The sequence below is a fragment of the Streptomyces sp. NPDC048462 genome, assembly GCF_043200175.1.
GTDB lineage: Bacteria > Actinomycetota > Actinomycetes > Streptomycetales > Streptomycetaceae > Streptomyces.
Map to the genome: position 1 here is coordinate 1 of NZ_JBICXG010000012.1, position 55849 is coordinate 55849.

A 55849-nucleotide genomic window follows, 5' to 3' on the forward strand; every position below is an offset into this window, starting at 1 on the left:
GACATCTGCCCACCCCAAACACAACGTCGGCCTGACCCACCAACGAGATGGATCAGGCCGACGTCACGACGAAGGGGCATTCGCCAACAGCATCCGCCGGTGCGGTCCCGCCCCTCCTCGCGTACGTACGAACCCCTTACTCGGGCTTCTCCTCCAGGCGCGGGAACAGCACCGCACCCTTCGTCACCGTCGCGCCCGGCGCCAGCCGGCCCCAGTCGGCGGCCTCGCCCATGCGCTGGTCGGAGAGCGCGCCCAGGGACTCCTCGGCGCCCAGGGACTCCCACAGCTTCTGCGAGGTGTCCGGCATGACGGGGTTCAGCAGAACCGCGACACCACGCAGCGCCTCGGCGGCCGTGTACAGGATCGTCGCGAGGCGGGCCCGGCCCTCCGGCGACTCGTCCTTGGCGACCTTCCACGGCTCCTGCTCCGTGATGTAGCCGTTGACCTGCTTCACGAAGTCGAAGATCGACAGGATGCCGCCCTGGAAGTCCAGCTCCTCGCCGATCTTCCGGTCTGCCTCGGCGACGGCCTTCGTCAGCCCGTCCCGCACCGCCTGCTCGGGCTCGCCCGCCGCCGTGGCCTCGGGGAGCGCACCGCCGTAGTACTTGCCGACCATCGCCGCCAGGCGCGAGGCCAGGTTGCCGTAGTCGTTGGCGAGCTCGGAGGTGTAGCGGGCGGTGAAGTCCTCCCAGGAGAACGAGCCGTCACTGCCGAAGGCGATGGCCCGCAGGAAGTACCAGCGGTACGCGTCCACGCCGAAGTGCGAGGTCAGGTCCTGCGGCTTGATGCCCGTCAGGTTCGACTTCGACATCTTCTCGCCGCCGACCATCAGCCAGCCGTTGGCGACGACCTTGCCGGGCAGCGGCAGCCCCTGCGCCATCAGCATCGCGGGCCAGATCACCGCGTGGAAGCGCAGGATGTCCTTGCCGACCAGGTGCACGTTCGCCGGGAACGTGGCGTCGAACTTCTCCTGGTTGGCGCCGTAGCCGACCGCCGTCGCGTAGTTGAGCAGCGCGTCGACCCACACGTAGATGACGTGCTTGTCGTCCCACGGGACCGGGACGCCCCAGTCGAAGGTCGAGCGCGAGATCGACAGGTCCTGGAGACCCTGCTTCACGAAGTTCACGACCTCGTTGCGGGCCGACTCGGGCTGGATGAACCCGGGGTTGGCCGCGTAGAACTCAAGCAGCTTCGGGCCGTACTGGCTCAGCTTGAAGAAGTAGTTCTCCTCCTTGAGGATCTCCACCGGCTTCTTGTGGATCGGGCACAGCTTCGTGCCGTCCTCCGCCTCGATGAGGTCGCCGGGGAGTTTGTACTCCTCGCAGCCCACGCAGTAAGGGCCCTCGTACCCGCCCTTGTAGATCTCGTCCTTGTCGTACAGGTCCTGAACGAACTCCTGCACCCGGTCGGTGTGCCGCTTCTCCGTCGTACGGATGAAGTCGTCGTTCCCGATGCCGAGGTGCTCCCACAGGGGCTTCCAGGACTCCTCGACGAGCTTGTCGCACCACGCCTGGGGCGTGACGTTGTTCGCGTCGGCCGTGCGCATGATCTTCTGACCGTGCTCGTCCGTGCCGGTGAGGTACCACACCTTCTCGCCGCGCTGGCGGTGCCAGCGGGTGAGCACGTCGCCTGCGACGGTCGTGTAGGCGTGGCCCAGGTGAGGAGCGTCGTTGACGTAGTAAATGGGGGTCGAGACGTAGAAGCTCTTCACGTCCTCGCCCCCCTGCTTCTCTGATCCAGTGGCCGCCATGGTCGAAATCCTAACGGTCCGTGGGAGATCCACTCGCACCGATAAATCCGGCGCCGGGCGGGGGCGGCCCCGCGGAGAGCTTTGCGATACACAGCTTCCCGTAGCAAAGTCGCATCCTGGGATGGAGTGGACACGCATGCACGAGGCAGAGGACATCACGATGCGGGTACTGGTCGCCGAGGACGAGGAGATCCTGGCGGAGCTGGTCGCCACCGGGCTGCGCCGGGCGGGGTTCGCCGTCGACACGGTCTACAGCGGTGACGCCGCCCAGGCCTACCTGGGGCTGCACGACTACGACGTCGTCGTCCTGGACCGGGACCTGCCCCGGGTGCACGGCGACGACGTGGCCCGCGGACTCGTGGCCTCCGGCTCCCGCACGAGGATCCTGATGCTCACCGCCGCCGGGTCCATGGAGGACCGGGTCTCCGGGCTCGACCTGGGCGCCGACGACTACCTGGGCAAGCCCTTCGAGTTCCCCGAGCTGGTGTCCCGGGTACGCGCGCTGCGGCGGCGCAGCGCCCGCCCCGTGCCGCCGCAGCTGGTGCGGTACGGGATCCGGCTCGACACCGTGCGGCGCACCGCGTCCCGGGACGGGCGGGAGCTGGACCTCTCGCCGAAGGAGTTCACCGTGCTCCAGCTGCTGCTGGAGGCGGACGGCGGGACGGTCAGCGCGGAGGAGCTGCTGGAGCGGGCCTGGGACGCCAACGCCGACCCTTCCCCAAGCTCTCAACTCCGTTCGAGCAGGGAGATACCCCACTCCGGGGCCGTCCGCGTCTGCATGAGCGAGCTGCGCGGCAGACTCGGTGAACCGGCGGTGATCCGCACCGTGCAGGGTGTCGGGTACGCCCTGTGAAGCGTCCGGCCCGGGTGCCGCACTCCACGATCAGGACCCGGATCGCGCTCGTGTACGGCGGGGTCTTCCTGGTGCTCGGCACCGCCCTGCTCGTCACCGTCAACCTGGCCTCCCGCGCCGGTACGGACTCGCAGGCCCGCTCCATCGCCCGCACGGCCGCCGTCGCCCAGCCCGGCTACGCGGTGAACGGCCCCCTCATCACCCGCCGGCGCCTCGGTCCGCCGACCGTCTACGACCTCACCGACCACGTCAGTGACGCGGCCGGCCACCAGCTGCTCATCTGGTCCGCCGCCTCGCTGCTCGTGATGACGGCCTGCGCGGTGGGCGTCGGGTGGTGGACCGCGGGGCGGGTCCTGCGGCCGGTCCACGCCATGACCGCGAAGGCGCGCCGGCTCTCCGAGCACACGCTGCACGAGCGGATCGCCTCCAGCGGCCCCGACGACGAGCTGAAGGAGCTGGGCGACACCCTCGACGCGCTGCTCGCCCGTCTGGAGAAGGCCTTCGACAGCCAGCGGCGGTTCATCGCCAACGCCTCGCACGAGCTGCGGACCCCGCTGGCCACCCAGCGGGCGGCGATCCAGGTCGGCCTGGACGACCCGACGCCGGACGACCTCGTACGGACCCGGCAGACGCTCCTGGACAACAACCGGCGCAGTGAGCGGCTCATCGAGGGGCTGCTGGTGCTGGCGCGCAGCGAGCGCGGGCTCGCGAAGGGCGAGCGGGAACACGTGGACCTGGCCCGGGTGGTGGCCGAGGAGGCGGGCCGGCACCCGGGGGTGGCCGTCGGCGCGGCCCCGTGCGCGGTGCGGGGCAACCGGATGCTGCTGGCCCAGCTGGTGGCGAACCTGCTGGCCAACGCGGTGACGTACAACGTGCCCGGCGGGACGGTGGAGGTGTCGCTGGCCACCGCGGGCGGGACCGGGAGCGGCAGAGGAGGCGGGGGCGGGGTGCTTCGGGTGTGCAACACCGGCCCGGTGGTGGACGAGGCCGACATCCCCGGCCTGTTCGAGCCGTTCCGGCGGGGCGAGGGCAAGGACCGGATGGGGCCCGGCTCCGGGCTCGGGCTCTCGATCGTGCGGTCCATAGCGGTGGCGCACGGCGGTACGGTCACGGCGGTGCCGGGCCCGGAGGGCGGCCTCGCCGTGACCGTACGTCTGCCGGCCGGTCAGGCGCCCGCGGCTACCCACGCGGGCAGCGCGGCGAGCACCTCGCGGTAGAACGCGGCGTCCCCGACCTCGCGCGGGGCGGGGCCCGCGTGGAAGAAGCCGGCGTTCGGGGCGTCCAGCTTCCGCAGGAAGTCGAAGCCCTTCGAGTCCTGCTCGCCGAACGCGACGAACTGGAAGAACAGCGGCAGCCGTGCCGCGTCCGCCAGCGCCTGGCGGGCGGCCTGCTTGGCGTCCGGGGGCCCGTCCGTCTGGAAGATCACCAGCGCCGGACCGGTGGACCCGGACTTCTCGTGGTGCGCGACGACCTCTTCGACGGCGCGGTGGTAGTTGGTCCGGCCGAGCCGGCCGAGGCCCGCGTTCAGCTCGTTGATCCGGCCCTCGTGGCCGGACAGCTCGACCGTGCCGGTGCCGTCGATGTCCGTCGAGAAGAAGACGACCTGGACGGTGGCGCTCTCGTCCAGGTGCGCGGCGAGGGCGAGGGCGCGGTCGCCCAGGTGCTGGGCGCTGCCGTCCTTGTAGAACGGCCGCATGGAGCCGGAGCGGTCCAGGACCAGGTAGACGGTGGCGCGCAGGCCGGTCAGCCCGTACGCCTTCAGCCCGGCCTGGGCGGCCTTGTACGGGGCGACGAGCTCGGGCGCGCGGGACTTGACCCGGGCGAGGGAGAGCGCGGGCTTGCCGTCGGCGAGGGCGGGGGTGGCCTCCGCGGCGACCGGCTCTGCGGTGACGGGTTCTGCGGTGACGGGTTCTGCGGTGACGGCCTCCGCGGCGACCGGCTCTGCGGTGACCGGCGCGGGGGCGGGCACGGGGGCCGGCTCGGGGGTGGCCTCTGCCGTGACCGGTACGGGGGCCGGTGCGGGTACCGGTGCCGGCACTGCGGCGAGTTCCGGTTCCGGTTCCGGGTCCATGTCGATGGTGATCGGCTCGGGGGCGGTCTCTGCGGTGACCGGCTCGGGGGCGGGCGCGGCGACCGGTGCGGGGATCTCGGCCGGGGCCTCGACGGGCTCCAGCGCCTCGACGGGCTCCGGGGCCACGACAGCGGCCGCTTCCCCGACCGGCTCGGGCTTCGGCTCCGCCGTCGGCTCGGGCTTCGGTTCCGCTTCGGGCTTTGCCGCCGCGGCCTTCGTCCTGGGCCCGGAGCCCTGCGGCGGAACCGTGGGAGTGGCCTTGGGGGCGGGGGCGGCGGCCTTGTCGAAGGCGGCTGCCACCAGGTCCGTGGCCAGGTCGTCCTTGTCCTTGTCCTTGGCGGACCGGGAGGAGGCGGAGGAGGCCGGGGCCGGGACGGATGCCTTGACGGCCGGGGCGGGTTCGGGCTCCGACCCGGCCTGCGCGGCCGGTTCGTCCACCGCCACCGATGCCGGCTCCGTGGACCGGGTGCGCTCGCCCTGGGGCGGGACCGTGGCCGTCGTCGGGCCGTCCTGCTCCGTGGCGTCACGGCCGAACACCTTGCGCAGCATGCTCCGAATGCCCATGGGCGAGGCCTTTCACGTGAGTTGGGTGCGATGAATGTCCGTACTGCGGGAATTGATCCCTGGCCAGGGCGGATACGTAAGGTTAGCGGCCGGATCCGGCCGTTCGGTGGCGCGGCCCGCCTGAGGGGCAACCGAGCCGAAACCGATCCCGGACCGAGTCCTGCAACCGTGCGGTGGTGGTCTGATGTACGTCATTCACATGTATTTCTGTAGTGCCGAGTTGCCTGGTTGACGGACATGTCCGGGGCCGTCCGCAACGAGAGGCAATAGAGTCGGAAGCATGGTTTCGGGTGAGGCGCCGCAGGCGGCGGGCAGCGTTCGGGTCGACGTCTGGATCTGGTCGGTCCGGCTGACGAAGACGCGGGCACAGGCTGCCGCCGCCTGTCGCGCGGGTCATGTGAGGGTGGCGGGCGAGCGGGCCAAGCCGGCCCAGGCGTTGCGCGTCGGCGACGAGGTACGGCTGCGGCACGCGGGCCGGGACCGGGTGGTGGTCGTCTCGAAGATCGTGAAGAAGCGGGTCGGGCCGCCGGTGGCCGCGGAGTGCTTCGTCGACAACAGCCCGCCCCCGCCACCGCGCGAGGCCGCGATCCAGGTTCCGGTGCGGGACCGAGGGGCGGGGCGGCCGACGAAGCGGGACCGGCGCGAGATGGACCGGTTGCGGGGGGACGGGCCGCCCCCGGAGTGACCTGGGCCGGCACCGCACCAGGGGTGTGGTGCCGGGTACGGGTCAGGGCTGCGGGGACGCGATCGCCCTGGCCGCTGCCACCTCCTGGCGCAGGGGGGCCAGTACGCCCTCCTCGTCGCCCGGGAGTTCGGCGCGTACCTCTATCAGGACCTCGCTCGCCCTGATGCCGGCCGCCAGTTCGCGGAGCTGCTGCCGCACCTCGGCCACCTCGGCCGGTTCCGGTTCCGGGGCGCCGTGGTTGACGCGTACCCGGGCGGCGGTCGTCGCGTCCACGATGCGTTCCACCGCGACGACCAGGGGCCACCACGCGGCGGCCCGGCGGCCGGTCGGGGGCGGTTCCGTCAGGGCGCGCTGGAACTCCGAGCGCACGGACGACAGATCGCGGTAGATGCGGCGGCGGGCCCGGACCCGTTCCGCCCGGTCGCCCGGGGACTCCGGTTCGAAGGCGTACGCCACGTAGTCCGCGATGTCCGTCACCGCGTCGGCCAGCCGGTGGCCGATCCGGGTGTGCCAGCTCTCCGGCCACAGCAGGTATCCGGCCACCAGCACGATGCCGCAGCCGATCAGGCTGTCCAGGAAGCGCGGCCAGACCAGGTGCACGCCCTGGTGGTTGAGCAGGTCGGACAGGAGCAGGATGACCGGCGTGACGGCCGCCGTCTGGAAGGCGTAACCCTTCGCGGTGAACGCCGGGATCAGCGCGGCGAGGAGCATCATCACCGGCACGTCCCACCAGCCGAGCGGCACCTCGGCGAGCACCGGCGCCGCGATGACGAGGCCCGCCGCCGTGCCCACGGAGCGCAGCACCGCGCGGGAGAACACCGAGCCGAAGTCGGGCTTGAGTACGAAGGTGACGGTGAGCGCAACCCAGTAGGAGCGCGGTACGTCGAACAGCGAGGTCAGCGACTGGGCCAGCCCGATGCAGAGCGCGAGGCGCAGCCCGTAACGCCAGGAGGGGCCGGAGAGCAGGACGTTGCGGGTGGCGCGCCGGATCCGTACGCCGAGCGCGGCCGGGCGGCCGAGCCGGTCGTCGACGTTGTACGGATCGGGATCGGCCTTGTGGACCACGGCGGCGGCGTGCCGCAGGGCGGCGTCCACGGCCAGCGTCGCGGGCGACTCCGGTGCGGGCAGGGCGGGTTCGCCGCCGCCGGTGCGGCTCTCCTCGATGTCGTCGGCCAGGGACCGTACCGCCGCCGGGATCCCGGGCGGCAGCGGTCGCCGCCGCAGGTGCACCGCCGGGGCGGCCTCCACGAGCGGGATGACGACGTTGAGCTGGGACAGCAGCCGCACCATGGCGCCGCTGCGGCCGTGGTAGCGGGCGCGCCGGGCCAGGATCAGGTCGTAGGAGGTGTTGAGGGAGTGGGTGACGGCCTGCCGCTTCTCCTCGTACCCGTCGGTGCCGGCGGCGGCGAGCAGGTCCGCGACCGCGCAGTACGTGCCGGCGACCGAGACCCGTTCCGGCAGCTTCCGCCGCAGTGGCCAGGCCAGCAGGGTCAGTACGAGGACGAAGAGTCCGCCGAGCGTCAGCAGCAGCGGCGCCACCCACCAGGGGTTCGGCATCGGAAGTCCGGCGCCCACCACGGAGTTGAGCAGGAGCAGCAGCCCGGACACGGAGGCCACGGCGCCGATCGTCGACATCATCCCGGAGACGAGCCCGATGACCGTCAGCACGGCGACGGCGGCCCAGCCGGTCCCGAACACGAGCGTGCCGGTCATGATGCCGAGCGCGCCGAACAGCTGCGGTACGGCGATGTTGAGGATGCGCATCCGGTACGCGTCGGCGGTGTCGCCGATCACGCCGGAGAGCGCGCCCATCGAGACGAGCGCCCCGTACACCGGCCGGTCGACGGCGAAGCCGACGGCGAGCGGCGCGGCCAGGGCTACGGAGGCGCGGGCGACGGCGGCCCAGGGGACGGGGGTTGGCTGCGGGCGCAGACCGTACCTCAGCCAGACGGGGGGCATCCCCCGCCGCGGTGCCGCCGCGGAGCCGGTTGCGGCCAATGCGTCCCCCTGTGGTGTGCGGCGGTCAGCTGCGGTATCCCTCGACCTCGTCGGCCGGGCGGACCCGCGCCTGGGACGGGTCCTCCCCGAACTCGCTCAGTGCGCGGCGCTGCCTCAGCAGGTCCCAGCACTGGTCGAGCCGGACCTCCACCGTACGCAGTCGCTCCTGCTCGTCGGCGGTGAGGCCCGGGTCGCGGGCGCCCCGGTCGCGCAGGCTCCGTTCCTCCGCGACGAGTCCGTCGATGCCGCCGATGATGTCGTGCTCCTGCTTGTCCATGTGTCTCTCTCCGTCTCGATGGTGTCGGTTGCGTTTGTTCCCGGGGGGTGCGGTTCAGCGGTGGCCGTGGTGGCGCAGCACGATGACGGTCTTGCCCCGGGCCCCGCCCGTCCGGTTGCGGTCCAGGGCCTGTGGGGCCTTCTCCAGGGGGAGTTCGATGTCGATGGGCACGCGGAGCACTCCTTCCGTCGCGCCCGCCGCCAGGATGTCCAGCAGCACGGGGCTCGGGTCGAGCGCGAAGTCGATGCCGCACACGCCGTCGGGGAGTGCGGCGCCGCCCGCGACGCCCCGGGTGCTGAGCGCGATCCCGCCGGGCCGGACCGCCGCGGCGTGGGCGGCGAACGCCTCCGGGGTGTCGGACACCAGATCGGCCAGCGCGTCGATGCCGTCCGGGCAGACCGCGCGTATCGCGCCGGCCGCCGGGCCCGCCGTGGTGTCGATCGTGGCGGCGGCGCCCAACGAGCCCATCCTGGACCGCTCGTCGCCGCGCACCGCCGCGACGACGCGCACGTCGCGGGCCCTGGCGAGCTGGGTCAGACAGCTCCCGACACCACCCGCCGCGCCGATGACCAGCAGGCTCTCGTGGCCGAGCAGCACGGCCGTCTCCAGGATCTGCGCCGCCGCCATCCCGGCCGACGGCAGCGCGGCGGCGGTGCGGGCGTCCAGGCCGAGCGGGACGAGGGTGATCGCGGCGTCCTGCGGGACGCAGACGTACTCGCAGTACGTACCGGCGCCGACCGGCGGCCCGGTCCGGCCGAAGACCTTGTCACCGACCCGGAAGCGGTTTTCGCCGCTGCCGATCATCTCCACCCGGCCCGCGAAGTCCACGCCGACGACCAGCGGGAACACGTGCGGGACCTGTCCCTCCAGGGAGCCGTCGGCCGTCTGCCAGTCGGAGGGGTTGAGGGAGGCGTACTCGATCCGCACCCGTACCTCACCGGCCGCCGGTTCCGGCTTGGGGAGCTCCACCAGTGCGGGGTCGGCCCGGAACGCGCCGACGGCGATGGCTCGCATACGGAAGACCTCCCAGTCGACCCCGGCAGTGCACGCAATCCACTCTTCCCCGGCCCGTCCACGCCCGCACGTCGGCGGTCAGCGCGTCGGTCGCGGCGTCATACGTCGGGTGCCACCGGCGCCGGCGGCGGCAGCACCCTGCGGGTCCAGATCCGTGCCGCGACCGCGCACACCGCCAGGGCCAGCCCCGCGCCGAAGACGATCCACACCGTCGTGCGCAGGGACGCCGTCAGCGCGTCGTAGACCGCCGCGGCCCCGTCCGTCTCGTTGCCCGGCACCTCGGCCAGCACCCGGTTGCGGGCGTAGGCCAGCGCCCCGCGCAGCAGCAGCGCGCCGACCGCGAAGCCGGTCCCGGCGACGGCGGTGGCGGACAGCGCGGCGAGCGCGGAGCCCCGGCGGCCGGGCCCGCCGCGAACCCAGGCCAGGACCACGGCGAGCAGCGCGAACACCAGGGTGCCGACGGCGGGCCAGATGCTCGCGGCGCGCAGCCACCGGAAGCTCTGCCGCAGCTGGTCGGCCCGGTCGGCGGAGACGATCTGGATGTCCGTGTGCTCGATGGGGATGCGGTCGGCGAACGGCACCCCGTTGTCCAGCAGGTTCTGTTTCACCTGTTCCGTCACGGGCGCCAGGTCGATGGTGACGCTCTCGCCGCTCCCGCCGTCCAGCGCGGCGGTGACGGCCTCGTGGGCGGTGCGGTTGGCGGCGTTCCAGGCGGCCTGGAAGGCGTCGGTGGTGGTGAAGGACTCCACGGCCTGGTGCAGGAAGCCGCGCACGGTGTCCCCGAGCGGACCGACGTCGATCTGCTTCATCGCCTCGTCGGTGATCAGGTCGGCCACGGTGTTCTGCACATCGTGGTCGGAGGCGAGCGGCGCGACGGCGGCGACGTAACGGTCGGTGTCGTCGATCTCCAGGTCGACCCAGGCGGAGAGCGCGCTCAACGGCACCAGGACGGCGAGCAGCACCAGCAGTACCGCCGAGAGCGCCGTCGAGAAGTAGGTCCGCACCCCACCAGGGAATCCCGGATGCGCCGGGAACGCTCGGGCCGTGAGCCATTCGAGTTGCCGGGAGGCGCGACCAGGTGTGCTCTGGAGGGTACGGAGGGGGAGAGCGGAAGGAGCTTCCCGTCATGGCCGCACATGCTTCGGTGCAGGCGCGCGGAACGCGCGCACGGGCACAGAGTCACTCCACCCTCAGCTGGGCACTGCCCGTCACCTTCGGGGTGATCCTCGGCTGGTACGCGACGTCCATCGTCCGGGGCGGCGGTGTGCTCACCGGCGGGCAGCTCGCCCTCGGCCTGATCTCCGGCGCCGCTCTCGCGGCCCTCTGCTTCGGCCTGGGCCGGGTGCAGAAGCGGCTGCCGGCCGAGCTGCGGGCGGTGGCCTACGGCGCCCTGTTCGGCGGCTCGATCGGCTTCCTCTACAGCCTGTCCGGCAAGAGCGTCCTCGCGGCCTCCGTGCTGGGCCTGCTGACCGGGGCGGGCATGCTGATAGCCGCGTTCTACACCTTCTACACGCACGAGAAGTGAGCGCGCCCCACTGCCTCCCGCTCTCCGTCAGCCATCCTTGACCTTCTCCGCGGGGGAAGGCCAAGGATCGGCGTGCCGGGCGGGCACCGCCCGGCATGAGGAGGCACGAGGTGACGGACACGGAGCAGGGGCGGCACGCAGCGGCGCTGGTGACGATCGGGGCGTTCGCCCGGCTGTCCCGGCTGTCCGCGAAGGCGCTGCGCCGCTACGACGAACTCGGTCTGCTGGAACCCGCGCTGGTCGATCCGGTGAACGGCTACCGGTACTACGACCCCGCGCAGGCACAGACGGCCAGGCTGGTGGCCTGGCTCCGCCGGATCGGCATGCCGCTCGCCCGGATCACGGAGGTGATCGCGCTGGACGCCGGCGCGGCCGCCGCGGCGGTCCGGGCGTACTGGGCACAGGTCGAGGCCGACACAGCCGCCCGGCGCGACCTCGCGGCCTTCCTCATCGATCAGCTGTCGACGGAGGAAGCCATGACAACGGTGGGAACGCTCGGAATCCGGTACGCGGCACGCACCGACACCGGTGCGGTGCGCGAGACCAACCAGGACGCGGTGTACGCCGGGGCCCGGCTGCTCGCGGTCGCCGACGGGTTCGGCGAGGGCGGCGCGAGGGCGAGCACGGCCGCGATAGACGCCCTCAAACCGGTGGCACGGGGAGCGGTACCGGCCGCGGAGCTGCTGAACATGCTGCACGACGCGGCGGAGCGGGCCGCGCGGGCGGTGCGGGACGCGGTGGCGGGGAGCGGCGCGCCGGACGAGTCGGGGACCACGCTGACCGCGCTGATGTGGACGGGCGAGCGGCTGGGGCTGGTGCACATCGGGGACTCGCGGGCGTACCTGCTGCGCGGGGGCGAGCTGTTCCGGATCACGCACGACCACAGCCTGGTCCAGTCGATGATCGACGACGGCTCGCTCACCGAGGAGGAGGCCGCCTCGCACCCGCAGCGCGCGCTGCTGCTCAAGGCGCTGGCCGGCAGCGGCCCGTCCGGCTCCGGACCCGATGTGGACGTGCGCGACGCCCGCGCCGGTGACCGCTACCTGCTCTGCTCGGACGGTCTCTCGGCGGTCGTGGACGGTACGGAACTGGCCCGGGTCCTCGCCTCGGCGGACGGTCCCGGCACGGCCGCGCGCGAGCTGGTCGGGCTGGCCGGCGCGGCGGGCGCTCCGGACAACGTGGCCTGTGCGGTGGCGGACGTCGTGGAGCTGTGACGGCACGGGGCGGGCCCGCACGGTGCGGTGACCGTGCGGGCCGTACCCGTACCCGTACTCGCTCCGGTACCGTGCCCGGCGTCAGTTGCGCACCACGGTCACCGGGCACGCGGCGTGCTGGGTGACGTGGAGGCTGACCGAGCCGAGCAGGGTGGCCTTGAAGCCGCTGTACCCGCGTGCGCCGACCACCAGCAGGTTCGCGCCCTCGGCCCGGTCCAGCAGGGACTGCGCCGGGTTGCCGATCACCACGACCTTGCTGATCGCGGCGGCCCCCACGGCGCCGAGTGCCTCCTCCAGCGCCTCGGTGAGCGAGACGGTGGCCATGGCCTGGGGGTCGAAGTCCTCCGGCAGGCCCGGCATCATGGACGCCCAGCTGGTGGCGGGGTACTCCCAGCTGTTGACGGCCTCGACCGTGTCACCGGTCAGTTCCGCCTGGCGTACGGCCCAGTGCAGTGCCTTGATCGACGACTCGGAGCCGTCAACGCCCACCACGATCCTGCCCATCTCTGCCTCCAGCTCGGTTCGGCTCGATTGCGCGGGTGCGGCGTACGGAGTCCGCGCATCCGCAGTTCCTGCGGATGTCCCACGGCGCACCCTCCCGCCCAACTCTAGTCAAACCGGACGAAACCACAGCGCGTGGGTCGGTCAGGCCTGCCGGAGACCGGCGAGCTGCTGCTCGAACGGGACGACCTCGTCGTCCAGGCCGAGAGCCCGGGAAGCCCCGGAGACGGCCCGGCCGCCGGTGACCGCGCTCGCCAGCTCGCCGCCCGCGCGACGGATCCGGGCCGGCAGGCCGTCGGCGTACTCGTCGCCGGACGCACCCCAGTCCTCCGAGGCGGCGTACACCGACGTCGGCAGCGTGACGGCTCGCAGATAGGCGAAGAGCGGGCGCATGGCGTGCTCAAGGACCAGCGAGTGCCGGGCGGTGCCGCCGGTCGCGGCGACGACGACGGGCTTCCCGGTCAGCGCGGTGTTATCGACGAGGTCGAAGAACGACTTGAACAGTCCGCTGTAGGAGGCGGTGAAGACCGGGCTGACGGCGATCAGCCCGTCCGACTCCGTCACCGCGCCGATCGCTTCCTCCAGTGTGGCCGAGGGAAAACCGGTGACCAGGTGGTTGGCGATGTCGACGGCCAGGTCACGCAGCTCGATCAGCCGGACGTCGACCGGGCGGTCCTGCTCGGCCTCCAGCCGTTCCCGGGCGGCGCCGGCCAGCCGCTCGGCCAGCAGCCGGGTCGAGGACGGGCTGCTCAGCCCGGCCGACACGGCGACGATCCTCAGGGGTTCGGTGGCGAACACGGTGTCAGCTCTCCTTCGTGTGGGCGGCGACGACGGCCGGGTGCAGCGGCGCGGACTCGGGGACCCCGGCCGGCCGCAGGGCGGCGAACTCCTTGCGCAGCACCGGTACGACCTCCTCGCCGAGGATGTCGAGCTGCTCCAGGACGGTCTTCAGCGGCAGCCCCGCGTGGTCCATCAGGAACAGCTGGCGCTGGTAGTCACCGACGGTGTCCCGGAAGGACAGCGTCCGCTCGATGACCTCCTGCGGAGAACCCACGGTCAGCGGCGTCTGCTGGGTGAAGTCCTCCATCGAGGGGCCGTGCCCGTAGACCGGCGCGTTGTCGAAGTACGGACGGAACTCCCTTACCGCGTCCTGCGAGTTCTTCCGCATGAACACCTGGCCGCCGAGGCCCACGATGGCCTGCTCGGCGGTGCCGTGCCCGTAGTGGGCGTAGCGCTGCCGGTAGAGGTTCACCATCTTCGCGGTGTGCTCGATGGGCCAGAAGATGTTGTTGTGGAAGAAGCCGTCGCCGTAGTACGCGGCCTGCTCGGCGATCTCCGGGGAGCGGATCGAGCCGTGCCAGACGAACGGCGGGACGCCGTCCAGGGGGCGCGGGGTCGCGGTGAAGGACTGCAGCGGCGTCCGGAACTTGCCCTCCCAGTCGACGACGTCCTCGCGCCACAGCTTGTGCAGCAGGGCGTAGTTCTCGATGGCGAGCGGCATGCCCTGGCGGATGTCCTTGCCGAACCAGGGGTAGACCGGTCCGGTGTTGCCCCGGCCCATCATCAGGTCGACGCGGCCGTCGGCGAGGTGCTGGAGCGTGGCGTAGTCCTCGGCGATCTTCACCGGGTCGTTGGTGGTGATCAGCGTCGTGGACGTGGAGAGGATCAGCCTCTCGGTGCGGGCGGCGATGAAGCCGAGGGTGGTGGTGGGCGAGGACGGGACGAACGGCGGGTTGTGGTGCTCACCGGTCGCGAAGACGTCGAGGCCGACCTCCTCCGCCTTCTGCGCGATGGCGATCGTGTTCTTGATCCGCTCGTGCTCGCTCGGCGTCCGGCCGGTCGTGGGGTCGGTGGTGACGTCCCCGACGGTGAAGATCCCGAACTGCATGGCGCCCGCCTCCAAGATTGTTGAACGTTGAACTATGTGAACACACCCTACAACGGAGTGCTCCGCCTCCCTATTCCATGGGATCGAACGGGTTCCGGCCATCGCACACGAACGGTCACGAGCGGCTATGGGCTGTTACGGCTCAAGCGGATTGCCGGTGTCAGGACCGCTCGCCGACGCCCTCGGCGTGCTGCGGGTCCCCGCCGAGCAGGTGCTCCCTGCCCCACGCCCCGAGCGGGGCCAGTGCCGCGTTCAGGGACGTGCCGAGCGGGGTGAGGCCGTACGTGACGCGGCGGACGGCTCCCTCGAAGGCCTCCTCGCGGAAGACGATGCCGGCCGCCTCCAGCTCCCGCAGGTGTGAGGCGAGGACCTTCTCGGTGACGCCGGGAAGCGCGCGCCGCAGCTCACCGCCGCGATCGCCTCGGCCACCGGCCCCGTGGTGCTCTGCCTGCTGGACGACGCCTCCGTGACCGAGGTCCTGGACGGCCTCGGCCTCGGTGGCAAGGACCTCGTCAACCTGACCACCGGCACCCCGGAACAGGCCCGGGACCTCGACCGGACCGCGTTCGCCGCCCTGCTCACGGACTGGCTGCGCGCCATGGCCGGCTCGGCCCAGGAGATGGCCGCCCAGCTGGAGAGCGGCGACTACACGGAAGGCGTCGTCTCCAACCTCGCCATGATGGCGGCGGGCAACGACACCCTCCTGGCCACGGCGACGGGCCAGTCGGTCGACCCCCGCCTGCTCACCCCGTACATGGACCTGATGCGCCGCCGCGTGGCCCAGGGCCATGGCGCCGAGGACCTCGCGGGGACGGTCGGGCTGCTGCGGGGGGTGTGAGGGGCGGGCCCGCCGGGTCCTTGTCGCCGTGTCCCTCCTGTGGGTGATGGCCGGAGGAGGACTTTCGAAGTACTTTCAAAGTTATGAGCAACGAGAGCGCTGCCGTGAACTTCTCCGAGCTGGTGAACAAGAACAAGCAGACCCTGGCCCGGCTCGATGAGTCACCACAGCTCCTGCTGCACCGCAGGGACGGTGAGGATCTGGTCCTCACCACCGCCGTCCGGGCCGAACAGGACCGGAGCGTGGTTTCGGCGGCCACCCGCATGCTCGCCGCCATGGCCCGGCGGGGGCCCGGCAGTATGGAGCTGCTCCTGGACATACTTCCGGACGCGTTTCCCTGGGTCCGGTTCCTTCCCGAACCCGATGTCCACGCCTTCGCCGTCGAACTGGTCGACACCATGCGCGCCGCCGACTCGATCGGCAACAGCGCATCAGTCGCCCAGCTGCTCACCGCATGGCAGCACAGTGCCGAGGTCCACTCCGACCCCGAACTGCTTGCCGCGCTGACCAGGGACCATGAGGAGGATTACGGGCGGGTGCCCGATCCGCGGGGGCTCGCATGAGCGCGGGCCGGGGCGACCGGGCAGCGCCTCCTGCGCCGGAAGGGCAGTGGGAAGTCCGCTTCGCCGATGCGGCGGCAGCCAAGGGCTGGGAGAGTCTGGGCCGGCAGGCCCGCAGCAACACGTATCGCGCCTGGATCATCATGCGTACGGATCCGGGGCCGGCAGCCGAGATGTCCAGGCATCACCGACTGAAGGGCAGCCTGGCCCACGGAACCCACCGGGGACAGACCTGCGAGCAGTGGCAGATCGAGGTGACCGGAGGTGGACGTGTCTGGTACCTGCTGGACACGTCCGCCGAAACCTGCTGGATCACCTTCGCGAGCACAGGGCATCCGCGGGCCACAGATCGCTCGTGAGTCCGGCCGGCGGGGCGCTGGACGGGCCCGGCCCGCATGATGAGCCGCCGCACCGGGCCCGTGCGCGCTACGATCGCGCCATGACCTCCGTACCGTGCCGGAACTGGTGGCGCTCCTTCTAGGAGCGGCCACCTCTTCTGCGCGGGACCAGGGCCGTTCGACATGGACGGCCCTTTTTCTCTGCCCCTTTCCGGTACGGGTCCCTCGTCCGGCGGGCCGTCCTCCACGCACACACCGACGCGAGGAGAGACCACTCATGACCACGACCACGCCCACACCTGCGGCCTTCGCCGATGCCGCCCCGGCCGGCACCCTGGAGGCCCGGATCCGGCGGCACCCGGAGCGGTTCCGGGTGATGACCGGGGACCGGCCCACCGGGGCGCTGCACCTCGGGCACTACTTCGGAACGCTCCACAACCGGGTGCGGCTCCAGGACCTCGGGGCCGAGGTGTTCGTGCTCGTCGCGGACTACCAGGCGCTGACCGACCGGGACGTGGTCGAGCGGCTCGGGGCGACCGTGGAGGGGCTGCTGCTGGACTACCTGGCCGTCGGCATCGACCCGGAACGTGCGGTGATCTTCAACCACAGTGCCGTGCCCGCGCTCAACCAGCTGCTGCTGCCGTTCCTGAGCCTGGTCTCCGTCGCGGAGCTGGGCCGCAACCCCACGGTCAAGGACGAGATCGCGCACTCCCGGCAGGCCGCCGTCAGCGGGCTGATGTACACCTACCCCGTCCATCAGGCCGCCGACATCCTGTTCTGCAAGGGCAATCTGGTGCCCGTCGGCCAGGACCAGCTGCCTCACCTCGAAATGACCCGGACCGTCGCCAGACGGTTCAACGAGCGGTACGAACAGGTCTTCCCGGAACCCGAGGCTCTGCTGTCCGCCACACCGCTGCTGCTCGGCACCGACGGCACCAAGATGAGCAAGAGCCGAGGCAACTGCATCGCGCTCGGCGCCGACGCGGACACGACGGCACGCCTGATCAAGGGCGCGAAGACGGACGCCGAACGCCACATCACCTACGACCCCGAGGGGCGGCCCGCGGTGTCCGGCCTCGTGCTGCTGGCCGCCCTCTGCCTCGACCGCGATCCGCGCGAGGTGGCCGAGGAGATCGGCGGCGGCGGCGCGGCCGCACTGAAGCGGACCGTGACCGACGCGGTCAACACCCGGCTGGCCCCGATGCGGGCCCGACGGGCCGAGTACGCAAGGGAGATGGGGTACGTACGGGCCGTGCTGCGGGCCGGCAACGAGCGCGCCAACGCCATCGCCGACGCGACGCTGGGACAGGTGCGGGAGGCGATGGGTGGTCCGGTCTAGCGGGCGTCCGCCGGGGGCCGGCGTTCCCCCACGGACAGGAGCCTGCCCGCAGCAGCTCAGCGGTGCGTCAACGAGCTCCGCCTGCGCAGGAGTTCGGCCAGTCCGCGCCGGGTGGCGGCGATGACCACGCGGTCGGTGGGCTGGAGTACGTAACCCGGGTGCAGGTTCCACACCAGGCCGCCGGGGCGGTCCTCGGTGCCGGTCCCCGGTGCCAGCGGGGGCGTCCCCGGGAAGGCCAGGTCCGGGCGGCGGTCGGCGGGCGGGGCGACGTCCAGGGCCAGGACCCGCCAGGCGCCGGACCGGAACGCCTGCTCCACCGTGCGGCCCTCCAGCTGCGGGTGCCCGGCCACCTCGACCGCGGCGAACAGCATCACCTTCCGCTCGACCGGCACCGCCCCCAGGATCTGTCGGCCCATCATCGCGACCGCGAAGGAGGGCGCGGCCAGGTGGGAGACCGAGCGGGAGCGGGTCAGTGCCTGCGGGTGGGCGGTGCGCAGGGTGCGGTAGACGGCGGTGGCGAACTCGTCGTCGAACAGCCGCAGCGTCACCCGCAGGCTCGGCTTGACCGAGCGGGCGTACAGCGCGGCCTCCAGGTTGGTGGTGTCGATGCTGGTCAGGGCGAGCAGGGCGCGGGCGCGCCGGATCTTCGCCGCCTCCAGCACGCCCTCCTGCGTGACGTCCCCGATGACGACGGGCACGTGCAGCCGCCGGGCCACCGGAATGCCGCGCGCGTCCGGGTCGTCCTCCACGCACACCACGGGGATGCCGAGTTCGCGCAGCTGGACCAGGACGCGGGTGCCGATCTTCCCGAGGCCCAGCAGCACCACGTGTCCGGACAGGCCGCGCGGCGGGCGGCGCAGCGAGGAGGCGGTGCGCAGCGAGCCGAAGGCCTCCAGCACCCCGGCCACCAGCAGCGGGAGGAGCATCAGTCCGGCGACACCGGAGAGGATCTGGATGATCTGGCGGGCGGTGGGGTCACCGATGGCCGGGTCGCCCATCGCGAACAGGTCGAGCAGGGTCAGGTACGCGGCGTGCAGGGGCTTGTCCCCGGTGGTGAACGTGGAGGCGACCGCCAGGCCGAGGACGGCCAGCCCGACGCCCAGCGCGGACCAGCGCAGCCGGCGTGAGAAGAACTGGCTGAGCGGTGCGCTGCGGCCGCCCATCCGGCGGGTCCGGGCGTTCGCGCCGTTGCGGCTGACGGCCTCCAGGACGATGGTGCCGCGCCCGGTCGCGGCTGCCACCTCGGCCTGGTCGGGGAGCAGCCGGGGGCCCTCGTCGCCGCTGCTGTCGGAGCCCTCGGTGCCCGCCGGGTCGTGGGTGGTGGAGGAGAGCAGGGCCAGGGTGCACAGGCCCGGGTCGGCGACCTGGCCGTCGCGGGGCGGGGTGCGTTCGGCGGCCCGCAGGAGCAGGCCCTCCGCCTGGATCACCTTGCTGGATCCGGCGAGCGCGGTCGCCGCGAGGGCGGGGGCGGCGGTGTCGGCGTCGGACAGGACGGTGGTGGACGCGTCCAGCGCGGTGTGGTCGAGCCCCGGCGACGCGACGGCGGCCGCCTGGTCGAGGAGGGCCTCCAGGTGCTGGCCGAGCTTGCGGTTGTAGAGCCGGATCACCAGCCGGACCCGGGGGTTGAGCCGGCGGGCGGTCAGGGCGGCGCGGATGTTGCGCTCGTCGTCGTCGTAGACGAGGGCCAGCGCGGCGGCCGTGTCGACACCGGCCTCCTCCAGCGCCTCGTCGGACGGCTCGTGCGCCTGGAGGATGCGTACCGCCTCCACACCCGCGTTGGTGTCGCTGTCGGCGTTGCCGCCGCCGTTGCCGGCGCCGTTGCGGTTCATCGCCGACGACATCCGGCCGAACAGGGCGGCCGCCCGCCCGCGCCCGGTCAGCGGCAGTTCGGGCCGCCTCGGGTCGGGCCCCGGTGGCAGGAGGAGGGTGACCCGCTCCCCGTACACGTAGCGCAGTTCCACGGCGAGCCGCTGGGCGAGCGCGTCGTCACCGCAGACGACCATGTGACCGGAGAACGGGGAGCGTTGGGGCTGCTGTGGGAGTGGGGGCACATGACCCAGCATGCCTGTTCCCTTCTGTCGTCGCCGCTGTCACCGGTCCCCGGGTTCCCCGGACGGCGGACGGGCGAGGAGGCGGCGGGGGTCCGTCGCCCGGCCGATCGCCGTCTCCACCGCCGCGATCCGGTCCGCGAGCAGGCCGAGGGCGGCCACCGCACGGGTCACGGGGTCGCCGTCGGGGCCGCCGAGCGCCTGACTGCGGACGTATCCGGCGGTGATCGCGGACCAGCGGGCGGCCTGCTCCGGACCGAGGGTGCCGCGCAGCGCGGCGAGCTTCAGCAGGGCGGCCTCGGCGCCGGTGGTGAGCGTCTGGGCCTCGCCCGCGTAGTGGTCGTCGATGACGTCGGACAGCTCGGCGTCGTTCATCACGGGCACGATCCGCTCCGCGATCCGGTTCATGTTGCGGTACGAGCCCTGTAGCCGGAACGGCGGTTCGGTGCGGGTCGCGTCCGTCTGCGCCGCCGATGCGATGTAGGCGGCGTTGACGGCGAGCACGGTGTCCCGGGCGGTGAGCAGATGGCGCAGCACGGCCACGATCCGTTCCGCCTCGGCGGGCGCGTACGGGTGCTGCAAGCGGCTCGCGGCGGCTGACGGCTCCGTGCCGGCGGCCAGCCGGAGCAGCAGCGCGAGGTCCTCGCGGGAGCGTCCGGCGAGCGGGGCCAGTACCGGGTTCGCGGTCAGCGCGTTCTCCACGAAGCTCAGCGCGAAGACGTCGTCTCGGCCGCTCAGCACCTCGCCGAGGTTCCACACGTCGGCCCGGTTGGCGAGCATGTCGGGGATCCGGAACTGCTCCCCGGACTCGGTGTACGGGTTGCCCGCCATGCACACCGCGAACCGCTTGCCCCGCAGGTCGTAGCTGCGCGGCTCGCCGTCGCGCACGCCCTCGATCCGGCGGGTGGCGTCGCAGAGCGGGATGAACTTCTGGAGCAGTTCGGGCGAGGTGTGCTGGATGTCGTCGAGGTAGAGGAGCGTGTTGCTGCCCGCGTCGAGGGCGAAGTTGATCTTCTCGATCTCCTGGCGCGCGGTCGCGCTGCGCGCCTGCGCGGGGTCGAGCGAGGTCACGTCGTGGCCGAGGTTGGGTCCGCTGATCTTGACGAGGACCAGGCCGAGCCGGTCGGCCACGTACTCCATCAGCGTCGTCTTGCCGTAGCCGGGCGGGGACACGAGCAGCAGCAGGCCCTGCGAGTCGGTGCGGCGGTCGGCGTCGGCGGTGCCGAGCTGCTTGGCGAGGCTGTCCCCGATCAGCGGCAGGTACACCTCGTCGAGCAGCCGGTTGCGGACGAACGCCGACATCACGCGCGGGCGGTGGTCGTCCAGCCGCAGCCGGGCGCGCTCGGCGGCGGCCAGCGCGGTCCGCCGTCGCTGGTAGGCGCGGAAGCCGGGAACGGTGACCTCGCGGAACTCGGCTGTACGGGAGAGGAGTTCGTCGATCCGGACCGGCAGCCGGCCCCGGTCGATGCGCGGGTGGACGCCGAGGAGCCCGTCCACGGTCGCGGTGAGCGGCGCCTCGCCCTCGTACCGGCGGACGGCAGGCTCCGGGCAGAGCTCCACCGCGACGGCCTCCGCGAGATCGCCCGCGTCCAGCTCGGAGCCGCTCGCGCGGGAGTAGGCGGCGAGCCAGCCCTCGACGAGCTGGCGGCGGGCGGGCAGCTCGTCCCCGAGGGCCGCGAGATCCTCGTCGTATGCCGAAGTTCCCGTCGTGCGGCGGAATTTGTCCAGGAAGGTGCGGACCGACGCGCTGGTCACGAATCCGTCGGGGCCGCTCGTCAGCTCCTCGAAGAGGTACGAGGCGACCGCCCGCGCGCCCTCGCCCCCGATGGCGCCCGCCCACTCCTCCTGGAGCGTGGCGAGGGCGGGGGTGAGTCCGAAGGTGTCGCGGGCGCGCGCCAGTGAACGGGCCCGCAGCGTCCAGGACTGCCGCCGCGCCTCGTCGGTCCCGTGCGCCCAGAACAGCTGGGCGGCGGCCCGGACGGCGGGCGCCCAGCGCAGCAGCCCGGACCCGGCGCGCAGCCGCAGCAGCACGGTCAGGATCGCGGTGGCGTCCTCGTCGTGGACCCCGCGCTGATAGCCCTCGTCGTAGGCGTCGGCCGCCGATGTCCGTACGAGCGAGGCGAGTTCGGGCGCGTCCAGCGGGCTCAGCCGGTCCGCGCCGTGCTCGGTCAGCAGCCGGGCGGCCAGGTGCTCGCCCCGGTACACGGACGGGGACTCGGAGGGCAGCTGCTGGTCCCAGTACGGGCGGGTCTCGGCGAAGGCCGGATCGGTCACCGGCATCCGGTAGTCCGTGCCGGTGACGGCGAACGCGAGCCCGTCGCCCTGGGGCACCAGCGTCAGGTCGAACGGCTGGGTGTTCACCGCGAACCGGTGGCGGCCGAGGCGGACGGTCGCCCCGCCGTCCGCGTACAGCTCGCTGCGGTCGCGCAGCGCCCGGCCGGCCTCCTGGCGAGCCGCGAGCAGCTGCCCGTCCAGCTCCTCGGCCCGTACCGTGTCGCCGAGTTCACGCAGCTCGGCGGCGGTACGGCGGACCTTGGTGACCATCGGGTCGGAGGCGAAGTAGGTGTGGACGGCGTCCGTGTCGGGCAGTGCGGCGCTGCGGCGGGAGACCGTCTCCAGCACCCGGGCGGCGGACTGGGCGAGGCGTTCGGTGCGGCGGGCGACGGCGTCCTGAAGGGTCTGCCTGCGCGCCGAGAACGCTTCGTACACCTCCGTGCGCCGCTCGGCCAGCGCGGTCAGGAAGTCGTCGGACTCGGTGAACCGCGCCTCCAGGTTCTCCAGCTGGAGCAGCAGTCGCGCGAGCTGCTCGTCGCAGGCGTCCGGGGTCGAAGCGGCGGCCAGCGCACCCGTCACCGCCTGCCCCAGCAGGGCGAACTCGGCGGCGAACTCGGCCCGGCCCTCGTGGTCCAGGAGCTCGCGGCGGCGGGCGTCCAGGACGGCACGGACCCGGTTGACCCCGCCGAGCACCTCCGCGATCCGCTCCAGGATCGAGGTGCGGACCACACCGTCGCCGATGTCCAGCCCGGCGACGACGTCGGTGACCGTGCCGAGCCCGTCCGTCATCTCCGTCAGCCGGGCGCCGAGCGCGGCGGCGTCCGTCACGGTGGCGGCCGAGGACGCCTCGTCGGTGAGCCGCGCGAGGTCCGCGTGGTACCCGGCGAACGCGTCCTCGCCGGCCAGGAATGCGACCGCGCGCCGGCCCGCCGCCGTGAGGTCGTCGGCGGTGGCGGCGGTCAGCTCCGCGATCCGCTCGGTGTCCGCGTACCGCATCTCGCCCAGCGCGGCCAGATGGCCGTGCGCGCCCCGGAGTTCGGTGAGCCGGGCCACCCACTGGGCGGCGGACTGCGGGGCCTCGCCGCGCACCCGGCGCACCAGGGCGGTGATCCGCTCCGCGCTCGCGGCGAGTGCGTCGGCGGCCTGCCGGGTCAGCTCCTGGACGCCCTCGAACTCCGCGATGACCTGCCGCGCGGTGTCGCGGAGCTCGGTCAACGGCTCTGCCAGGGAGCCGAGTTCGGGGTCGTTCAGCCAGTGGTAGCGGTCGGTGGCGCGGGTGCAGTCGGCCAGCAGCCGGGCGTAGACCGCGCCGGTCGGGGTGGTCCCGTCGGCGCTGTGCGCGAGGGCGAGGCAGTCGGAGATCCCGCGCACCAGGTCGGCGTTGCCGATCCGGGCCAGCGGGCCGGTGCCGGCAGGGCGCGACGCCGCGTAGGTGTCGGAGACGTACGGGGTCTGCCAGCGCTGCAGGGGGTGGACCCGGGCCGGGCCGGCGTCGGGGCCCTCGACCGGGTCCCGCAGGAGTACGAGCGTCCCGTCGTCGAGCAGGGCGTGGCCCCGGCCCTGCAGCGGCGTTTCGACCTCCTGGCGGATCACGTTGTAGGGCAGCAGCAGGCTGCGGCCGTCCTCCCGGGAGCGGAACGCGTACAGCACGTCCTCGCCGTTGGGGGAGCGGACGGCCCCCTCGAAGACCGGCTCGGTCAGCGGCTGGGCGATGTCGAAGGTCTTGGCGGTGCCCGTGGTCAGGTAGAAACCGCCGGGGAAGATGATCCCCTGGTCCTCGGGGAGCCGGTGGCAGGCCGGGCCGATGCCGTCCAGCCGCAGCACGGTGCCCAGGAGCGAGTTGAACACCAGGTGGCGGGCGGCCTCCTCCTTGTAAGGGCGGATCCGGAGCAGGACCAGCGGGCCCAGCTCCGCGTACTCGACCTCGGCGTCCGCGAGCGACTGGAGCGGTTCGGTGACCGGCTCCCGGTAGATCCCGTCCGGGGTGTCCGTGTCGTTGACGGTCTTGACGGTGAGGCTGCCGCCGAGGGTGTCGACGTAGAGCCGTGCCTCGCCGCCGTCGCCCGTCGCGCCGATCGCGATGTGCGGGTGCCGGCCCGCGATGTGGGCCTCGCGGCCGGCCGGGGTCCAGATGAAGTCGTGCGACGGCGGGAACACGTGGTCGCGCTCGCCCCGGGCGTCGAGGAACGCGCCGGGCGAGCCGTCGGCGTCGAGCGCCCAGCGCAGGACGCGGATGTCCTCGGCGCTCTCGCCAGTCCGGAACACCGCGAGGAGCCGGCCGTCGGTACGGCGCAGCCGCAGCAGGCGGGCGTCACGGTAGTAGCGGTGCAGCCCGTCGAACTCGCGGACGAACGCCTCGTCGGTGAGCAGCGGATCGGTGCCGGGGGCCAGCTCGGCGTCGTACAGCGCGAGTACGTCTTCGACGGCGGGCTCGTCGCGCCGGCCGGGGCCGCGTTCGAAGCCGAACAGCAGGTGGCCGCCGACCGCGACGAGGTCGCGGGGGGTGGAGGGCTGCCCGGTACGGATCTGCTCGGCGCCGAGCAGCCGCAGCCCGGTGGAGCCGAACTCCTCGGTGCGGCGGGAGTTGAGCGCCTCGGCCCGGCGGGTGAGCTCCGCGGCCTGGCCGGCGAGCCGCCGCCGCAGCACGTCGTAGGCCCCGGCCTCCACGGGGCCGCCCGGGGGCGGCGGGGTTCCGGTGTCCATGCGGTGCGGCTCCTTACGGGGTGGGCGGATGTACGGCACGGCGCCCGGGGCGCGGGGGTTGTCCTCAATCGCCGGACGGGCTTGAGGGGGTGGGCGGTTTTCGGGAGGGTGCGGGTCGGCCGCGCTTGCGGTCCGTCCTCAATCGCCGGACGGGCTTGAAGTGCCCGGACGGGCTTGCACCGGACGGATGACAGGAGCCATATCCAGCCCGTCCGGCGATTGAGGACGGACGGTGCCCGGGTGGGCGGTCACCGGGCGGGCCGGGGCATTCCCAGCCCGTCCGGCGATTGAGGACAAGGCGTTGCCCGGGTGGTGCGGCTACGCCACCGGCGTACCGTTTCGGGCGGCCGGGCCCGGGACCTGGACGTCGCCCAGGCGCATGTCCGCGAGCCCCAGCTCCCGCGCGTGGTCCAGGAGCCGGCTGACCTGCTCCGCCCCCGCACCCCCGCCCCCCGGAGCGGACATCATCCGCATCAGCAGCGCCGACACCGTCAGGTTCTGCACATCGCCCGAGGACACCGAGCCCAGCACCTTCGTCAGATCGTCCGTGAACGAGGACGTGCCGTTCAGCCACGGCCCGGCGAGCGCCTTCGCCGTGTCCGAGTTGCCGACGAAGCCGTCGAGGCTCTTGCCCATGGAGATGGACGAGACCAGCCGGTCGAAGAAGACCGACTCCCCGCCGACGATGTCGATGTCCGCGTTCTCCAGCCCGGCCGACACGATCGTCGCCTGCGCCTCCGCGACCTGCCGCTGTACGTCGAGACCGGCGAGCCGGATCTCCTTCTCCGCCTCCAGCCGCAGCCGGTACTCCTCGTGCCCGCGCGACGCGTCGTCCAGCGCCGCCATCGCGGCCGCCTTGTCGGTGAGCCCCGCCGCCTCGGCCTTCAGCTTCTCGCCGATCATGGCCGCGTCGGCCGTCGCCTGGGCCTGCGTACCCTCCGCCGCGGCCAGCGCCTTGAGCCGCGCGCCCTCCGCCTCGGCCCTGAGCCGGGCGGACGTGGCCTCGGCCTCGGCCAGGCCCGTCTTCTCGATGACCTCGGCGGCGGCGTCCCGTACCTGGACGTCCGCGAGACCGGCCGCGGCCGACTCCGCCTGGACACCCTCGGCCAGCCGCAGCTTCGCACGGGCGTCCAGATCCGCGGTCTTCAGCCGGGCCTCCGCGAGCGTGAGCTGCTCGGCTGCCCGGTGGGTGGCCGCGGCCTCGGCGGCCTCCGCCGCCTTGATGTCCTTGACCAGCTGCTCCTGCGCCTCCGCCTCGGCGGCGATGATGACGGACTTGCGGGTGCGCTCGGACTCCTCGACGGAGCGCAGCGTCTTGATGGACTCCTCCTGCTCGGCGACCGTACGGTCCACCGCGATCCGCTCCCGGATCACGTCCGCGACGTCGCGGCGCTCGGCCTCGACCTCCTTCGTCGCGGCGATCCGGTTCAGCTCGGTCTGCCGCTCGCGCCCGATGACCTCGATCATTCGGTCCTTCTCGATGCGCTCGTTCTCCACCGCGATGACGCGCTCGCGGTTCTTCTGCGCGACCGCGATCTCCCGGGCCTGGTTCTCCCGCTGGATGCCGAGCTGCTCCTCGGTCCGGATGAACGCGCCCTGTGCGCCGAGGCGTTCCTCCTCCTGGACCCGGGCGGTCACCGCCTCCTCGCGGGCCCGCAGCGTCTCGACCTCGCGGCGCTGCTTGATCTCGGCCTCGGCCTGCCGGCGCTCCAGCTCCAGGATGGTCTCCCGGGCGTCCACGTCCTGCCGGGTGATCTCCTTCTGCTCGGTGCGCTGGTACTCGTTGGTGCGCACGTGCTCGATCGCGGTCAGCTCGGTGATCTTCCGGATGCCCTGCGCGTCGAGGATGTTGGCGCCGTCCAGCTGCGTCATCGGCGTCTGCTCGAGGAAGTCGATCGCGGCGTCGTCCAGGTGGTAGCCGTTCAGATCGGTGCCGATGACGCGGATGATCCGGTCCCGGAACTCCTCGCGCTTGGTGTACAGATCGACGAAGTCCAGCTGCTTGCCGACGGTCTTGAGCGCCTCGGAGAACTTCGCGGCGAAGAACTCCTGGATCGCGACCTTGTCGCTGGCCCGCTCCGTCCCGATGGCCTGGGCGACCTTGATGACGTCCTCGACAGTCTTGTTGACCCGTACGAAGAACGTGATGTGGATGTCGGCGCGGATGTTGTCCTGGCAGATCAGGCCCTCGCGCCCGGTGCGCCGGATCTCGATGGTCTTCACCGAGATGTCCATCGACTCGGCCTTGTGCAGCACCGGCAGGACGACGGCACCGGTGAAGGTCACGTCGACCTTCTTGGTCTTGGAGATGATCAGGGCCTTGCCCTGCTCGACCTTGCGGAAGAGCCGGGTGACGATCAGCAGCAGGGCGATCGCGATGAGCAGGACCACGGCGATGAGCAGGCCGAGGCCCAAGGAGATGGCTTCCATGACAGTCCTTGGCGGCTGGTGGTACGGAGAATGAGAGGTGGGCGGGGCGCGGCCCGGCACCCCGGCGAACGGGGCGGGCGGGCAGCGCGGACATGACGGGCGGCACGTGCGCGCACCACGTTCATGCGGCGGGCACGGGCAGCGGCGCCGGGCCGTGCGGGCGCGGTGGAGGAGTACGGCTCAGCCGGTGCGGCCGGGTGCCGCTCGCCGGCGCGCGGGCAGTGGTTGCGGCGGTCCGGGGTCGAGCGCCTTGTCGTACGGCGAGACCCAGAAGAACTCGCCCGCGTCGTCGTACGCGTACAGCAGCCCCGAACTCCCCGAGGTCAGCTCCGCGTCGGCGGCCCGCAACTGCCGCACCTGGACGATCGCGGTGGACCCGTCGGCCGCGGCGACCTCGGCCTGGCCGAAGTCCGGACCGACCGAGCCGGTGCGGACCGTGCAGACCCGGCCCAGGAAGTCCCGGCGCGATGGCGGGGGCCGGTCCGGGAAGAAGCGGCGGAAGTGGTGCACGAGCACCCGCACCACCGCCCAGGCGATCAGCAGCGCGCCGGCGAGGATGCCCAGCGCGAGCGCGGCCCGGGTGGTGCCGGTGACCGTACTGCGGTGCAGCAGGACCGAACCGGTCAGGGAGGTGAACCAGGCGACGGTCACCATCACGGAGACCGAGACGGTGACCGGTACACCGCCGACCCCGGCGAGATCGGCGTCCAGGTCCGCGTCGAAGGAGTGGTGGTCGGCCGCCCCGGCCAGTACGAGCAGCCAGAAGGCGATCACGACGACGAGCGCCGCGGCGAAGAGAACGGCCGGGAAGGACAACGTCGCCGTCAGGAACTCACTCATAGGTTCCACCCCCTGCCGTCCCGCCGGCAGGACTTGCCGGCGTCTGCGCGCGGTCCGGCGCCGACCCAGGTGCTGCGGTACCGCCGTGAGCGGTACCGCAGCAGCCGGGTGGTCCCCCGTCCCCCGTCGCACCCCCGTGTTTCCCCGTGGTCCCCCGGTTGGTGCTGACCGGATCGTGCCATCCGGTGACCGGCCGTCGCATTGCCGGAGTACGGCAATCTTTCTCCGTCCTCGATGCCGGGCACCGGCACTGGGCCGTATGCGTTGGGTATATGTCAGCAACGAGTCAGAACTGGAGGCGGGCGCGTGCCTGAGCCGGAGATTCCCAATACCTTTCTGGACGGCTATGCCCAGATCCTGGGCGATGTGGCCGGCACCGGGAGGCGGCTCACCAGGGAGGAGCTGGAGATCCGCCGGGCGCTGGGCAGGCAGGCCGCCGAGGCCGGGCACCAGTTGCGCGCCCTGGTCCGGATGCACCTGGCCGAGACCCGCACCGCCTGGCCGTCCGCCGCCCCCGGCGCCACGGCGGCCGCGGTCGGGGCGGTCGCGGAGAGCGTGCTGGCAGCGGCGGAACAGGCGGTCGACGCGTTCGCCGAGGGCTTCGAGCGGGCCCAGCGGCTCACCGTGCGGCGGGAGGAGGCGGCCCGCCGGGAGTTCATCGACGACCTGCTGTACGGGCGCAGCGACCTGGGGCGGCTCGCGGAGCGGGCCACGCGCTTCGGGCTGCGGCTCTCGCGCGCCCACGCGGTGGCGGTGGCGGCCGGCCCGGACGCGTACACGGAGACGGATACCGTGCCGAGGCACGTGGAGTCGGCGCTGCTGGCCCGGTTCGGCGGACGGAAGATCCTCATCACCACGAAGGACGGCCGGCTGATCTGCATCGCGCCCGGCAGCCAGCCCGACGTCCTCAGGTACTTCGCCAAGCAGGCGCACGCCGCGACGGACGGCGGCCGGGTCGCCATCGGCCGTGCCCACCGGGGGCCCGGCGGCGTGGTCCAGTCGTACGACGAGGCGCTCGACGCGCTGGATCTCGCCGACCGGATGGGCCTGGAGGATCCGGTGCTGTACTCCGCCGATCTGCTGGTCTACCCGGTGCTGACCCGGGACCGGCAGGCGATGTCCGATCTGGTGCGCAGTGAGCTGGGGCCGCTCCAGGAGGCGCGGGGCGGGGCGGAACCGCTGCTCAAGACGTTGTCCGTGTACTTCGAGTCGGGCTGTGTCGCGGCCGAGACGGCCCGCCGGCTGGCGCTGAGCGTGCGCGCCCTCACCTACCGGCTGGAGCGGATCCACCAGCTGACCGGCTCCGACCCGTCCGACCCGATGCACCGCTACACGCTGCAGACGGCGGTGATCGGGGCCCGGCTGCTGGACTGGCCCGCGAACGAGGTCTGAGCGCCGCCCACGGCTCACAGCTCACCTTCCTCCTTCCCGGCCCCCGGCCTCAGATGGCCCCTGCACCCTGCCGGTTCCCGGCAGAACGGCCCCCGGCGGCGCTCCCGGCATGCGGACGGGCCGACCTCCACATACCGTGATCATTCGGGGGATTCCGGCGGTGTGCGCAACGAGGGAGATCCGCACCATGGCCCGACACGCGCGTCAGCCACGGGAACCTGCCGAGAGCGGGGAGGGGCGCGGTCCGTCCCACCGGTGGTGGGTGCTCGGGGTGATCGGGCTCGCCCAGCTGATGGTGGTGCTCGACGCGACCATCGTGAACATCGCGCTGCCCTCCGCCCAGCAGGACCTCGACTTCAGCGACGGCAACCGGCAGTGGATCGTGACGGCGTACGCCCTCGCCTTCGGCTCGCTGCTGCTGCTCGGCGGGCGGATCGCGGACCTGGTCGGCCGCCGGGTGGTGTTCCTGACCGGACTGGTCGGCTTCGCGGTGGCCTCCGCGATCGGCGGCGCCGCCCCGAGCTTCGAGGTCCTGGTGCTGGCCCGCGCCCTCCAGGGCATGTTCGGCGCACTGCTGGCCCCGGCCGCGCTCTCCCTGCTCACCACGACGTTCACCGTGCCGAAGGAACGGGCGAAGGCCTTCGGCATCTACGGGGCCATCGCGGGCGCGGGCGGCGCGGTGGGGCTGCTGCTCGGCGGCATCCTCACGGAGTACCTGGACTGGCGCTGGTGCCTGTACGTGAACCTGCTGTTCGCGGCTGTCGCCTTCGTCGGCGGCTGGCGGCTGCTCACCGGGGGCAGGCCCACCGACCGCCCGAAGCTCGACATCCCGGGGACCGTGCTGGTCTCGGCGGGCCTCTTCTGCATCGTGTTCGGCTTCTCCAGGGCCGAGACGCATCCGTGGAGTTCGCCGGACGTCTGGGGCTTCCTGGTGGCCGGTGTGGTGCTCGTCGCGGCGTTCGCGTGGTGGCAGACCCGGGCCGCGCACCCGCTGCTGCCGATGCGGGTGGTGCTCGACCGGGACCGGGGCGCGTCGTTCCTCGCGATGTTCATCTCCGGCGGCGGCCTGTTCGGGGTGTTCCTGTTCCTCACGTACTTCCTGCAGAAGAGCCTGTTCTACTCGCCGGTCAGCACCGGCCTGGCGTTCCTGCCGATGATCGCCGTCATGATCGTGACGTCCGTGACGACGACGAACGTCCTGGTGCCGAGGTTCGGCGCCAAACCGATCGTGCCCCTCGGCATGGGCATCGCGGCGGGCGGCATGGTGTGGCTCACCACCCTCGACCTGAACAGCACCTATGCCGCCCATGTGCTGCCCCCGCTGATCTGCCTGGGGCTCGGACTGGGCTCGATCTTCGCGACGGCGATGAACCTGGCCACCGCCGGGGTCTCCGCCCGGGACGCCGGGGTGGCCTCCGCGATGGTCAACACCAGCCAGCAGGTGGGCGGCTCCATCGGTACGGCGCTGCTGAACACCCTCGCCACCAGCGCGGCCACCAACTACCTGGTCGGCCGCCGCCCGACCCCGGCCGCGATCGCCCAGTCCCAGCTGGAGAGCTACTCCACCGCGTACTGGTGGTCCGCGGGCTTCTTCGCCGTCGGCTTCCTGGTCACGGTGATCCTCTACCGCCGGGGCGCACCGCACCCCCACCCGGTGGAGGAACCCGAACCCGCACGGGCCTGACCCCGGACACCGGCCCTCAGCGGCCGCCGTCGCGGTTGTGGTCACGGCCGCCGTCGCGATCGCCGCTGCGGTTGCCGCCCCGTTCGCCGTCGCGGGCGTTCCGGGCACCCTCGGTGAGGCGTACGAAGGGGATGGCCTCGCCCGCGGTCCGGTAACCCTCCGCGCTGCCGTCGACCGTGAACCCCATGTACGCGCACAGCCGCCGGGCGACCCGGGGGTGCCGGGGCGCGTACCGCACCATCAGCTCGCCGCCCTCCGCAGCCGGCAGCTCGGCCGCCGTCACCGCGTGGAACCGGCGGCCGATCTGCACGGTGGCCTGCGGCGTACGTTGCAGGTTGCGGTACCAGTCGGCGCCGGGCCCGAATCCGGACGCCACGGTCCAGCTCGGCCGGCCGTCCTGCGTCGCGGACTCGACGACCTCGACGACGGTCCGGCGCGGCTGCCCCGAGGTGCGCCCGGTGTGGACGAGGAGCAGCAGCCGTCCCCGGAACAGGGGGCCGAGCCCGGCCCGGAACATATGGACCGGGAGGCGGGCGGCGGTGCGCCGCCAGCCGGTCAGCGGTGCCGGGCGCCGGGGGTCGGACGAAGCTGCGGATTCATGTGTCACTGTGCAAACGTTGCACAATCCAAAGATGAACGCCACCGTCGCAGGCCGTGGATCGGGTCCCGGCACGACACCTTTCGGTCACGGCGCGGCCCGGGTTCGAGTACCACAGCCGGGCGCGGTACAAAGGGGCATGGCCGCGCGCGAACAGGCATCTGGGAAACGACCGTCCGCCCCGGGCAGGGACGACGTCGACGCGGTGACGCGGGCGGTGCTGACCGCGTCGAGACTGCTGGTGGCGGTCTCCGCCCGGTCGCTGGCGGCGGTCGAGGACCGGGTGACGCTGCCGCAGTTCCGGCTGCTGGTGGTCCTGGCCACCCACGGGGACGCCAAGCTGGTCTCGCTGGCCGAGCGGCTGGGCGTCAATCCGTCGACCGCGATGCGCATGCTGGACCGGCTGATCGTCGCCGGTCTGGCCGAGCGGCAGGTCAACCCGGCCAACCGCAGGGAGACCGCACTGCGGGTCACGCCGGAGGGGCTCCAGCTGGTCGAGGACGTCACGGCCGGCCGCCGCCGCGAGATCGCCTCGATCGTCGAACGCCTCGCGCCGGAGCAGCGGTCCGCGCTGATCGAGGCGCTGACGGCGTTCACCGCGGCGGGCGGCGAGCCGGCCGTTCCCGGGGGCGGCGCGGACGCGTACCCGCTGGGCTGGCTGCCCGACCTCCCCGCCGCCCAGGACGGCTGACCGCCACGCTCAGTCGGTCGCGGCCAGCTCCTCCTGCGGCGCGGGAACCCGCGCGGCAGGAACGGTACCGCTGTCGCTGCCGCTGCCGCCGTTTCCGGTTGACGCGGCGGGCTTGTCGCCGCTGCCGCGCCGCTCCTGGATCTTCGCCACGAGGGGCTGCGTCCAGCGCGCGGTGAGCGGCCCGACGATGACGAGGATCAGGACGTACGCGGTGGCGATGGGGCCGATGCGCGGCTCGGTCGCCACGGCCAGACCGGCGATGACGATGGAGAACTCGCCACGCGCGACGAGCGTGCCGCCGGCCCGCCAGCGCCCGCGTGACCCGATTCCGGCCCGCCGGGCCGCGTACCAGCCGGTGGCGATCTTGGTGAAGACGGTGACGACGGCCAGCAGTGCGGCCGGGAGCAGCACCGGCGGGATCTCCGCAGGATTGGTGGAGAGCCCGAAGAACACGAAGAAGACGGCGGCGAACAGGTCCCGCAGCGGCGTCAGCAGCTTGCGCGCCCCCTCCGCGACCTCCCCGGAGAGCGCGATGCCGACGAGGAACGCACCGACGGCCGCCGACACCTGCAACTGCTGGGCGACCCCGGCCACCAGGACGGTCAGCCCCAGCACGACCAGGAGCAGCATCTCCGGATTGTCGGAGGACACGGCCCGGCTGATGAGCCGGCCGTGCCGCAGCGCGAGATAGAGGACGAACCCGACGGTGCCGAGCGCGACGAGCAGCGCGATGCTGCCCCCGGCGAAGCCGACTCCCGCGAGCATCGCGGTGAGCAGCGGCAGATAGACGGCCATCGACAGATCCTCGATGACGAGCACCCCGAGGATGACGGGCGTCTCCCGGTTGCCGAGCCGCCCCAGATCCGCGAGCACCTTGGCGATCACCCCGGACGACGAGATCCAGGTGACCCCGGCCAGCGCCACCGCCCCCACGGGCCCCCACCCGAGCATCAGCGCGGCGACGGCCCCCGGAGTCGCGTTGAGCACGAAGTCCACGGCCCCGGACGGATATTGCGTCTTCAGACTGGTGACGAGCTCACTGGCGCTGTACTCGAGCCCCAGCAGGAGCAGCAGCAGGATGACACCGATCTCGGCGCCGACGGCGGTGAACTCCTCACTGGCCCCGAGCGGCAGCAGCCCGCCCTCGCCGAAGGCGAGTCCGGCCAGCAGGTAGAGGGGGATCGGCGAGAGCCCTATTCGCCCGGCGAACCGGCCGATGATGCCCAGCCCCAGAATGACGGAGCCGAGCTCCACCAGCAGTGCGGTCGTGTCGTGCACGGTCAGCCCTCCGCAATGATCTCGGAGAGCGTGTCCACGCCCTCGCGCGTACCGACGACGACAAGCGTGTCCCCGATGGCCAGCCGGAAGTCCGGCCCCGGTGACGGATGCGCACTGTGCGTCCGCAACACCGCCACGATCGACGCCCCGGTCCGCGTCCGGGCCCGCGTGTCCCCGAGCAACCGCCCGCCGTACGGCGACCGCGTCCCGAGCGGTATGTGCTCGGTGACCAGATCGATCCCGTCGGTCCGCACGGCGTCGATCGGCGCGGCGTCGATGAGGTGCGCGAGCCCGGTGGCCTCCTGTGGAGTCAGGGGTACGGAGAGCCGGCACGAATCAGGATCGTCCTGGTCGTAGAACCCGATGAACCGCCGCCCGTCGTGGTGCACGACGACGGAGATGTGCTGCCCCGACTCGGTGGTGTAGTCGTACTGCACTCCGACTCCGGGCAGCGTGGTGCGGTGGGTTCCCATGGCTTCCTCCCGAGGAGCGCGACGCTTACGAAACGCACTTGGTGATCTCTTTAGTCCCGCATTACCCTAACCGGACCTTTCTTGAGGCCTTGGGCTGCGGTTGCGGGGTCCGGGGAGTGTCGGTGCTTCACGGTGTGGCGGAGGTGATGCAGTCCGTGCTTCAAGGGGAGTCGGCGGGGCTCCGGATTAGCGATGGACGGTTGCCCATATGTGCCGGACTTCGCAAAGCTGCTTCGGAATGGCACGATGCATCCAGAGAACCCGAGGTCAGGCAGTCTGCTCCCCGCGCGTGCGGGGATGAACCCCGCACAACCTGAGTTCGGCCAGCCCTTCACCCCTGCTCCCCGCGACCTGCGGGGATGCCCCACGCGCGGTTCGACGACACCCTTGAGCCACCAACTGCGCCTCGCCAGCGCGGGGATTACCCCTAGGTGGGTTCGCCTCCACCCACGGAGGATCCACGTTTCGGCCGAGCCCCCGACCGCGCCCGCCGAGTCGTCAACGCCGGCCGGTCACGCGGGCGCGGGGGCCGGACATGCGAGTGCCCGGACGGTGTGGGACCGGCCGGGCACGTGCGGGGCTGCTGGGGAGGGGTCAGTCCGTGACCTCGATCTTGCCGTTCTTCGGGGTGGACGGTTCCGGCTGGGCCGGGACCTCCGGCTTCGGGGTTGCGCCCTTGAGGTTCTGCAGGAGGGCGGCGATGTCGACGCCCGTGGTGGAGCTGAGGAGTTCCATGCCCTGGGCGACGTTGTCCGTGACGGTGCGCGAGAGCTGGCTCGCGCCGTCCGTCGAGATCACGGTCAGCTTGTCGATGGCGCTCAGCGGCTCGGAGGCCTTGGCGACGACGTTCGGGAGGACCTCGACGAGCATCTGGAGTACGGCGGCGTCGCCGTACTGGGCGAAGGCGTCCGCCTTCTTCTGCATGGCGTCGGCCTCGGCCGCACCGCGGGCCGCGATGGCGGCGGCCTCGGACTCGCCCTCGATGCGTACGGCGTCGGCGAGGGCCGAGCGGTGGAGCTTCTCGCCCTCACCGGTCAGGCGGGAGCGTTCGGCGTCCGCCTCGGCCTCCTTGACCTGGGCGATGCGGCGGGCCTCCGCCTCCTGCTCGGCCTGGTAGCGGGCGGCGTCGGCGGGCTTGCGGACCTTGGTGTCGAGCTCGCGGTCGGTCAGGGCGGCCTGGCGCTCGGCGACCTTCTCCTGCTCCTGGAGGATCTCCTGGCGGCGGGCGGCCTCGGCGAGGGGACCGGCGGCGTTGGCCTTCGCGGCGGCGGCCTCCGTCTCGACCTTGATCTCGGCCTGCTTGAGGTAGTACGTCCGCTCGGCGATGGCGATTTCCTCGGCGGCCTTCAGCCGGGCCTGCTCCGAGGCGCGGCGGGCGATCGCCTCGGCGATGTCCGCCTCCTGCTTGGCACGGGCGGCCTCGGGGCGGCCGAGGTCCTCCAGGTAGGAGCCCTCCGTGGTGATGTCCTGGATCTGGAAGGCGTCCAGGATCAGGCCCTGACCGGACAGGCTGGCCTCGGCCTCCTCCGCCACCTGGCCGGCGAACGCGGCCCGGTCGCGGATGATGTCCTCGACCGACATCCGGCCGACGATGGCACGCAGGGCACCGGAGAGCACTTCCTGGGTGAAGCCGACGATGCCGTTCTGCTGCTGGAGGAAGCGCTGGGCGGCGGCCCGGATCGCGTCCTCGCTGCCGCCGACCTTGACGATCGCGACGCCTTCCAGGTTGGACTTCACACCGCGCAGCGTGACGGCCCCGCGCACGGCGATCGGGATGTGCCGGCTGGAGAGGTCCAGGGTGAACTTCTGCTGCACGAACGGGACGACGAAGACGCCACCGCCGACGACGACCTTCTGGCCGCTGTTGTCGATGCTGGCCCGTCCGGTCACCGGGTCGACGGACTTCTTGCCCCGGCGGCCGGTGATGATGAACGCCTCGCTGGGCCCGGCGACCTTGTAGCGGGTGATGACCACGAGGGCCAGCAGGACGAGGAGTACGACGACTCCGACGATGGCGAGCAGTACTGGACTCATAAGGGTGTCCCCCTCTGCCTCCCGACGGGGACGGCAGTTCTGTTGCGAGCGGTGATGGGCCGGCCGGCTTGCCGGCTCAGCGTTCGACGGGACGGACCGAGACCGAGGTGGTCGAGAGGGTGGCCTCGACCCAGATCTCGGTGCCGCGTTCGACCGGCACCGGGCTCTTCGCCGACAGCTTGATGACGTGGCCCCCCAGCCGCAGCAGTACCTCGCCGTAGCCGTCGGCCGGAATGGCCGTGACCACGGACCCGGGCGAGCCGACGAGATCCTCGTCCCGCGGTGTGGCGTTGGTCTGGTCCGCCATCAGGGCCTGGCTGAACTTCCAGGTGAGCCAGGCGGCGACCAGACCGGCCAGAACCCCGGCCCCCGCGGCGACGAACGTGCCGACACCGGTCGTACCGAGCACGATCGCGCCGCCGAAACCGAGCATCGAGACGAAGCCGGCGATCACCGGAAGGGAGAGCAGCCCGTCGAACAGGCCGTCCAGCACACCCCCGAAGAGGCCTTCGAGGATTCCGTCGAAGATCAGGGACAGTGCCAGCAGCACGACTCCCGCAATTCCGAGACCGAGAAACAAGGTCACGTGATCACCCCTCCCCGTCTGCGGAATCCCCCGAACATTTCCGTCGAACTGGCTGGATGGTCCCATACATACCGGTCCGGCGACACTGCCGGGTTCCGGCAGTGTTCTAGGGGGTCTGGATGCCGGAGAGGTGGCCCGCCAGGGTGTCCAGTGACTGGAAAGTGGCCCCGAGGAGCGCTACGTGCTTCCAGCGCAGCACCCCCTCGGCGTCGATCAGGAACACCGCCCGCCGCACACCGATGCCGGGCGCGGCCACCCCGAAGGTCCGGGCGAGCTCGCGGCCGGTGTCCGCCAGCAGCGGCATCCGCAGGCTGTGGGCGCGGGCGAAGGACTCGTGGCTGTCCACATCCTGTGGGCTGATTCCCCAGACCTCCGCGTCGAGTCCCTCGAAGGTCTCCATGCCGGAGGAGTACGAGCAGAGTTGCTTGGTGCACACGGACGTGTTGTCGCCGGGGTAGAAGGCGAGGACCACGGCCCGGCCGCGGGCGGCGGAGAGTGTGTAGTCGCGGCGTTCGAACGTGTCACCGTCGAGTGCGCCTCCCGCGAGTGTGAAGTCCGGGACATTCTGGCCGAGTTGTGGTGACGAGCCCATGATGTGTGTCCTTTGTTCCGTGTCGCTGTTACGTGCCGCTGTTCCGCGCCGCTTGTCTTCCGGTGCGACAGTGCCGTCCGTGCTCGTACAGCATGCTCGTTACGGCCCCATCCATCCGCACCGGAGGTACGCATGACACGACGACAGCCCCCCGCGGCGGCGGTACTCCTGCTGCACGGCGGACGGGAGGACGGGCTCGGGGCGCCGCCGCCCGGACCGTTCAACCTGCCCGCGCTGCGCATGCGTCCGTTCGCGCGCGCCCTGCGGCGGGCGCTGCCGGGGGACGTCGTGGTGCGCACCGTCCGGTACGGGCACCGGGGCTGGAACGGGCCCAGGGCCGATCCGCTGCACGATGCCGTGCGCGCCCTGGACGAACTGCGGCGGGCGGCGGGGGACATCCCCGTGGTGCTGGTGGGGCATTCGATGGGGGGCCGCGCCGCGCTGCACGCCGCGGGGCATCCGCTGGTACGGGGTGTGGTCGGCCTCGCCCCGTGGTGTCCGGACGGTGACCCGGTCGAGCAGCTCGCCGGGCGCGACGTCGTCCTCGTGCACAGCCCCCGGGACCGGGTCACCAGCCCGGCGGGTTCCCGGACGCTCACCGCACGGGCCCGCCGGGCCGGGGCGCGCAGCTGTCTGGTCACCGTGCACGGCAGCGATCACCCGATGCTGCGCCGCGCCGCTGCCTGGCACCGGCTGACCACCGCCCTGGTCACCGGGCTGCTGGACCGGGCCCCGCTGCCGGCGCCGGTCGCCGAGGCCCTGCTGCTGCCACCGGGGTCCTCCGGGGAGGACGGGACGGTGGACCTGGACCGGCTGCTCCCCGGCGGCGGGACAGGCGGGGAGACAGGCGGCGGGACAGGCAGGGAGACAGGCAGGGAGACCGGCGATACGGCGGGCGGGGCCGCGCGCCCGGGTACCGCCAGCTGATCGGCTGTCTGCGGATGCGGGGCGGGTGCGGGCGGCCGACGATGAAGGGCGGGGCAGTCGGGCGGCCCGCGCCCCGCCACAGGAGGTTGCCTTGCAGGCCGATGAGTACGCCGGCAGTCCGCCGCCGCTCGACACCTTGGCGCTCGCGGCCCTGATCGGCGGCACCACGGCCGGGGTGGGCGTTCTCGACACGGAGCTGCGCTACCTCTACGTGAACCCGGCCCTCGAACGGCTCAACGGCATCCCGGCCGCCGACCACCTGGGCCGTACGGTCGCCGAGGTGCTCCCCGGGATCGACGCCCGGGAGGACCTGATGCTGGCGGTGCTCTCCGACGGCAGGTCCCGCGAGATCACCTCCAGCGGCGTGACCCGCGCCGGGCCGGAGACCGTCCTGCGCTACTGGCACGGGGTGTACCACCGGCTTGAGGTGGGCGGCCGGGTGGTGGGCATCGCGGGCATCCTGATGGAGGTCATGGCCTCCGACGAGGAGCGGCGCCAGCTGGCCGAGGCCCGGCGCCACCTGAGCCTCCTGGACACCGCGAACACCCGCATCGGCACCACGCTCGACATGGACACCACCTGTGCCGAGCTGGTCGACCTGGTCGTGCCGGGGCTCGCGGACCTCGCCACGGTCGAGGTGTTCCCGCCGGACGTCGCCCCGCCGGTGCGCCCGGCGCCGCCCGGGGTGACCCGGCTGCGGCGGGCGGCGATGACGGCGGTGCCGGGGCTGCGCGAGCGGGTCGCGCGGTTCGGGGTGGCCGGTGACTACGTCGACTACCAGGAGGACGCGGCCGTGACGCGCTGCCTGGCCACCAACCAGCCGGTCGTCGAGAACCTCACCGGCGACGAGCAGCTGGGCCGCTCCGCGCCCTCACCCGAACGGGTCGCCGTCTACCGGGCCCTCGGGATGCACTCGGCGGTCATCGTGCCGGTCTCCGTGCGCGGTGGGCCGATCGGCGTCCTCGGCCTGGTCAGGGCCGGGGGGTCACCGGCCTTCACGGAGCAGGACGTGGTGGTGGCCCGGGAGCTCGCCGTACGGGCCGCCGTCGATCTGGACCACGCTCGCCGCTTCACCCACGAACACACCATCGCCCTGGAGCTCCAGCGCTCGCTGCTCTCCGAACCGCGCCAGCCGCATCCGCACATCGAGGTCGCCACCCGCTATCTGCCGGCCGACCGGAGCGTGCTGGTGGGCGGCGACTGGTTCGACATCATCCCGCTGCGCGACGGACGCCACCTGAAGGCGATGGGCGATGTGATGGGCCACGGCGTGGAGGCGGCCGTTGCGATGAGCCACTACCGCTCGCTGCTGCGCCTGCTCGCGGACGAGGAACTGCCGCCGCACCGCATCCTGGAGCAGCTCGACCGGATGGTGGAGCGGTCCGGTCTCGACCGGGCGGCGACCTGCCTGCTCGCGGTCGTCGACCGGTCCGGCGGTATCTGCAAGGTGTCGAGCGCCGGCCATCTGCCGCCGGTCTTCATCGACCCCGGGCCGGGGGGCACCCGGCTGGCCGACGTGCCGGCGGGCCCGCCGCTCGGAACCGGGTTCGGCGGCTACCGGACGACGGAGGTCCGGTGCGCGCCGGGAACGGTGCTGTTCATGTACACCGACGGCCTGGTGGAGCGGCGCGGTGAGGACATCGACGTGTCCGTCGGCCGGCTGCGGGGGCTGAGGCTGCCGGAGAGCGGCAATCTGGAGGAGCTGCTGGACGAGGTGCTCGACCGCTTCGGCCCGGGAGCCGAGGACGACATCGCGGTGATGGCGTCGCGGGCCCGGTTCGCCCCCGGTGGCGAGGGGCGCCTGCTGGGGAGCGTGTGACGGGGGCGGTCGGGCCGGCTGGTCGTGCGGGGGCGTTGTCAGTGCTGGCCGGGGGACGATCGGTCGTGCGGGGGCGTTGTCAGTGACGGCTGCGAGCATCGGTGTCATGAAGCCGTTCCTCCTCGCCGACATCGAGGCCGCAGTCCGCAGCAGCTGGGCCGCCGACACCACCACGCCCGCGCACCGCCCGCACTGGACCCCGGGCAACCCCGCCCGTGACCAGTGCGGGGTGACCGCCCTGGTCCTGCACGACCTGCTGGGCGGTGACCTGATACGCGGCGAGGTCCGGGTCGACGGGGTGCGCACGGACTACCACTGGTGGAACCGGCTGGGCCCGGGGACGGAGATCGATCTGACCCGCGAGCAGTTCGCGCCCGAGGAGGTTGTCACCGGCGGCACGGTGGTCGCCCGGCCGCCCGAGATCGTCCGCCTGCGCGAGGAGTACGAGCTGCTCCGGGGCCGGGTCCTGGAGCTGCTGCACGGGCACGGGTAGGGAAACGGACCGGCGGATGGATCAGCCCAGTTCGAGGCTGGTGATGCCGAAGAGCCCGCTGTGATCGACGTCCGGCGCCGGGCCGGTGTACATGCGGGCCGTCTCGAACGACGGGCTGAGCCCGAGCTCTCCGGCCAGCCGTACCGCCGCCGGGTTGACGTCGGGGACGTCCACGGCGACCGGGGCGGACGGATCGGTGGCCGCGAGCGCGCTGACCAGGGCGGCGGCCGTATCCGGTGTGGCCGCGTACAGCGGGCCGATGCGTGAGGACGTACGGCAGGCGCGCATCACCGCGAGCCCCTGTACCTCTCCCTCCCGCAGCGCGACCAGCGCGGTGCGGCCGGGGGTGGTGGTCCAGGCGGCCAGGAAGCCGTCGCGCTCCGCCGGGAAGAACCGGCGGTCGTACGCGGTGATCTGGCCGAACGGCAGGGTGCGGGCGTCGGCCAGGGTGACGCCGGGCGGCGGGGCGAGGCCCACCGGGGCCAGGCCCTCGTACCGCATGTTCGTCCAGACGGGGCGGAAGCCGGACCTGCGGTAGTTGGCCTGCTGCGCCACCACCCCGTCGAGGCCGGTGTTGCGCCCCTCGAGGCGGGCCGTCCCGGTGGCCCAGAGCCGGCTGCCGTAGCCCTGACCGCGCAGCTCCGGGCGGGTGAGGTAGAAGCCCAGGAAGCCGTGGCCGCTGCCGTAGCGGATCACGGAGACGCAGGAGGCGGGCGCACCGTCGAGCCTGCCGATCAGGAAGCCGCAGGGGTCGGCGGCGAAGAAGGCCTGGCCATCGGTCAGACCGGGGTTCCAGCCTTCGGCATGGGCCCAGTCCGCCATCATCCTGATGTCGTCCGCGCTTGCTGTGGTGATCTCGAATGTCGGCACGGGACAAGCCATACCCGGGTGCCGGTGGTTCAACGTCCGGCCGCCCCGTTCACCACCTGCCGTGCATCCCGTTCCCCCTGTTCACCCCGGTGCTGTCCGTTCACCACCCGCCCGTCCGTTCACCACCCCGTCCAGAGCAGGTGGTTGACGAGGAGGGCGACGGCCGCCTGCGCGGCCAGCCAGCCCCGGCGGCCCCGGTCGGGCAGCAGGGCGGCGGCGGGCAGCAGCCACAGCATGAAGGGCTGCCAGATCCGTTCGGTCTCCGCCTTGCTCATCCCCGACAGGTCGGCGGCCAGCAGCATGAGGAACCCCGCGAGCACGAGGAGGACGAGGCGTTGCGGCGCGGCCGTGGTCCCGGTCCGCAGCGCCTTCAGCGCCCCCGGTGCCGCCGTCGCGGTCCGGCGCAGGCCCGCGACCGTCGCGGGTCCCACGGCGATCACGGTGCAGGCGAGGTTGGCCCAGACCCAGTACCAGTACGGGCGGAACCCGCCCGCCCCCTGGCGGTAGCGCTCGACCAGCAGGTGGTACGCCTCCCACCAGTTGAAGCCGGCCAGGGTGAAGGCGACCGGCACGACCAGTGCCCCCAGCACGAAGAACGGAACCGGCCGGGCCGTCCGTGCGAGCAGGAGCACGGTCAGGAGCAGCGGCGCGATGAGCACCAGACCGTAACTGAGGTAGCAGGTCAGCCCGTACAGCAGCCCCGAGCCGAGCGCGGCGGCCGCCGGGCTGCGGACCCGGCCGGTCGCGGCCAGGGCCAGCAGGGCGACGGACCAGGCGGCGACGGCGGCGAAGTAGCCGTCCGCCGAGGTGCCCGCCCAGACCGCGACCGGCGCCAGGACGAGGAAGGGCGCGGCGCGGCGGGCGGTGCGCTCGTCGGTCAGGGCGCGGACGGCGACCAGCGCGGCCACCGCGGCGGTGGCGCCCGTGACGATGCACCAGACCCCCGCCCAGGCGCCGCCGCCGAGGCCCACGCGGTCGAGCAGGACGAAGGTGAGGGTGGCGCCCGGCGGGTGCCCGGCGATATGGGTGGGCCAGTTGCCCGGCGGGCCGATCAGGATGTGGTCGTTGAAGCCGCGCAGGGCCGCGCCGATGTCGTCGAAGCGGCCGATGCCTCTGAGGTACTCGTGCTTGGTGGTGAGGCGTTCGGCGATGCCGCGGCCCCAGCCGTCGATCAGTGCCAGCGAGAACACCCAGGCGAGCGAGGCGCCCCAGCAGCTCAGCAGCAGGGTCCGCCAGCGCAGCCGAACGGCGAGAAGGGGGCCGTACGCGACGACGGCCACGGCGACGACGGGTGCGGCGGCGGTGCCGGGGCCGATGTGCGGGTACCAGGACGCGAGCAGCGGTGGCCAGTGGACGTACAGGATGCGGGCGTAGTCCTCGACGTTCCGGCCGATGAGGACCGCGGCTGCGACCAGCAGCACGCCCGCGCCCCCCGCGGCCAGGTCGGCGCGGCCGCCGGTGCGGTGGGCCTTCTCCGGTTCGGTGCGCTGCTCCGCGCGTTCCTTGGTCTTCACCCAGGCACGGTATGCACGCCGGAGCGGTGATGGCGGGTGCTGACGGGGCGCGTCACCGAACCGTCAGATTCCGTACCCGGCCGGGGCCGGCCCGGGGGCCGCGCGGAAGAGGCCGGATGACGTCAGCGTTTCGTCAGGAGTCGTACGGGCCCTGCCCCGCTGCCCCGGGCATAGCGTCGGGGCCATGGGCGACCGACGTCGGTTCCGACGACTCAGACTTCCCGATTCCCTTCCCGCATCGCTGCCCGGACTCTCCTCCGGCCGTGCCGCCGAACTCCTGGAGCGGACCCCCTCCGCTCCCGGTTTCTGGCGCAGCCCGGTGCGCGGGGTCCGGTTCACCGCGGTGCTCGGGCTCGTGCTGCTCGGCGGGATCACGCTGCTGTTCGTGACCGGTCTGCTGTCGTACGCCGCGTACAACCCGGACCTGAACCCGGTCAACGACAAGACCCCGGACAAGGGGGTGCTCGGCTTCTACCTGTTCGCCTGGCCGACCGGGCCGCACTGGCTGTACCGGCTGACGCAGGGGCTCCACGTCACGGTCGGCATCGTGCTCACCCCGGTGCTGCTGGCCAAGCTGTGGTCGGTGGTCCCGAAGCTGTTCGCGCTGCCGCCGGCCCGGTCGGTGGGGCATGCGCTGGAGCGGCTCTCGCTGCTGCTCCTGGTGGGCGGGGCGCTGTTCGAGTTCATCACGGGGCTGCTCAACATCCAGCTGGAGTACCTGTTCCCCGGCTCGTTCTACCCGCTGCACTTCTACGGGGCGTGGGTGTTCTTCGCCGCGTTCCTGGCCCATGCCGGGCTGCGGACGCCGCAGGCGGTACGGGTGCTGAGGTCGGGCGCGCTGAGCGGGAACGTGCCCGGGGACGCGCTGGCCTCGCCGTCCCCGGCCGAGCCGACGCTGTCGCGGCGCGGGGCGCTGGCGATGGTGGGGGCCGGCTCGCTGCTCCTGCTGGTCACCTCGGTGGGGCGCAGCTTCGACGGGCCGCTGCGGCGCATCGCGCTGCTCACCCCCCGCGGTGCCGCCGAGCCGGGGCCGGGACCCAACGGCTTCCAGATCAACAAGACCGCCGCCACGGTCGGGATCACCCCGGCCGAGACGGGGGAGGGCTGGTGGCTTACCGTCAGCGGCCCGGCCGGTGACCTCCGGTTCACCCGGGAACAGCTGCTGGCCATGGACCAGTACAGCGCGGCGCTCCCGATCGCCTGCGTGGAGGGCTGGTCCACCTCGGACCAGCGGTGGCGGGGTGTACGGCTGAAGGACCTCGCGGAGCTCGCCGGGTACCCGGGCAATCCGCCCGGGGTGCTGGTGGAGTCCGTCCAGCGCAGCGGTCCCTTCCGTCGGGCGGCGCTCCGCGACAACCAGGTGCGCGACCCCCGTTCGCTCCTTGCGTTGCAGGTCAACGGCAAGGACCTGTCGCCCGACCACGGATATCCGGCGCGGATCATCGTCCCGGCCGCGCCCGGCGTGCTGAACACCAAATGGGTGTCCCGGCTGACCTTCGGAGACCTGTGAGGAGAGAAGTGAGGAGAGAAGTGAGGAGACCTGTGAGGAATGCTGTGGACAGGCTGAACCCCCTCGGCCTCGTGCGGCGCTGGTACGGGGAGGGCCCGCTGCACCTCCTCCTGATGGCCGCCTCCTTCGCGCTGGCGGGGTACGCGGGGGTGCGGCTGCTGGCCGGGGACGCGTTCGGCGTCGTCGTCTGGTTCGTCGGCGCGGCCCTCGTCCACGACCTGGTGCTGGTGCCCCTGTACGCGACGGCGGACCGGCTGCTGCTGCGCACGCTCGGTCCGCGCCGCGCCCTGGTGAACTTCGTCCGGGTGCCGGTCTTCCTGTCCGGCCTGCTCCTGCTGATGTGGTGGCCGCTGATCACCCGGCACACGACGCGCTACGAACCGGCGAGCGGGCTCTCCCCCGATGTGTTCCTGGGGAACTGGCTGCTGATCACGGCCGCGCTCTGCGTGCTGTCGGCGCTGTGGCTGGTCGTCAGGACGCTCCGGCTGCGGCGCAGCGCCACGAAGGTGCGTCCGTCCGCCTCCCACTGATCGGCCGTCAGCCAGCCCAGCAGCCCGGCGTACCGCAGCAGCGCCGGGGTGCCGAGCCGGGCCCACGGGAAGGGCGCGGCTGGCACGGACCGGTCCCGGCCGGCGCGCCCGTCGTCGAGCTGGACCCGGGACCGCTCGTCGATGTCGTGCGGCGCGGTCTCCGCGATGAGCAGCCCGCCCGGGGCCAGCACGGCCGCGGTCCGGTGCAGGAGCCTGCGCGGGTCGCCGCCGATGCCGATGTTGCCGTCGACGAGCAGGACGGTGCCCCAGCGGCCCTCGCCCGGCAGCGGTTCGAAGACCGAGCGGTGGAGTGCCGAGCCGCCGAGCCGCAGGGTGTGGGCCACCGCCGCCTCGCTCACGTCGATGCCGAGCGCGCGGTGGCCGCGGGCCGCGAGCGCCGCGACCAGCCGGCCGGGCCCGCAGCCGATGTCCAGGACGGGGCCCTCGCAGCGGTGCAGCGCCGACAGGTCCGCGGCGTCCGCGCCCGCGCACCAGCGCTCCACGTCCAGCGGCAGCAGCCAGCCGTCCGTACGGCGCAGGAAGAGCGGACCGTGGCCGTTGCGCAGGGCGTTGGCGTACGGGTCGGTGCTCCACGAGGTGGCGTCGGGATGCGGCGGGCGGACACTGTCGTGCTGGGGGACCGTCTCGTGGCGGGGGACCGTCTGGCTCATCGGGCCACCGCCCCGCTCAGCTCGGCGAGCACGGCGGCGAACCTGCCGTGCGGCGCCAGGGCGGCGACGTCCACGGCGTCGGCCGCCGTGTCCACGTCCCGCAGCCGGGGCAGATCGCGCACCGTCAGTCCGGCGTCGACCAGCCGGCGGCGCTGCACCGCGCCGGTCTCCGGCACGGACATCGGCACCCCGCGCAGCAGTTCCGGGTCCGGCTCGGCCAGTCCGAGCGCCCAGAAGCCGCCGTCCTCGGCCGGGCCGAACCACGCGTCGCAGTCGTCCCAGGAACCGGGGGAGAGCGCGGGCGCCAGATCGGCGGCCGTGATCTGCGGGGTGTCCATGCCGATGAGGAGCGTGGGCCCGGTGCTGCCCGCGAACGCGGCGGCGAGCCGGGCGTCGAGACCGCCCGCGCACTGGCCCACCACGTCGAAGCCCGGCGGCAGCCAGGGTCCGGGTTCCCCGGCCAGGACGAGCACCCGTCGGGCGGCGGGCAGGGCGAGGACGGTGCGCAGGGTGTCCGCGAGCGAGGCTTCGGCCAGCCGTGCGGCCTCCTGCGGGGTGAAGGGCGGCGTGAGCCGGGTCTTGACCCGGCCGGGCAGCGGCTCCTTGGCGATGACCAGCAGGGTCACCGCACCAGCACCAGCACCAGGACCTGCTGCTCCGGCTTCCGTTCCCGCATCCGTACACGCACCCGCGTCCCCGGCTCCCGTCCCCGCGCCCGTACCCGCGGCCGGGGTCATCGGGACACCCCCACCGGGGCCGCGGCCGGCGCCTCGGCCAGCACGGCGCGCATGTCGCGCACCGCGTGCCAGGTGCCCCGCCAAGTGCCGGTGACCTTCGACTTCCCGGTGCGCGAGAGGTACGGGACATCCGTCTCGGCGACCCGCAGCCCCGCGTCCGACGCCCGCACCACCATCTGCAACGGGTAGCCGCTGCGCCGGTCGGTGAGGCCGAGCGCCAGCAGGTCGGCCCGGCGCCCCGCCCGCATCGGGCCCAGGTCGCGCAGCCGGAGCCCGGTACGTCTGCGCAGCAGCCGGGAGAGCGCCAGATTGCCCGCACGGGCGTGCAGCGGCCAGGCGCCGAGCCGGTCGGGGCGGCGGCGGCCGAGCAGCAGATCGCTCTCGCCGTCCGCGATCCGGCGGACGAAGCCGGGGAGCAGCCCGGGGTCCAGGGAGCCGTCGCAGTCGCAGAAGCAGACGTACTCCGCCTCGGCGGCGAGCAGCCCGGCGTGGCAGGCGGAGCCGAAGCCGCGGCGCGGTTCGTGCACCACCGTCGCGCCGAGCGAGCGGGCCAGTTCGGCCGAGCCGTCGGTGGAGCCGTTGTCGACGACGATCGCGCGCCAGCCGCGCGGGATCGCGGCGAGCACCCCGGGCAGGGCGGCGGCCTCGTCCAGACAGGGCAGCACGACGTCGGCGCGGGGGGCGGAGTTATCGGAGGAGTCGGTCACCCTGCTCACCCTACGGAGAGGAATCCGACAATTCGGGCCAAGGATTCTTACGAAACGTGGACATCGACCGTGTGGCGGTGTCCGCGCGTCCGGCGCGCGGGGAGCGGGTGCCAGGGTGGAGCCATGCAGCCCGCCATGCCGGCCCGTCCGGAGTCCGAGGGCCGGGGCGCCGCGAGCGAGGCCCCCGGTCCCGGTCCCGCGCCCCTGCCCGCCCCCGCCCCAGGTCCCGTTCCCGGGCCCGCCGCGCCCGCCCCCGCCCCCGGCCACGTCCTCGTCGTGGACGACGACCCGACCGTCTCCGAGGTCGTCGCCGGATACCTGACCGGCGCCGGTTACGAGGTGGCCCGCGCGGCGGACGGCCCGGCGGCGCTGGAGTGCTTCGCCCGCCGCCGCCCCGACCTGGTGGTGCTGGACCTGATGCTGCCCGGCATGGACGGCTTCGAGGTCTGCCGCCGGATGCGGGCGCACGGGCGGGTGCCCGTCATCATGCTGACCGCGCGCGGCGACGAGGACGACCGCATCCTCGGCCTGGAGACGGGCGCGGACGACTACGTCACCAAGCCGTTCAGCCCCCGCGAACTCGTCCTGCGCGTCGGCTCCGTGCTGCGCCGCGCCAAGGCCGCCCCCGTACCCGTCGGGCGTTCCGCGCTGCTCGAAGGCGCGGGTCTGGTCCTCGACCCGGCGGCCAGGAGTGCGACGCGGGAGGGCCGGGCGCTGGCCCTCACCCTGCGCGAGTTCGACCTGCTCGCCTTCCTGCTGCGCCGCCCGGGCCGGGTCTTCACCCGGGAGGAGCTGATGAGCGAGGTGTGGGGCTGGGACTTCGGCGACCTGTCGACGGTGACGGTCCATGTGCGCCGGCTGCGCGGCAAGGTCGAGGCGGACCCGGCCCGCCCGGAACTGATCCGTACCGTCTGGGGGGTGGGCTACCGGCTGGACCTGCCGGCCGGCCCGGCCGGTTCCTCCGAGGTGTCCGGCACCCCTGTCGCCCCCGGAGCGCCGTCATGACCGACATACTCCTCATCGCGCTGTTCGCGTTCCTGGGCGCGGCCGCGGCCGGGCTGCTCGGCGCGCTCGTCCTGCGGTTCTTCCGGCACCGCTCGCTGGTCGTCTCGCTGACCGTGGTCGCCGCGGTCGCCGTGACCGCGATGCTCGCCGGGACGCTGGCCGTCGCCTGGGCGATGTTCCTGTCCCCGCACGACCTGTCCGTGGTCACGACCGTGGTGGCGATGGCCGCCGTCGTCTCCCTCGCCACCGCGATACTGCTCGGCCGCTGGGTGGCGGCGCGCAGCCGCGATCTGACCCTCGCCGCCCGGTCGTTCGGGGACGGCGGGACCTTCGCGGCGCCCGCCGCCCCGGCCACCGCCGAACTCGCCGCCCTCACCCGCGAACTGGCCGCCACCAGCGCCAAGCTCGACAGCTCACGCGAGCGCGAACGCGCCCTGGAGACCTCGCGTCGTGAGCTCGTCGCCTGGATCTCGCACGATCTGCGCACCCCGCTCGCCGGACTGCGGGCCATGTCGGAGGCGCTGGAGGACGGCATGGCCGTCGACTCGCGGCGCTATCTGCGCCAGATACGGACCGAGGTGGAGCGGATGAACGACATGGTCGGCGACCTCTTCGAGCTGTCCCGCATCCACGCCGGCTCGCTCACCCTCAGCCCCACCCGGATCTCGGTGTACGACCTGGTGGGCGACGCGCTCGCCGGCGCGGACCCGCTGGCCCGCGAGCACGGCGTCCGGCTGGTCGGGGACCGGATCGAGGCGGTGCCGGTCGAGGTCGACGGCAAGGAGATGAGCCGGGTCCTGGGCAACCTCCTGATCAACGCGATCCGTCGCACCCCCGCCGACGGCACCGTCGCGGTCGCCGCCCAACGCGCCGGCGGCGGCGTGGTCCTGTCGGTGACCGACGGCTGCGGCGGCATCCCGGAGGAGGACCTGGCCAGGGTCTTCGACACCGGCTGGCGCGGCAGCCACGCCCGGACGCCCCCGGCCGGTGCGGGCCTCGGGCTCGCCATCGTGCGCGGGATCGTCGAGGCGCACGCCGGCCGGGCCGAGGTCCGCAACGTCACCGGCGGCTGCTGCTTCGAGGTCACCCTGCCGGTGGTGTGAGCCCGCGCGTGGCGGTGAGCCCGGTCAGCGGGCCGGGCCCGCGGCCATGCCCCGCTGCGGGGCCGCGGCGAACTCCGCCATCCCCTCCGCGAAGCCCACCGAGGGCTTCCAGCCCAGCTCGTCGCGGAGCCGCCGCGAGTCGGCCGTGACATGGCGTACGTCCCCGAGCCGGTACTCACCGGTGATCTCCGGGGCCGGGCCGCCGTGGGCCGAGGCCAGCGCCGAGGCCATCTCACCGATGGTGTGCGGCTCCCCGCTCCCGGTGTTGTACGCGGCGAAGCTGCCCGGCCGGAGCCCGGTGACGGCCTCCAGCGCCACCGCGTTCGCGGCCGCCACGTCCCGTACATGCACGAAGTCCCGGCGCTGGGCGCCGTCCTCGAAGACCTGCGGCGACTCGCCCCGGGCCAGCGACGAGCGGAAGAACGAGGCGACTCCCGCGTACGGGGTGTCGCGCGGCATCCCCGGCCCGTACACGTTGTGGTAGCGCAGCGAAATCGCCCGCCCGCCCGTGGCACGCGTCCACGAGGAGGCGAGGTGTTCCTGCGCGAGCTTCGTCGTCGCGTACACGTTGCGCGGGTCCACGGGCGCGTCCTCGCCGACGAGACCCGGGGTCAGCTCCGTACCGCAGGACGGGCAGAGCGGCTCGAACCGGCCCGCCGCCAGATCTGCCTCCGCCCTCGGCCCCGGCCGGACCGGCCCGTGGCGCGGGCACTCGTAGCGGCCCTCGCCGTAGACGACCATCGATCCGGCGAGCACCAGGTCCCGCACCCCGGCGGCGGCCGAGGCGGCGAGCAGTACGGCGGTGCCGAGGTCGTTGCACCCGACGTACAGCGGGGCGTCCGCGAAGTCCTTGCCCAGGCCGACCATCGCCGCCTGGTGGCACACGGCGTCGATGCCGCGCAGCGCCCGGTCCACCGCCTCGCGGTCGCGCACGTCCGCCACGATGATCCCGCTGCCGGCCGGCCGGTCCGGGGCGTCGCCGTGAGCCGAGGGGAGCAGGGCGTCGAGCACCACCGCCTCGTGCCCGGCCGATGTGAGGGTCCGGACGATCTCCGACCCGATGAACCCGGCTCCGCCGGTGACCAGTACGCGCATGACGGCCACGCTAGGGCGCCACGGGCCGCAGGCGCGGTTGCGCGGACGGCACGTCACAGGGCCGTAAGAACCGGACCCGTTCGGCGGGACGCGGACCGGTCACCCGGCGGGCCGCTCAGCCGAAGAGGAACGCGCCCGCCGTGGCCGCTCCCAGCGCGGCTCCGGCGCTCACCTGGCCGACGGTGTGGTACCCGAGGGCGACCCGGGACCAGCACACGGCGGCCGTCATCACGTACCCGAACAGCCACCACGGCGAGTGGACCACGGCGAGCAGGGCGACGACGGCCGAGGCCACCGAGGCGTCCACCGAGATCTTCCAGACCGCGTTGACGGCCAGCAGGACGACGGTCATCGCCCAGAGCCCGAGCATCGCCGTCAGGATGCCGGAGGGGGCCCCGCCCAGCACCATGACGGCCGAACCGACGCCGATGGAACCGAGGATGACGAAGAAGATCGGGGCCCGCTTGGTGCGGTCGACGACATGGCGGTCGCCCCAGGTGCCGCGCCCGCGCTCCCACTCGATGTAACCGGCCGGAATGATCCCCGCGCACAGGGCGCCGAGCAGCCCCCACAGCAGCCCCGTCCACTCACCGGCCGCCGCGAACCCGGTCGCGAGCATTCCGGCGAGCAGGAGATTACGTGGCTGGAAGACGTCGGTGACCGTACGCGCCGTCCCCGAGGCATCGGCGGTGCCGGCGGTGTCGGTGGTGCTCATGCTGTCTGCTCCTTGGCTGCTGTTCCGGCGGACTCCGCTCGGGTGGACTCCAGGACCTGCCGGGCGCGTTCGGCCGTGACCGTGCGGTACGCGGCGGCGACCCGGACCAGCCAGGCGACCTCGCCGTCCTGGTCGGTCGCGTGCTGGGTGCCGACGGCCGCCGCGTCCCCGGGGGCCGCGCCGTCGCCGTGGGCCACGAGCGCGGCCTTGATCCAGTACGCGTCGGTGAGCGGGCCCGTCCGGTCCCGGTCGCCGGGTCCGGCCTCGGCGGCGGCCCCGGCGGCGGCGAGGAGGGTGCCGGGCGCGTAGTGGCGCAGCTTCTCCACCGCGTCGGCGATGTCCGCCGCCCAGCGGTCGATGCGCAGGTCCGCCGGGGTGCCGAACCGGGTCAGCTCGCGGACCAGGGAGGCCGGGGGGTCGAAGGGCTGGTCGGGGAAGGCCGCCATCAGCTCGTACCAGAGCGCGTGCAGCCGCACCTGCGCGCGCCAGAGCTTCGCGCGGCGGCGGACGTTGCCCAGGGCGGGGACGGAGGCGCCCACCGCGAAGAACGCGAACAGCACCACCTGCGAGGCCTCGGTGATCTCGTCGAAGTGCAGCGCGAAGGACTCGCTCGGCCTGTCGATCACGCTCACCCAGAGGAACAGCGTCCGGCTGACGGTGTATCCGACCCCGATGAACATCGCGAACGTCATCATGCCGAGGCCGATCCGCAGCCGGCGCTGCCCGGCGCTCGCGGTGGCCAGCGCCCACTGGTAGGCGCAGACGGCGGAGGCGGCGCCGAGGTAGAGGTAGAACACGCTCATGTAGAGCGTCGCGCCCCACTGCCCGGCGTGGTCGGCGACGAACCGGTCCGAGGGGACGGAACGGTCGACGACGGTGAAGAAGAGCACCGTCAGCAGCACCAGCGTGGCGACGGAGGCCTTGGCCGCGACCTGCTGGATCAGCCGGGCGAACCGTACGTGCCGGGGGATGTCACCGGCGTCGGCGTACTGGCCGTAGATGGCGACGATGTAGCTGAGGATGGCGAGGATCGCGATGGTCGCCGTGTAGTGCTTGATCAGCACCGAGAGGTCGGTGACCGAGCTGTCGTTGAGGCCGATGCGCACGACCCGGGTCTTGGTCCACAGGGCGGCGGCGAATCCCGCGTAGCAGCCCCACAGGGCCCGGCGGCGTCTGTCCTCCTCGTCGCCCCGCAGGGCGGCCGGCATGCGCCACAGGGCGACGGCTGTCATCAGGCCGGCTATCAGGTAGCCGGCGAGGTCGAGCGGTGTCACGGCGGAGTCCTCGGGGTGGGGGTGAGGGACGGGGAGGGTGGGGGCCGGCGGTGGTGGGGGGAAACGGTTCGGCAGCGGGGCGGACGTCGATCCGTTGCTACGTGCGGCGGAACAGGCCGCGGCGGCGGTGGGCGACCGGGAGGGAGAGCGAGTTGGCGAGCCGCCCCACCATGTCATCGCTCGTCACGTCCCTGGCCATCCGGGGGATGAGCGAGGCACCGAATTCGGCCATGCGTTCGTCGTGGGTGTCGTACTGCGCGCGGGCCTGTACGGCGTCCGGGGACCGGAGCGCGTCGGTGCCGACGACCCGCGAGATCAGTGAGGTGTCGAAGACGGGCAGCAGCCGCTGGAGCTGCTCGGCGTCCAGCGAGGTGCCGTGGTCGAACCACTCGTGGCACAGCTCGTGCAGGATGACGTGCTGGGTCTGGTAGGCGGTGGGGCGCCGCCGGTAGAGCACGAAGCTGGTCCCGCCGGCCTTCAGCCGCAGCCCGCAGGCGCCGTTGATGCGGGCCAGCCGGTCGGGCATCTCGTGCAGCACGATGGTGCGGCCGCCGGCCGCCTCCATGTTCGCGACCAGTCCCTCGACCGTGAAGGGGGCGGGCAGGGGCAGCCCGGCGAGTCCGGCCTCGCACTCTTTCCGCAGTTCGCGCAGGGACATGGCCTAGGGCCTGCCGTCGGCCGGGCGCTGCCGGTTCTTCGCGTCCTCCAGCAGGGACAGCGCGAACTGGAGCAGCTCGGGGGGCAGTCCGTCCTCGTCCAGGCCGCGGCCGGCCAGCCCGCTGATGTCCCCGGTGCGCCGCTTGGCCAGGAACTGCAGACCGTCCACGACGTCGTCGACGACCTCGGACTCCTCCTTGAAGAAGCGCCAGTCCACGCCGAAGCCGATGCCGAGCGCCTTGAGGATGTCCTCGGACGGCTGGGTGACCTTGCCGGCCAGGATGTTGGAGAAGTAGCTGTGCGAGAGGGATCCGCCGCGTTCCTTGACCAGGTCGGCGAAGACCCGTCCCGAGATCTTCCGGCCGGGAAAGGTCTTCTCGACCATGTACTCGACCTTCTGCCGCAACGTCCGCAGCTCCGGCGCGCGTTCTTCGGCGCTGTCCATCCGGCCCCCCACGTGTCCCGCACCCGCCCGGCCCCTGTCCGGTGCCGCGCGGTGTCCGATTCGGTCAACGGGCTCGTACTGTAACCAACCCGGGACCGCCGTCCCCAGTGCGGGGAGCCGTTCGCACATACCGAACAGGGACGTAGTGGCACATCCCGTGCCGGTGTGCGGAAGTAGGGTTGCGCAAATACTCTACGTCACTGTTAACTCGAAAAAACATGGGCAGGGGGCCACGAGGGGAGCCCCTTGCCCATGAAGACCGGTGACGGCGTGTGCGGTGGACCGGTGCCTTCCGTGACGGACGAGGCCCACGGGGTCTCGGGCACCCGGTCTCGCGCACAGGGGTGTAGCCCTTCACGACGGGGGATGCGTGAAGGGCTACGTGTGCATTATGGCCCGACGGCAGTCAGTCATCAACTGACCCGCCGGTCAGTGTTTTTGACGCGCCCGGCGGCGGGGGTCGCGCGGGGGCGGCCCCGGGGCGGCGCCCTCAGATAACTTCCCCCGTCCGGCCAGGGAAATCTGTCGCGGCTATGATAGAGACGATGGCTCGCACAACGAGAGTTTCCCTTCCGGTCAACGAAGTCGGCGACACGCGGCAGGTGCCCATGCCCCCCGAATCCCCTGCGCATCCCGCCGACCGTCTCGATGACGACGACTACCCCGCCTACACCATGGGCCGCGCCGCGGAGATGATCGGCGCCACCCCCGGATTCCTCCGTGCGATCGGCGAGGCCCGGCTGATCACCCCCCTGCGGTCCGAGGGCGGCCACCGCCGCTACTCCCGCTACCAGCTCCGCATCGCCGCCCGCGCCCGGGAGCTCGTCGACGGGGGCACGCCGGTCGAGGCCGCCTGCCGCATCGTGATCCTGGAGGACCAGCTCGAAGAGGCCCTCCGGCTCAACGAGGAACTGCGCGGGCCGGCCCGCTCCTGAGCACGAGTGCCTCTCCTCAGCCGCCGTTCACCGCTGCCGTGCTGCCCCGTTCGATGAGCCGGGGCAGCGGCACCTGGATGGTGTGCGCCGTGCCGCCGTCGAGCAGCGCCGTCAGCTCCCGCGCCGCGAGCCGCCCGAACGCGACGGTGTCCCTGGACAGCGCGGTCAGCCACGGGGCGGTCAGCCGGCAGAGCGCGGAGTCCTCCCACGACACCACCGACACGTCCTCCGGGACCCGCAGGCCGAGGCCGGCCGTGACCGCCACCCCGGCCGCCGCCATCACGTCGTTGTCGTAGACGATCGCGGTCGGCGGGGTGCCGTGCTCCAGCACCCGGCGGGTCACCGCCGCGCCCTCGGTGTCCGAGTAGTCCGTGGTCACCGAGTGGGCCTCGGTCAGTCCGCGCCGGTCGGCCTCGATGCGCAGGGACCGGATGCGGCGGTCGGTGTGCGCGAGTGAGGGAAGTCCGGCGATGTGCACGATGCGCCGGTGGCCCAGCTCGTGCAGCCGTCCGACGACGGCCGCCATCGCCCCCGCGTCGTCCGCGCGGATCTGCGACAGGCCCGGGTGGGGGCCGGTGTCGCTGCCGGGCAGGGCGCCGATGACGACGCCGGGCAGGCCCAGTTCGTCCAGCAGGCCGACGCGCGGGTCGTCGGTGCGCGGGTCCACGACGAGCACTCCGTCCACCCGCCGCTCCGCCCACCAGCGCCGGTAGACCGCGCACTCGGCCGCCACGTCCTCCACCACCTGGAAGAGCAGCCCGAGCCGGCGCTCCGCCAGGACCTCCTGGATGCCGGAGATCAGCTGGAGGAAGAAGGAGTCCACGCCCAGGTTCGCCGCCGGGCGGGCCACCACCAGACCCACGGTGGCCGAGCCCTCGCCGGACAGTGCGCGGGCGGCGGTGCTCGGGTGCCAGCCCAACTGCTCGGCCACGCGCCGGATCCGGTCCCGGGTGAGGGCCGAGACCCCCGGGCGGTCGTTGAGCGCGAAGGACACCGCGCTCTCCGACACCCCGGCCCGCTGGGCGATGTCCTTCATGGTCGGCCGTCGCGCGGGCGTGCGTCTGGCCGGCGAGGTGTCCCCGGCCGGCGGCCCCTTCGGTGTCACCGAGTGCCTCTCTCCTGCGTTCCCCGTGGCTCATGGGTCGTCGGGTTCGCTCTCCCCCGGGGGCATCGTAGGGCCTCGTGGGCCATTGGTCGAGAGCGAAGCGCTCAGACAACTAATGCGCTTGAGCTAGAGGCACCTAAAGCGCATTAGTAATGGATCTTCAATGTGCCTCAGCATGGCTCTGACCTGTATGTATGCCGAAAGGTGCGACCTAATTGAAGAGAATGTATTGACTTTCCGACACGCGCATTGCAGGGTCTGCTGGGCGAACGCATCCGGCCGGTCGGTGACCTCCGGTACGCCGTCCGCACGCCTGGTCCGAGCAAAGGAGCCGTTCACCGTGCGCATCTCTCGCAGAGCAGTCGCCACTGCCGCCGTCCTCGCCACCGTCCTGCCGCTGAGCGCCTGTGGCGGCGGATCGGGTTCGGGCTCGTCCGACGCCTCGGGCAAGGTCGAAGGGAAGATCACCTTCCAGACCTGGAACCTGCAGGCGAACTTCAAGGACTACTTCAACGGCGTGATCGCGGACTTCGAGAAGAAGTACCCGGGCACCGACGTCAAGTGGGTCGACCGGCCCGGCGAGGGCTACGCGGACAAGATCAGCGCGGACGCGGCCGGCGGCACCCTGCCCGACGTCGTCAACGTCTCGCCCGACCTGGTGGCCCCGCTGGCCAAGGCGGGCATCGCGCTCGACCTCGA

Annotated in this window: 51 protein-coding genes (1 of these 51 cut by a window edge); 20 read left to right on the top strand and 31 right to left on the bottom strand. The window is 72.7% G+C overall.

Annotation, left to right across the window (positions count from 1 at the left end; all coding sequences use genetic code 11):
* Positions 1 to 136 precede the first annotated feature (136 nt).
* The gene (gene metG, locus ACGFU6_RS20710) at positions 137 to 1750 is read right to left on the bottom strand and encodes a methionine--tRNA ligase (RefSeq protein WP_393612659.1); all 1614 of its coding nucleotides are present in this window, start codon (positions 1748 to 1750) and stop codon (positions 137 to 139) included.
* Between the two features lie 160 nt (positions 1751 to 1910).
* Between metG and ACGFU6_RS20715 the strand changes: the two genes are divergently transcribed.
* Both ACGFU6_RS20715 and ACGFU6_RS20720 read left to right on the top strand, forming a co-directional pair.
* Positions 1911 to 2603: a response regulator transcription factor gene (locus tag ACGFU6_RS20715; protein WP_393612993.1), complete on the top strand. Its 693-nt coding sequence runs from the start codon at positions 1911 to 1913 to the stop codon at positions 2601 to 2603.
* A complete protein-coding gene (locus ACGFU6_RS20720) occupies positions 2600 to 3820 on the top strand; it encodes a sensor histidine kinase (RefSeq protein ID WP_393612661.1) in 1221 nt (406 codons plus the stop codon). Before ACGFU6_RS20715 ends, ACGFU6_RS20720 begins: the two co-directional genes overlap by 4 nt.
* Here ACGFU6_RS20720 and ACGFU6_RS20725 read toward each other — a convergent pair.
* On the bottom strand, positions 3769 to 5238 hold the full coding sequence (locus ACGFU6_RS20725) for a VWA domain-containing protein (protein WP_393612662.1): 1470 nt from the start codon (positions 5236 to 5238) through the stop codon (positions 3769 to 3771). The genes ACGFU6_RS20720 and ACGFU6_RS20725 overlap by 52 nt on opposite strands.
* 280 nt (positions 5239 to 5518) lie before the next feature.
* On the opposite strand from ACGFU6_RS20725, the gene ACGFU6_RS20730 reads away from it, so the two are divergent.
* Complete coding sequence (locus ACGFU6_RS20730; RefSeq protein ID WP_393612664.1) at positions 5519 to 5923, top strand: RNA-binding S4 domain-containing protein; 405 nt, start codon at positions 5519 to 5521, stop codon at positions 5921 to 5923.
* Between the two features lie 42 nt (positions 5924 to 5965).
* Here ACGFU6_RS20730 and ACGFU6_RS20735 read toward each other — a convergent pair whose 3' ends face one another.
* The 4 genes from ACGFU6_RS20735 to ACGFU6_RS20750 all read right to left on the bottom strand — a co-directional run bounded on the left by ACGFU6_RS20735 (position 5966) and on the right by ACGFU6_RS20750 (position 10216).
* The gene (locus ACGFU6_RS20735; protein ID WP_393612666.1) at positions 5966 to 7882 is read right to left on the bottom strand and encodes an FUSC family protein; all 1917 of its coding nucleotides are present in this window, start codon (positions 7880 to 7882) and stop codon (positions 5966 to 5968) included.
* Between the two features lie 64 nt (positions 7883 to 7946).
* Positions 7947 to 8198: a DUF2630 family protein gene (locus ACGFU6_RS20740; RefSeq protein ID WP_123524982.1), complete on the bottom strand. Its 252-nt coding sequence runs from the start codon at positions 8196 to 8198 to the stop codon at positions 7947 to 7949.
* A gap of 54 nt (positions 8199 to 8252) precedes the next feature.
* A complete protein-coding gene (locus ACGFU6_RS20745; RefSeq protein WP_393612668.1) occupies positions 8253 to 9212 on the bottom strand; it encodes an NADP-dependent oxidoreductase in 960 nt (319 codons plus the stop codon).
* A gap of 98 nt (positions 9213 to 9310) precedes the next feature.
* On the bottom strand, positions 9311 to 10216 hold the full coding sequence (locus ACGFU6_RS20750; RefSeq protein ID WP_393612670.1) for a hypothetical protein: 906 nt from the start codon (positions 10214 to 10216) through the stop codon (positions 9311 to 9313).
* Between the two features lie 122 nt (positions 10217 to 10338).
* Between ACGFU6_RS20750 and ACGFU6_RS20755 the strand changes: the two genes are divergently transcribed.
* Both ACGFU6_RS20755 and ACGFU6_RS20760 read left to right on the top strand, forming a co-directional pair.
* Positions 10339 to 10737 (top strand): hypothetical protein, encoded by a 399-nt coding sequence (locus ACGFU6_RS20755; protein WP_393612672.1) that lies wholly within the window; start codon positions 10339 to 10341, stop codon positions 10735 to 10737.
* Between the two features lie 95 nt (positions 10738 to 10832).
* Positions 10833 to 11951, top strand: coding sequence for a MerR family transcriptional regulator (locus ACGFU6_RS20760; protein WP_393612674.1), 1119 nt, complete (start codon positions 10833 to 10835; stop codon positions 11949 to 11951).
* 81 nt (positions 11952 to 12032) lie between these two features.
* Here ACGFU6_RS20760 and ACGFU6_RS20765 read toward each other — a convergent pair whose 3' ends face one another.
* The 4 genes from ACGFU6_RS20765 to ACGFU6_RS20780 form a co-directional block, all read right to left on the bottom strand.
* Positions 12033 to 12455, bottom strand: a complete 423-nt coding sequence (locus tag ACGFU6_RS20765) for a universal stress protein (protein ID WP_393612676.1) — start codon at positions 12453 to 12455, stop codon at positions 12033 to 12035.
* 141 nt (positions 12456 to 12596) lie between these two features.
* Entirely contained in the window at positions 12597 to 13250 is a 654-nt protein-coding gene (locus ACGFU6_RS20770; protein ID WP_393612678.1) for an FMN reductase, read from the bottom strand.
* 4 nt (positions 13251 to 13254) lie between these two features.
* Entirely contained in the window at positions 13255 to 14340 is a 1086-nt protein-coding gene (locus tag ACGFU6_RS20775; protein WP_393612680.1) for an LLM class flavin-dependent oxidoreductase, read from the bottom strand.
* 160 nt (positions 14341 to 14500) lie between these two features.
* A complete protein-coding gene (locus ACGFU6_RS20780; protein ID WP_393612994.1) occupies positions 14501 to 14881 on the bottom strand; it encodes a winged helix-turn-helix transcriptional regulator in 381 nt (126 codons plus the stop codon).
* Between ACGFU6_RS20780 and ACGFU6_RS20785 the strand changes: the two genes are divergently transcribed.
* The 4 genes from ACGFU6_RS20785 to trpS all read left to right on the top strand — a co-directional run bounded on the left by ACGFU6_RS20785 (position 14777) and on the right by trpS (position 17415).
* Positions 14777 to 15178 (top strand): hypothetical protein, encoded by a 402-nt coding sequence (locus ACGFU6_RS20785; protein ID WP_393612682.1) that lies wholly within the window; start codon positions 14777 to 14779, stop codon positions 15176 to 15178. The genes ACGFU6_RS20780 and ACGFU6_RS20785 overlap by 105 nt on opposite strands.
* An 83-nt stretch (positions 15179 to 15261) precedes the next feature.
* Positions 15262 to 15741 carry a hypothetical protein gene (locus ACGFU6_RS20790; protein WP_393612684.1) on the top strand — a complete coding sequence of 160 codons (480 nt, stop codon included), beginning with the start codon at positions 15262 to 15264 and terminating at the stop codon, positions 15739 to 15741.
* The gene (locus ACGFU6_RS20795) at positions 15738 to 16097 is read left to right on the top strand and encodes a hypothetical protein (RefSeq protein ID WP_393612686.1); all 360 of its coding nucleotides are present in this window, start codon (positions 15738 to 15740) and stop codon (positions 16095 to 16097) included. The genes ACGFU6_RS20790 and ACGFU6_RS20795 overlap by 4 nt, the downstream gene beginning before the upstream one ends.
* 256 nt (positions 16098 to 16353) lie before the next feature.
* Positions 16354 to 17415: a tryptophan--tRNA ligase gene (trpS, locus tag ACGFU6_RS20800; RefSeq protein ID WP_393612688.1), complete on the top strand. Its 1062-nt coding sequence runs from the start codon at positions 16354 to 16356 to the stop codon at positions 17413 to 17415.
* Between the two features lie 56 nt (positions 17416 to 17471).
* Here the strand turns inward: trpS and ACGFU6_RS20805 are convergent, their stop codons facing one another.
* The 4 genes from ACGFU6_RS20805 to ACGFU6_RS20820 all read right to left on the bottom strand — a co-directional run bounded on the left by ACGFU6_RS20805 (position 17472) and on the right by ACGFU6_RS20820 (position 27710).
* Entirely contained in the window at positions 17472 to 19478 is a 2007-nt protein-coding gene (locus tag ACGFU6_RS20805) for an NAD-binding protein (protein WP_393612690.1), read from the bottom strand.
* 27 nt (positions 19479 to 19505) lie between these two features.
* Entirely contained in the window at positions 19506 to 24440 is a 4935-nt protein-coding gene (locus ACGFU6_RS20810) for a DNA repair ATPase (protein WP_393612692.1), read from the bottom strand.
* A 318-nt stretch (positions 24441 to 24758) separates the two neighbouring features.
* Positions 24759 to 26870, bottom strand: a complete 2112-nt coding sequence (locus ACGFU6_RS20815; protein ID WP_393612694.1) for a flotillin family protein — start codon at positions 26868 to 26870, stop codon at positions 24759 to 24761.
* Between the two features lie 180 nt (positions 26871 to 27050).
* Positions 27051 to 27710: a hypothetical protein gene (locus ACGFU6_RS20820; RefSeq protein WP_393612696.1), complete on the bottom strand. Its 660-nt coding sequence runs from the start codon at positions 27708 to 27710 to the stop codon at positions 27051 to 27053.
* 306 nt (positions 27711 to 28016) lie between these two features.
* Here ACGFU6_RS20820 and ACGFU6_RS20825 point away from each other — a divergent pair, with 306 nt between their 5' ends.
* Together ACGFU6_RS20825 and ACGFU6_RS20830 are read left to right on the top strand one after the other, a co-directional pair.
* On the top strand, positions 28017 to 29102 hold the full coding sequence (locus ACGFU6_RS20825) for a PucR family transcriptional regulator (RefSeq protein WP_393612698.1): 1086 nt from the start codon (positions 28017 to 28019) through the stop codon (positions 29100 to 29102).
* A gap of 187 nt (positions 29103 to 29289) precedes the next feature.
* Positions 29290 to 30786: an MFS transporter gene (locus tag ACGFU6_RS20830; RefSeq protein WP_393612700.1), complete on the top strand. Its 1497-nt coding sequence runs from the start codon at positions 29290 to 29292 to the stop codon at positions 30784 to 30786.
* A 16-nt stretch (positions 30787 to 30802) separates the two neighbouring features.
* Here ACGFU6_RS20830 and ACGFU6_RS20835 read toward each other — a convergent pair whose 3' ends face one another.
* Positions 30803 to 31393, bottom strand: coding sequence for a nitroreductase family deazaflavin-dependent oxidoreductase (locus ACGFU6_RS20835; protein ID WP_393612702.1), 591 nt, complete (start codon positions 31391 to 31393; stop codon positions 30803 to 30805).
* Between the two features lie 130 nt (positions 31394 to 31523).
* Here ACGFU6_RS20835 and ACGFU6_RS20840 point away from each other — a divergent pair, with 130 nt between their 5' ends.
* Positions 31524 to 32075: a MarR family winged helix-turn-helix transcriptional regulator gene (locus tag ACGFU6_RS20840; RefSeq protein ID WP_393612704.1), complete on the top strand. Its 552-nt coding sequence runs from the start codon at positions 31524 to 31526 to the stop codon at positions 32073 to 32075.
* 9 nt (positions 32076 to 32084) lie between these two features.
* Here ACGFU6_RS20840 and ACGFU6_RS20845 read toward each other — a convergent pair whose 3' ends face one another.
* The 5 genes from ACGFU6_RS20845 to ACGFU6_RS20865 form a co-directional block, all read right to left on the bottom strand.
* Positions 32085 to 33353 carry a cation:proton antiporter gene (locus tag ACGFU6_RS20845; protein WP_393612706.1) on the bottom strand — a complete coding sequence of 423 codons (1269 nt, stop codon included), beginning with the start codon at positions 33351 to 33353 and terminating at the stop codon, positions 32085 to 32087.
* Positions 33354 to 33355: 2 nt separating this feature from the next.
* Positions 33356 to 33826 carry a cation:proton antiporter regulatory subunit gene (locus ACGFU6_RS20850; protein WP_123525000.1) on the bottom strand — a complete coding sequence of 157 codons (471 nt, stop codon included), beginning with the start codon at positions 33824 to 33826 and terminating at the stop codon, positions 33356 to 33358.
* A 594-nt stretch (positions 33827 to 34420) separates the two neighbouring features.
* Positions 34421 to 35860, bottom strand: a complete 1440-nt coding sequence (locus ACGFU6_RS20855; RefSeq protein WP_393612708.1) for a flotillin family protein — start codon at positions 35858 to 35860, stop codon at positions 34421 to 34423.
* Between the two features lie 76 nt (positions 35861 to 35936).
* Positions 35937 to 36446: a hypothetical protein gene (locus tag ACGFU6_RS20860; RefSeq protein ID WP_393612710.1), complete on the bottom strand. Its 510-nt coding sequence runs from the start codon at positions 36444 to 36446 to the stop codon at positions 35937 to 35939.
* A 106-nt stretch (positions 36447 to 36552) separates the two neighbouring features.
* Complete coding sequence (locus ACGFU6_RS20865; protein WP_393612712.1) at positions 36553 to 37038, bottom strand: peroxiredoxin; 486 nt, start codon at positions 37036 to 37038, stop codon at positions 36553 to 36555.
* Positions 37039 to 37170: 132 nt separating this feature from the next.
* Between ACGFU6_RS20865 and ACGFU6_RS20870 the strand changes: the two genes are divergently transcribed.
* The 3 genes from ACGFU6_RS20870 to ACGFU6_RS20880 all read left to right on the top strand — a co-directional run bounded on the left by ACGFU6_RS20870 (position 37171) and on the right by ACGFU6_RS20880 (position 40277).
* Positions 37171 to 37965, top strand: a complete 795-nt coding sequence (locus tag ACGFU6_RS20870; protein WP_393612714.1) for an alpha/beta hydrolase — start codon at positions 37171 to 37173, stop codon at positions 37963 to 37965.
* A 91-nt stretch (positions 37966 to 38056) separates the two neighbouring features.
* Positions 38057 to 39784 carry a SpoIIE family protein phosphatase gene (locus ACGFU6_RS20875; protein WP_393612716.1) on the top strand — a complete coding sequence of 576 codons (1728 nt, stop codon included), beginning with the start codon at positions 38057 to 38059 and terminating at the stop codon, positions 39782 to 39784.
* Positions 39785 to 39890: 106 nt separating this feature from the next.
* Complete coding sequence (locus ACGFU6_RS20880; RefSeq protein WP_393612718.1) at positions 39891 to 40277, top strand: hypothetical protein; 387 nt, start codon at positions 39891 to 39893, stop codon at positions 40275 to 40277.
* A gap of 21 nt (positions 40278 to 40298) precedes the next feature.
* On the opposite strand, the gene ACGFU6_RS20885 is transcribed toward ACGFU6_RS20880, so the two are convergent.
* Positions 40299 to 41147 carry a GNAT family N-acetyltransferase gene (locus ACGFU6_RS20885; RefSeq protein ID WP_393612720.1) on the bottom strand — a complete coding sequence of 283 codons (849 nt, stop codon included), beginning with the start codon at positions 41145 to 41147 and terminating at the stop codon, positions 40299 to 40301.
* Positions 41148 to 41266: 119 nt separating this feature from the next.
* Complete coding sequence (locus ACGFU6_RS20890) at positions 41267 to 42661, bottom strand: hypothetical protein (RefSeq protein WP_393612722.1); 1395 nt, start codon at positions 42659 to 42661, stop codon at positions 41267 to 41269.
* Positions 42662 to 42845: 184 nt separating this feature from the next.
* On the opposite strand from ACGFU6_RS20890, the gene ACGFU6_RS20895 reads away from it, so the two are divergent.
* Entirely contained in the window at positions 42846 to 44171 is a 1326-nt protein-coding gene (locus ACGFU6_RS20895) for a molybdopterin-dependent oxidoreductase (protein ID WP_393612723.1), read from the top strand.
* A 373-nt stretch (positions 44172 to 44544) separates the two neighbouring features.
* Here ACGFU6_RS20895 and ACGFU6_RS20900 read toward each other — a convergent pair whose 3' ends face one another.
* The 3 genes from ACGFU6_RS20900 to ACGFU6_RS20910 all read right to left on the bottom strand — a co-directional run bounded on the left by ACGFU6_RS20900 (position 44545) and on the right by ACGFU6_RS20910 (position 46816).
* A complete protein-coding gene (locus ACGFU6_RS20900) occupies positions 44545 to 45372 on the bottom strand; it encodes a class I SAM-dependent methyltransferase (protein WP_393612725.1) in 828 nt (275 codons plus the stop codon).
* A complete protein-coding gene (locus ACGFU6_RS20905; RefSeq protein ID WP_393612996.1) occupies positions 45369 to 45992 on the bottom strand; it encodes a DUF2064 domain-containing protein in 624 nt (207 codons plus the stop codon). The genes ACGFU6_RS20900 and ACGFU6_RS20905 overlap by 4 nt, the downstream gene beginning before the upstream one ends.
* Before the next feature lie 113 nt (positions 45993 to 46105).
* Positions 46106 to 46816, bottom strand: coding sequence for a glycosyltransferase family 2 protein (locus tag ACGFU6_RS20910; RefSeq protein ID WP_393612727.1), 711 nt, complete (start codon positions 46814 to 46816; stop codon positions 46106 to 46108).
* A gap of 123 nt (positions 46817 to 46939) precedes the next feature.
* On the opposite strand from ACGFU6_RS20910, the gene ACGFU6_RS20915 reads away from it, so the two are divergent.
* The gene (locus tag ACGFU6_RS20915; protein ID WP_393612729.1) at positions 46940 to 47821 is read left to right on the top strand and encodes a response regulator transcription factor; all 882 of its coding nucleotides are present in this window, start codon (positions 46940 to 46942) and stop codon (positions 47819 to 47821) included.
* Positions 47818 to 48924 carry a sensor histidine kinase gene (locus ACGFU6_RS20920; RefSeq protein ID WP_393612731.1) on the top strand — a complete coding sequence of 369 codons (1107 nt, stop codon included), beginning with the start codon at positions 47818 to 47820 and terminating at the stop codon, positions 48922 to 48924. Before ACGFU6_RS20915 ends, ACGFU6_RS20920 begins: the two co-directional genes overlap by 4 nt.
* 24 nt (positions 48925 to 48948) lie before the next feature.
* On the opposite strand, the gene ACGFU6_RS20925 is transcribed toward ACGFU6_RS20920, so the two are convergent.
* The 5 genes from ACGFU6_RS20925 to ACGFU6_RS20945 form a co-directional block, all read right to left on the bottom strand.
* Entirely contained in the window at positions 48949 to 50019 is a 1071-nt protein-coding gene (locus ACGFU6_RS20925; protein WP_393612732.1) for an NAD-dependent epimerase/dehydratase family protein, read from the bottom strand.
* Between the two features lie 115 nt (positions 50020 to 50134).
* Positions 50135 to 50734 (bottom strand): hypothetical protein, encoded by a 600-nt coding sequence (locus ACGFU6_RS20930; protein WP_393612734.1) that lies wholly within the window; start codon positions 50732 to 50734, stop codon positions 50135 to 50137.
* Entirely contained in the window at positions 50731 to 52008 is a 1278-nt protein-coding gene (locus ACGFU6_RS20935) for an MAB_1171c family putative transporter (protein ID WP_393612736.1), read from the bottom strand. The genes ACGFU6_RS20930 and ACGFU6_RS20935 overlap by 4 nt, the downstream gene beginning before the upstream one ends.
* 97 nt (positions 52009 to 52105) lie before the next feature.
* A complete protein-coding gene (locus ACGFU6_RS20940; RefSeq protein WP_393612738.1) occupies positions 52106 to 52666 on the bottom strand; it encodes a toxin in 561 nt (186 codons plus the stop codon).
* 3 nt (positions 52667 to 52669) lie between these two features.
* Positions 52670 to 53110 (bottom strand): hypothetical protein, encoded by a 441-nt coding sequence (locus tag ACGFU6_RS20945; RefSeq protein WP_393612740.1) that lies wholly within the window; start codon positions 53108 to 53110, stop codon positions 52670 to 52672.
* Between the two features lie 608 nt (positions 53111 to 53718).
* Between ACGFU6_RS20945 and ACGFU6_RS20950 the strand changes: the two genes are divergently transcribed.
* Positions 53719 to 54045, top strand: a complete 327-nt coding sequence (locus ACGFU6_RS20950) for a MerR family transcriptional regulator (RefSeq protein ID WP_393612742.1) — start codon at positions 53719 to 53721, stop codon at positions 54043 to 54045.
* A gap of 16 nt (positions 54046 to 54061) precedes the next feature.
* Here the strand turns inward: ACGFU6_RS20950 and ACGFU6_RS20955 are convergent, their stop codons facing one another.
* The gene (locus ACGFU6_RS20955) at positions 54062 to 55081 is read right to left on the bottom strand and encodes a LacI family DNA-binding transcriptional regulator (RefSeq protein WP_393612998.1); all 1020 of its coding nucleotides are present in this window, start codon (positions 55079 to 55081) and stop codon (positions 54062 to 54064) included.
* 409 nt (positions 55082 to 55490) lie between these two features.
* Here ACGFU6_RS20955 and ACGFU6_RS20960 point away from each other — a divergent pair, with 409 nt between their 5' ends.
* Positions 55491 to 55849 carry the 5' end (the start) of an extracellular solute-binding protein gene (locus ACGFU6_RS20960; RefSeq protein ID WP_393612744.1) on the top strand. Its footprint extends 928 nt past the window's final position, so 359 of the gene's 1287 nt are visible here — the first part of the coding sequence; it begins with the start codon at positions 55491 to 55493; its stop codon lies off the right edge, out of view.

Coding starts and splice junctions, on each gene's coding strand:
- ACGFU6_RS20735 (WP_393612666.1), bottom strand. CDS start 7,882: ATGCCCCCCGTCTGGCTGAGGTACGGTCTGCGCCCGCAGCCAACCCCC.
- ACGFU6_RS20915 (WP_393612729.1), top strand. CDS start 46,940: ATGCAGCCCGCCATGCCGGCCCGTCCGGAGTCCGAGGGCCGGGGCGCC.
- ACGFU6_RS20895 (WP_393612723.1), top strand. CDS start 42,846: ATGGGCGACCGACGTCGGTTCCGACGACTCAGACTTCCCGATTCCCTT.
- ACGFU6_RS20760 (WP_393612674.1), top strand. CDS start 10,833: ATGAGGAGGCACGAGGTGACGGACACGGAGCAGGGGCGGCACGCAGCG.
- ACGFU6_RS20880 (WP_393612718.1), top strand. CDS start 39,891: ATGAAGCCGTTCCTCCTCGCCGACATCGAGGCCGCAGTCCGCAGCAGC.
- ACGFU6_RS20740 (WP_123524982.1), bottom strand. CDS start 8,198: ATGGACAAGCAGGAGCACGACATCATCGGCGGCATCGACGGACTCGTC.
- trpS (WP_393612688.1), top strand. CDS start 16,354: ATGACCACGACCACGCCCACACCTGCGGCCTTCGCCGATGCCGCCCCG.
- ACGFU6_RS20920 (WP_393612731.1), top strand. CDS start 47,818: ATGACCGACATACTCCTCATCGCGCTGTTCGCGTTCCTGGGCGCGGCC.
- ACGFU6_RS20870 (WP_393612714.1), top strand. CDS start 37,171: ATGACACGACGACAGCCCCCCGCGGCGGCGGTACTCCTGCTGCACGGC.
- ACGFU6_RS20790 (WP_393612684.1), top strand. CDS start 15,262: ATGAGCAACGAGAGCGCTGCCGTGAACTTCTCCGAGCTGGTGAACAAG.
- ACGFU6_RS20950 (WP_393612742.1), top strand. CDS start 53,719: ATGCCCCCCGAATCCCCTGCGCATCCCGCCGACCGTCTCGATGACGAC.
- ACGFU6_RS20830 (WP_393612700.1), top strand. CDS start 29,290: ATGGCCCGACACGCGCGTCAGCCACGGGAACCTGCCGAGAGCGGGGAG.
- ACGFU6_RS20715 (WP_393612993.1), top strand. CDS start 1,911: ATGCGGGTACTGGTCGCCGAGGACGAGGAGATCCTGGCGGAGCTGGTC.
- metG (WP_393612659.1), bottom strand. CDS start 1,750: ATGGCGGCCACTGGATCAGAGAAGCAGGGGGGCGAGGACGTGAAGAGC.
- ACGFU6_RS20945 (WP_393612740.1), bottom strand. CDS start 53,110: ATGGACAGCGCCGAAGAACGCGCGCCGGAGCTGCGGACGTTGCGGCAG.
- ACGFU6_RS20755 (WP_393612672.1), top strand. CDS start 10,339: ATGGCCGCACATGCTTCGGTGCAGGCGCGCGGAACGCGCGCACGGGCA.
- ACGFU6_RS20805 (WP_393612690.1), bottom strand. CDS start 19,478: ATGCTGGGTCATGTGCCCCCACTCCCACAGCAGCCCCAACGCTCCCCG.
- ACGFU6_RS20850 (WP_123525000.1), bottom strand. CDS start 33,826: ATGGGAACCCACCGCACCACGCTGCCCGGAGTCGGAGTGCAGTACGAC.
- ACGFU6_RS20775 (WP_393612680.1), bottom strand. CDS start 14,340: ATGCAGTTCGGGATCTTCACCGTCGGGGACGTCACCACCGACCCCACG.
- ACGFU6_RS20865 (WP_393612712.1), bottom strand. CDS start 37,038: ATGGGCTCGTCACCACAACTCGGCCAGAATGTCCCGGACTTCACACTC.
- ACGFU6_RS20840 (WP_393612704.1), top strand. CDS start 31,524: ATGGCCGCGCGCGAACAGGCATCTGGGAAACGACCGTCCGCCCCGGGC.
- ACGFU6_RS20795 (WP_393612686.1), top strand. CDS start 15,738: ATGAGCGCGGGCCGGGGCGACCGGGCAGCGCCTCCTGCGCCGGAAGGG.
- ACGFU6_RS20925 (WP_393612732.1), bottom strand. CDS start 50,019: ATGCGCGTACTGGTCACCGGCGGAGCCGGGTTCATCGGGTCGGAGATC.
- ACGFU6_RS20815 (WP_393612694.1), bottom strand. CDS start 26,870: ATGGAAGCCATCTCCTTGGGCCTCGGCCTGCTCATCGCCGTGGTCCTG.
- ACGFU6_RS20955 (WP_393612998.1), bottom strand. CDS start 55,081: ATGAAGGACATCGCCCAGCGGGCCGGGGTGTCGGAGAGCGCGGTGTCC.
- ACGFU6_RS20730 (WP_393612664.1), top strand. CDS start 5,519: ATGGTTTCGGGTGAGGCGCCGCAGGCGGCGGGCAGCGTTCGGGTCGAC.
- ACGFU6_RS20855 (WP_393612708.1), bottom strand. CDS start 35,860: ATGAGTCCAGTACTGCTCGCCATCGTCGGAGTCGTCGTACTCCTCGTC.
- ACGFU6_RS20810 (WP_393612692.1), bottom strand. CDS start 24,440: ATGGACACCGGAACCCCGCCGCCCCCGGGCGGCCCCGTGGAGGCCGGG.
- ACGFU6_RS20725 (WP_393612662.1), bottom strand. CDS start 5,238: ATGGGCATTCGGAGCATGCTGCGCAAGGTGTTCGGCCGTGACGCCACG.
- ACGFU6_RS20900 (WP_393612725.1), bottom strand. CDS start 45,372: ATGAGCCAGACGGTCCCCCGCCACGAGACGGTCCCCCAGCACGACAGT.
- ACGFU6_RS20820 (WP_393612696.1), bottom strand. CDS start 27,710: ATGAGTGAGTTCCTGACGGCGACGTTGTCCTTCCCGGCCGTTCTCTTC.
- ACGFU6_RS20940 (WP_393612738.1), bottom strand. CDS start 52,666: ATGTCCCTGCGCGAACTGCGGAAAGAGTGCGAGGCCGGACTCGCCGGG.
- ACGFU6_RS20765 (WP_393612676.1), bottom strand. CDS start 12,455: ATGGGCAGGATCGTGGTGGGCGTTGACGGCTCCGAGTCGTCGATCAAG.
- ACGFU6_RS20745 (WP_393612668.1), bottom strand. CDS start 9,212: ATGCGAGCCATCGCCGTCGGCGCGTTCCGGGCCGACCCCGCACTGGTG.
- ACGFU6_RS20930 (WP_393612734.1), bottom strand. CDS start 50,734: ATGAGCACCACCGACACCGCCGGCACCGCCGATGCCTCGGGGACGGCG.